A 57,108-nucleotide genomic window follows, 5' to 3' on the forward strand; every position below is an offset into this window, starting at 1 on the left:
GCACGACTGCGATCAGGATCGATCATCAGCGGTACACCGCTGCGCTGCACGATCAGCAAGGGTTCATCACCGGCCACCTCGGCACTGTGGGCGGCCTCGACCCGCCACGGCAACTGCGGCGGCTTGGCACCGTAGCCTCGACTGACCACTCCTACGCGCAAGCCGCTGCGTCGGCAGTGCTCGATCAACCACAGGATCAAAGGCGTCTTGCCGGTGCCTCCCACTGTAATATTGCCCACCACGATCACTGGCACAGACGACTGATAAATCTCGCCCTCGCCCGCCACGAAGCGCGCACGCTTACGTTGAACCACGCAGCGATACAGCGATTCCAGCGGTCGCAGCAACATTAGTGCTGGATGACCTTCGTACCATGCCTTGAGTAAACGGTCGGAGATGGCCATCAGGGCGGGCTCGCCGCCTCGACGGTGGTCATGCGCAAATGGCTGAAACCGAGCTTGCCGGCAGCGTCCATGGCGGTGATCACGGCCTGGTGCGGGGTTTTGCCATCGGCGCTGATGGACAGCGGCAACTGGGTGTCGCCACCAGACTCCTTCTGCAACGCCTCCATCAGGCTGGCAAGGTCATTTTTCTCCAGCAACTGGTTATTCACCGAAAACACCCCTTCGGCGCTGATAGCGATGTCCAGTTGCTTGACTTGCTGGTCTTCGGCAGGCGAGCCACTCACCGCTTCAGGCAGGTCGACACGCAACTGGGTTTCGCGGGTGAAGGTAGTGGTCACGACAAAAAACAGCAGCAGGATGAACACCACATCGATCAACGACGCGAGGTTGATATCAACATTTTCCCGTTGCTTGCGGCGAAATTTCACGCTTTGCCCTCGACCAGGTCTACATCACGGTCGCCCTGCACCACCTCCACCAGCTTGATGGCTTCCTGCTCCATGCCGACCACCAGTTCATCAATGCGACGCAGCAGGAAACGGTGGAAGAAGACCGAAGGGATACCCACCATCAGGCCGGCTGCAGTGGTGATCAACGCCTTGGAGATCCCCCCGGCCAGGACCGCTGCGTTGGTGGTCATGCCCGAGCCTGTGAACGAGCTGAAGATATCGATCATGCCGAGTACTGTGCCGAGCAAACCGAGCAACGGCGCCATGGCGGCGATGGTGCCAAGGGCGTTGATGTAGCGTTCCAGTTCATGGATGACCCGGGCGGCCGCCTCTTCAATGCACTCCTTCATGATCTCGCGACCATGCTTGGAATTGGCCAGACCGGCGGCGAGGATTTCACCCAGCGGCGAATTGGCGCGCAGCTCCTTGAGTTTCTGCTTGTCGAGCTGCTTGTTCTTGATCCAGCCCCAGACCTGCCCCAGCAGATGCTCAGGGGTGACGCGACTGGCGCGCAGGGTCCACAGGCGTTCGGCAACGATGCCGAGTGCAGCGATGGAACTCAGAATGATCGGCAACATCATCCAGCCGCCGGATTTGACCAATTCCCACACAGTGAATGCCCCCTCGAAAAAGTGCGCCACTTTATCATATAGGTTCGACAGCGGGGTTCGTCGGCTACACACCCGCCTGTTGCGGCTCGGGTCTTTGGTAACACGCGATTACGGTAACGGTTCGCGCCAAAAACGGCGTTGACTGCGCGCAACCATCGGTGGCAGAAACGCCCCCAGACGCAAGCGTACGGCACCCTGCTCGGCGCTGTCGTAAACCCGGCTGCCCAGCACGTGGTAGCGCTCCAGGACCTGCGGATGGGGATGACCGAACGTATTGCTGCGCCCGCGGGAAATCAACACCGATGTGGGTGCCAACCGTTGCAGGAACGGCCAGGATGACGAACTGCGGCTGCCATGGTGCGGGGCTTGCAGCCAGTCGGTCTGAACCGCCAACGAAGAGGCCAGAAAAGCCTGTTCGGCGGCGCGATCAATGTCACCGGTGAGCAGCAGGCGCTCCCCACTGGCCTCAACCTGCAACACACAAGACCTCGGATTGCCATCAAGCCCATCAGCCCACTGCCACAATTGAAATGACACACCCTCCCATTCCCATCGTTCGCCGCTGGTACAGGGTTGGGTGGCAAGAAAGTCTGGCAAACCTTCGGTTTCACCGCCCACCACACGCTTGACGGGCAACCCCCGAGCCACCGCCGCCGCACCCCCCGCGTGATCGGCATCGGCATGGCTGAGCAGCATCATGTCCAACTGGGCTACCCCGAGCTTTTTCAACGACGGCAACACGACACGCGCGCCCAGGTCGACAGGCCCCGAGCGCGGCCCGGCATCGTAGAGCAACGTATGATGACGGGTGCGCAGGATCAGTGCCTGCCCCTGGCCGACGTCCAGTTGCACCACATCTAACTGCCCGTGGGGCACCCACTCCCTGGGCGCAAATACAGCCATCAACAGCATGGGCCAGCCCAGCACCCGGAACGGCAACCCCTTGGGCAGCAACAAAATCACCGCGCCAGCCAGGCTAACCAACCAATACCCCAAAGGTACCTCGGCGGGTACCCAGGCCGGCAATTGCGCGGCCAGCAGCCCCAGGCCTTTAAACAATCCGTCCAGCGCACCGCCGGCCAGCCACAGCAACCCCTCCCCAGCCAGCGGCACCCACAGCAACGCCGTGCCCAGCAGCGCCAAAGGCAGCACTACCAGGCTGATCCAAGGCACGGCAAGGAGATTGGCCACAGGTGCGCTGAGGCTGATCGGCAACCCCAGCACCAGCAACACCGGAAACAAACCAATGGCAATCAGCCACTGGGGCCGGGTCCACACCTGCCAGGCGCTCCAGGGCCCCAGGCGCCCGCCGAACGCCAACAGCAACACCGCGACCGCCGCAAACGACAACCAGAACCCTACCTGCAGGCTGGCCAAGGGCTCCAGTACCAGCACGCCGTTCAGTGCCAGCAGCAACGGCCACCACACGCCCAAATGGCGGAAACGCAGACGCCACAGCAGCACCAGGCCAACCATCATGCAGGCCCGTTGCACCGGCACGCCGAACCCGGCCAGCAGCCCATAACCCAACGCCGCGCCAAATGCCAGACCGCACGCCCACGGCAGCCACGGCCAGGTTCGGGGCCAGCAACCATAACGCGCCAGCATCGCGACCAAGCCGTAGATCAACCCCGCCAGCAAGCCGATGTGCTGCCCGGAAATCACCAGCAGATGCACCGTGCCCGTGTCCTGCAACACCTGCCAATCCTCAGGCGCCAGGCCGGAACCGTCGCCCAATACCAGCGCCGCCAAGCCCGCCTCGCGGCCTTGGGCATCCACCGCCATCAGGCGCTGGCGCACAGCATCGCGCCAGGCATTGCGGGCCGGTGCGAGACGCTCACCGTCTTTTACCGTTGCAGTAGCACCGATACGCTGGGCCAGCAGCCAGGCTTCATGGTCGACCCCATGGAAATTGAGCAGGCCCGCAGGCCGCTTGAGTGTCAACGCCAGACGCCAGCGTTCACCGCTGTTCACCACTGGCCCGCCGTGCCAGGACACGCGGATACGTTTGGGCAGCCGAATCTTGCGCGACCGGCCGTCGGCCAGTTCAAAGCGCACGCCCGTACCCGTCTGCTGAGGCAAGCCCACCACACGCCCCTCCACCCAGCGAGTCTGCCCGTCCAGGGCCGGCTGCAGCCGATCATCCAGCGCCCGCTGCGCGCTGAGACAGGCCCAACTCAAGCCCACCAGAAAGAACGCCACGGGATAGGACCGAAAAGGCAACAGCATCAAGGCCAGCACCAGCATGGCCAACAACCCGGCGCCAGGCGGCAACACCGGTAACCAACGCAACGCCAGCAACCCCAGCGCCAACGCCAACATCCCTGTCTTCATGGATCATCCTTTCCCAGTGATCCACTCAGTCTTAGCCGGCTGAACGACAGCGCCTATGATGTTTTGTCACAAAGTCTGAATTTTCTGTTTATAGAATCCGGGCATACTTGCCCCTCGAATTGACCTGGACCCCTTATGCCCCGGCGCTTATTCAAACGGTACATGCCCGATCCCAGCAGTATCAGGGAACACAAGTCATTACAGTTTCTTGGCACGCTGCTGCATGACCCCAACCTCTGGCACCTGAACCGGCACTCAGTGGCTCGCGCCATGGCGGTGGGTTTATTTGCGGCGTTTATCCCGATTCCATTGCAGATGTTGCTTGCCGCGGTCCTGGCGATTTCGGTGCGCGGCAATATGCCTATCGCCATCAGCCTGGTGTGGTTGACCAACCCCATCACCATGCCGGTGGTGTTCATCTGTACCTATATGACCGGCGCCTGGCTGATGAATGTGCCGCCACGCAGCTTGCCCGATAACCTTACGTGGGAATGGATCAGCGGCCAGTTGAGCACTCTTTGGCAGCCATTCCTGCTGGGTTCGGTGGTATTGGGGGTGGTATTGGGCGCCTTGGCTTATTGCCTGACCATGGCGTACTGGCGCTGGTGGGTGGCGCACCAGTGGAAAAAACGCAAACTGCGCCGGCGCTGAGCGCTAACGGGCCAGCAAACGCAAATGCACCCGCAGACCCCGCCCGGTATTTTCCGCCCATAAGCGGCCGCCCTGGCGCTGCACGGCGTTGCGGGCAATGCTCAGGCCCAGGCCGAAACCGCCATCGCCGGGCCGCGAGCCGTCCAGGCGGGTAAAGGGCGCGAAGATGCGCTCCAGATCATCCTCAGCAATCCCGGCCCCCTGATCCTGCAGCCAGATATGCCAATAGCCCCCCTCCCGACATCCGTCGAGTTGCACGCAGCCGTCGTGGGGCGAGTGGCGTATGGCGTTGCGCAGGATATTTTCCAAGGCCTGGGCCAGTGCATTGAGGTTGCCACGCACCCAACTGTCCGCGGGTAACAGGCACGGCAAGCGCGATGCGGACCAACCGCTTTCAAAACAAGCATTCTCGCGCAATATGTCCCACAAGGCCTGGAGCTGAATATCTTCCTGGGGCAACGGCGTTGTTTCGCTGTCGAGCCAGGCCAGTTGCAGGCTGTCTTCCACCAGGCGCTGCATGGCGTCGATTTCCCGACCCAGGCGCTCGCGCAGCTTGGCCAGGTCTTGCTCGCTGTCGCAGGCTACCCGCAGGCGGCTCAAGGGTGTGCGCAGTTCATGGGACATATCGCGCAGCAGCTGCTGCTGCAAACGCACCGTGCCCTGCAAGCGTTCGGACATATGGTCAAAGGCGCGGCCCAGCTCGCCCAGTTCATCCTGGCGGCTGGTGGCATCCAGGGACATCCGCGTATTGAGTTGGTCCGCACGCCAGGCATTGGCCTGCTCGCGCAATTGATTGAGGGGCATGATCAACAGCCGGTAAAGGCCGATGCATAGCAAGAGGGTAAACAGACCTGGGATCACACCATTGGTGACCACCCGCCAGAACAGTTGATAGCGCCCAGGCATAAAGCGCTGCGGCAGCTCGATCACCAGCGCCCCCGCGCCAGGGTCGACCGGAAACGGTACTTTCATCCAGGGCAAACCAATGACATGCCGGCTGACCGGCCAATCCAATCCACGCAAAAACGTCAGGCGCTGGCTTTCCTTGTCACTCAAGGGCGTGCTGCCCAGGGACTGCAGGTCGTTACCGATCACCCCTACCCAAGTGCTTTCGCGCTCGGCCATCCGCTGCAGCCAGGCATCTACGCCCGCGCTGCCTTGCGTGCTCCACGCCAGTTCGGCACCCGCGGCATAGCCATTGAGAATCTCCCGCGACTTGTCGGACAGGTAAGCGCTCTGCTGTTCCATGTAACGGCCCCACGACCAACTGAGCCAAATCATCAGCAAACAGAAGGCGATCAACAGGCAGGCCAGCTTCCAGAACAACGAGTGCTTGCCGGGCAGTCGCTCAAAGCCCTTCATCGTGACCGCTCAGCACGTAGCCCTTGCCCCATACGGTGCGTACTTCACGCTCGATGTAACCGATGGCCTTGAGCTTGCGGCGGATCTGGCTGACATGCATGTCGAGGCTGCGGTCATGGGGCGCATAACCGCGCTGCAACACCTGCTGATACAGGAAGGCTTTGCTGAGGACTTCTTCGGCGTTGCGCTGCAGGGTTTCCAGCAGGCGGTATTCGCTGCGCGTGAGCGCGGCCCACTGGTCCTGGCAGGACACATCGCAGCGTTCATCATCAAAGTGCAGCACCCGGGCATCTTCAAGTGCCGGGGCGCGCGTCGGCTCGGGCCGGCGATCCAGGGCAACGCGGCGCAGGATCGCTTCAATACGCACGCACAGTTCAACCATGCTGAACGGCTTGGGCAAATAGTCGTCCGCGCCCAGGCGAAAACCGCTGATACGGTCGGCTTCAGCGCCCAGGGCTGACATCAGGATCACGGGCATGGCGTGGCTCTGGCGCAAATGAGTGAGGATCGACAAACCGTCCAGCCCCGGCAGCAGAATATCCATCAGCACCAGGTCGAAGGCCTGGGCGCGGGCCAGTTGCAGGCCCTGCTGGCCGTTCTGGCACCAGGTCACCTGGAAACCACTGCGGCCGAGTTGCTCGTGCACGTAGGCACCCAACACAGGGTCATCTTCGATGGTCAGGATACTGGGTAGGCCAACTGCTGCGGGAGTCATTAGCGTCTGCAAGTCATTCTCAATCACTGATTATTCAAGATTAAACGTTCACAGGCAATCGCCACCCGGCGCCGAATGGCCCGAAGATTGCCGCATGTCATTAATTTGCAAGATTCCAGGCCGCGCAAATGGCTACACTGCGCAGGTGGCGCTGGCCGGATGCCGGCGTGGATGATTGATAACAACGTGGTAGCAGGAGAGTGGCGTGCTTAGAAGAATGGGGATAAAAGGCCGCGTACTGTTGCTGACCTTATTACCGACCAGCCTGATGGCGCTGTTGTTGGGCGGCTATTTCACCTGGATGCAACTCTCGGAATTGCAGACCCAGCTACTGCAACGCGGCGAAATGATCGCCGAGCAATTGGCACCGCTGGTGGCCCCAGCCATGGGCCACAAGGACACCGACCTGCTGGAGCGTATCGCCACCCAGTCCCTGGAACAGCCGGATGTGCGCGCCGTGTCGTTCCTGGCGCCAGACCGCGCGTCCCTGGCCCACGCCGGCCCGACCATGCTCAACCAGCCACCCACCGGCAACAGCTCGCAACTGTTACAGCGTTCCGGCAACGACGCCACCCGCTATCTACTGCCGGTGTTTGGCCGCCATCGCAACCTGGCGGGCGAATTGATTCCCGATGAGGCCGACCGCCTGCTGGGTTGGGTGGAAGTCGAGCTGTCCCACAATGGCATGCTGTTGCGCGGCTATCGCAGCCTGTTCGCCAGCCTTCTGCTGATCGCCATCGGCCTGATGTGCACCGCCGCCCTCGCCCTGCGTATCAGCCGTACCATCAATTCGCCGATTGGCCAGATCAAGCAAGCGGTGGCGCAGCTCAAGGACGGCAACCTGGAAACACGCTTGCCACCCTTGGGCAGCCAGGAATTGGACCAACTCGCGTCTGGCATCAACCGCATGGCCGAAACCCTGCAAAATGCCCAGGAAGAGCTGCAACACAGCATCGACCAGGCCACCGAAGACGTGCGCCAGAACCTGGAAACCATCGAGATCCAGAACATCGAGCTGGACCTGGCACGCAAGGAAGCCCTGGAAGCCAGCCGTATCAAGTCGGAGTTCCTGGCCAACATGAGCCATGAGATCCGCACACCGCTCAACGGCATCCTCGGTTTTACTCACTTGCTGCAAAAAAGCGAATTATCACCGCGCCAGCTGGATTACCTGGGCACTATCGAAAAATCTGCGGATAACCTGCTGGGCATCATCAACGAAATCCTCGATTTCTCGAAGATTGAAGCCGGAAAACTGGTGCTCGACAGCGTGCCTTTCAACCTGCGCGACTTGCTGCAAGACACCTTGACCATCCTCGCCCCCGCCGCGCATGCCAAGCAGCTCGAACTGGTAAGCCTGGTGTACCGCGACACGCCCCTGGCGTTGGTGGGCGACCCGCTGCGGCTCAAGCAGATCCTGACCAACCTGATCAGCAATGCGATCAAGTTCACCCGCGAAGGCACCATTGTGGCCCGGGCAATGATCGAGGACGAGCAGGAAGACAGCGTGCAATTGCGCATCAGCGTGCAAGACACAAGACACCGGCATTGGCCTGTCCAACCAGGATGTGCGCGCCCTGTTCCAGGCATTCAGCCAGGCCGACAATTCGCTGTCGCGCCAGCCCGGCGGTACCGGTTTGGGCCTGGTGATTTCCAAGCGGTTGATCGAGCAGATGGGCGGCGAAATCGGCGTCGACAGCACGCCGGGTGAAGGTTCGGAATTCTGGATCAGCCTGAACCTGCCCAAAACCCGTGACGACGTCGAAGACCTGCCCGCCGCGCCGCTATTGGGGCGTCGTGTGGCCGTGCTGGAAAACCACGAACTGGCGCGCCAGGCCCTGCAACATCAATTGGAAGACTGCGGCCTGGAAGTCACGCCGTTCAATACCCTGGAAAGCCTGACCAACGGCATCACCAGTGCCCACCAGACCGAACAGGCCATCAGCCTGGCGGTGCTCGGCGTCACCGCCAACGACATTCCGCCCGAACGCCTCAATCAACACCTGTGGGACCTGGAACACCTGGGCTGCAAGGTGCTGGTGCTGTGCCCGACCACAGAGCAGATGCTGTTCAACCAATCGGTGCCCAACCCCAACAGCCAACTGCAGGCCAAGCCCGCCTGTACGCGCAAGTTGCGCCGCTCCCTGGCCGACCTGATCAGCCCGCGCCCTTCGCGCAGCGAACCCGGTGAGCCGTTGTCCAGCCGTGCGCCACGGGTGCTGTGCGTGGACGACAACCCGGCCAACCTGTTGCTGGTGCAAACCCTGTTGGAAGACATGGGCGCCAAGGTGCAGGCGGTGGAAAGCGGTTACGCGGCGGTCGACGCCGTGAAGCAGGAAACGTTCGATTTGGTGCTGATGGACGTGCAAATGCCCGGCATGGATGGCCGCCAGAGCACCGAGGCGATCCGCCAGTGGGAAAGCGAACGCCACGGCACACCGCTGCCGGTGGTAGCCCTCACGGCTCACGCCATGGCCAACGAAAAACGCGCCCTGCTGCAAAGCGGTATGGACGACTACCTGACCAAACCCATCAGCGAGCGGCAATTGGCCCAGGTGGTATTGAAATGGACCGGCCTGGCGCTGCGTAACCAAGGCCCGGAGCGTACCCACGAAGGCGCGGCCCAGGGCGTGCAACTCTTGGTACTCGATCACGAAGAAGGCCTGCGCCTGGCCGCCAACAAGGCCGACCTGGCCGCTGATATGCTCGCCATGCTACTGGCCTCCCTGGAGGCTGATCGCCTGGCAATTACCCACGCCCGCGAAGCCAATGACAACCACGCCTTGATCGAGCGTGTGCACCGTTTGCACGGCGCCACCCGCTACTGTGGTGTTCCGCAATTACGAGCAGCCTGCCAACGCGCCGAAACCCTGCTCAAGCAGGATGACGCCAAGGCCACGGCCGCGCTGGACGAACTGGACATGGCGATTGCACGGCTGGCCAGTGAAGCCAGAGTGAGTGCCTGACCGTCCGACTGTAGGAGCGAGCTTGCTCGCGAAAAACCAGAGAACACCGCGTTAAACCAGAATGAACGCGTTATCGTTGACGTTTTTCGCGAGCAAGCTCGCTCCTACAGGTACGCATCTATTCTGTCATTGCAGGGAGCCTTTTTAATGCGCGTCATTCTCTTCAGCAGTCAAACCTACGACCGCGAGAGTTTCCTCGGCGAACCGCTGCCGGCTGGTCTGGAACTGCAATTCCAACCCGCCCGCCTCAACCTCGAGACCGTGGCCCTGGCCGAACACCACGAGGTGGTCTGCGCCTTTATCAACGACGACCTCAGCGCCCCCGTGCTGGAGCAACTGGCCAAGGGCGGCACACGCCTGATTGCCCTGCGCTCGGCGGGCTACAATCATGTCGACTTACCCGCCGCCCAGGGCCTGGGCCTGACCATCGTGCGCGTGCCCGCCTATTCGCCCCACGCGGTGGCCGAGCACGCCGTCGCCCTGATCCTGGCCCTCAACCGTCGCCTGCACCGTGCCTACAACCGTACCCGCGACGGTGATTTCAGCCTGCACGGGCTGACCGGCTTTGATCTGGTCGGCAAAACGGTCGGCGTGGTCGGCACCGGTCAGATCGGCGCGACCTTCGCCAAGATCATGACCGGCTTCGGCTGCCAGTTGCTGGCCTACGACCCCTTCCCCAACCCACAGGTGCAGGACCTCGGGGCCCGCTACGTGAGCCTGCCTGAACTGTTGGCCGAGGCACAAATCATCAGCCTGCACTGCCCGCTGACCGCCGACAGCAAACACCTGATCAATGCCCGCTCGCTCGCGCAGATGCAAACCGGTGCGATGCTGATCAACACCGGGCGTGGTGGCCTGGTCGATACGCCGGCACTGATCGAAGCGCTCAAGCTGGGCCAGTTGGGCTATCTGGGGTTGGACGTCTACGAAGAAGAAGCCCAATTGTTTTTCGAGGACCGCTCGGACCTGCCCCTGCAGGATGACGTGCTCGCCCGCCTGCTGACCTTCCCCAACGTGATCATCACCGCGCACCAGGCCTTCCTCACCCGTGAGGCCCTGGCGGCGATTGCCGGCACCACGCTGGCCAACATTGCCGCGTGGGCCGATGGCCGCGCCCAGAACCTGGTCGAGGGATGATCAGCGGTCACATACCAGGCTCATGATAGGCCGGCACCCGTGATAGGATGCCGCGCCTATTTGGAGGATCCATGGCCGAACACGATTTCCGCTTCAGCTTGCTGAGCCCGCAACACACCCTGATCGAATGCCGTGCCCTGGTGCCGGGCCGTTACCAGGTCACCGGCAACGGTGGTTCGATCAAACATGGCGACGTCCTGATCGTCAGCCTGCGCGGCAGTAAAACCCTGTCGATGCGACTCACCGTCGAAGGTGACGCACGCTACTCCATCCGCCCGGCGGGCCAGTGGGTCGCCATGGCCCAAGGGCCGAAGTTCGGCGAACTCGAGATCCACACCTGGAAGGTCAATTGCGACAGCTGCGACGCCGTGCTGGAGTTTGAATTCGCGGTAGAAACCAAGCTGACCAAGGCACCGCTGCAACCGGCCGCCAACGCGCGTATCAAAGAACTGGGCTGGGCCAGCGAAGGCGATAAGCACCGTTGCCCGAAATGCCAGCAGGCCGCGCAATGAAAGGCCGGCTGCTGCTCGCCGCAATCGGCCTGGGCCTGGCAGGCTGCGCCGCCGATGGCGCCAAGCTCGAGCGCGACCACAGCTACGTCGTGGAATGGATCGGTGAGCGGCCGTTGATGGACTACGCGCACCTTACCGTCACCCTGGGCGCCGATGGCCGCGCCTATGGCAATGGCGGCTGTAACCACTGGTTTGCGCCGTACACGGTCGAAGGCGACAAGCTCAGCTTCGGCCCGGTCGGCAGCACCCGAAAAATGTGCGCCGAGGCCCTGATGGAGCAAGAGCATCGCTTCTTCCAGGCCCTGCAAGGCGTGCAGCGCTGGGACATCTCGCCGATCGAACAGACGCGGTTCTGGCCGGCCGAAGGCAAGCCGATCCGCCTGTGGCTCGAAGAAGGCTGACCTAGGCGCACTCTCCTGTATTAACGCGGTGTCCTCTGGTTCTGTGGGAGCTGGCTTGCCTGCGATGCGGACGACGCGGCGTATCAGGTACACCGCAGCGATGCCATCGCAGCATAGGTATCTACACAACTTTGTGGGTTGTAACAGCAGACGGTAACCACGATGCGAAGCGAGTCGCTCTTGATCTTGATCTGCTTTTGATCTTGATCTCAGGCGCCCCGTCAAACCACGCTGGCCGGAATTCGACAGGGATTTGGGGGGTAAACCGGCAGGGATGCCGGTTTAGCCGCCCCGCGCCATGGATGGCGCGTGGCGGCGGCCCCCCAAATCACTGGCGGATTACGGGCACACCGAGCCTAAGCGAGGTGCCGAGTGGTGGGGCAAGAGCGTTTTGCTTACTTTTGTCTGGGCCGGCATTCCGGCTTTTCAAAAGTGAGCCGCTGTCAGAGCGGAACCATCGGTGGCCGTTACCTAAATAATGGATATGTACTCGGTCAAATCCAATATCCCGGTCGGCTGGCAGGCCGCCTTCGCAGGCAAGCCAGCTCCCACATTTGGATCACCGTGCCTCAGTTAGATCAGCGTCGGCTGTCAAGCCGTCACGGGAGCAAGCTCCCTCGCCACAGGTCCAGCGTCACTCCAAAATTGTGTAGATACCCATGGCCATCGCAGACAAGCCAGCTCCCATAGTTCTAGCCTTTCAGGGCCTTGAGCTTGGCCAACACCCCTTCCGCTGTCTGCTCACCCATCAACTGCTCACGCACCTTGCCCTTGTCGTCGATGATGAAGGTCACCGGCAAGGCCTCACTGCGCGGAATCTCGAAGATCCCGTCCGGGTTCTGGGCCAGTACCGTGAACTTGATCCCCAGCTTGTCGCTGGCGGCCTTCAGTTCCTCACCCTGCACATTGTCGAAGTTGACGCCGAACACCCCGACATTCTGGCCTTTCAACTGTTCTGCCAGGGCATTGAGCTCGGGGATTTCCGTGCGGCACGGGCCACACCATTCGGCCCAGTAGTTGACCACCAGCCACTGTTTGTCCAGGCGTTCGGCCGCCACTTTCTGGCCGTATTGGTCAACGCCGTAATCGTTACCGCAGCCGCTGAGCAGCAGGGTTGTGATGATCGCCAATGCACCGATCAGTCGCCTTGTCATGGGGTATTCCTTCGCAAAAATGAACGTTGGCTGCGGCCTATCGCCTCTTACGGTTTAAGGACAGGCGCCAGCGCAGGTAGAATACCCGCCACCTTACGCAAGATGCGACCCGCACATGACCGATCTGACGCTTTATCACAACCCGCGCTGCTCGAAATCCCGCGGTGCGCTGGAACTGCTGGAAGCCCACGGCCTCACCCCGACCGTCGTGCGCTACCTGGAAACCCCGCTGGATGCCGCGCAAATCGAGGCCCTGCTGAAAAAACTGGGGATCAGCGCACGCCAACTGCTGCGCACCGGCGAAGACGAATACAAAACCCTGAACCTGGCCGACGCCAGCCTCAGCGACACCCAACTGATCGCCGCCATCGCAGCCCATCCCAAGCTGATGGAACGCCCGATCCTGGAAACCGCCGACAAAGCCATCATTGGCCGCCCGCCCGAGAACGTGCTGGAGATCCTGCCGTGACTACGCCCTATGTGCTGGTGTTGTATTACAGCCGCAGCGGCTCGGTGAGCGAGATGGCCCGACAGATTGCCCGCGGTATCGAGCAAGGCGGCATGGAAGCGCGGTTGCGCACCGTGCCGGCGATTTCCACCGAGTGCGAAGCGGTGGCGCCGAGCATTCCCGACGAGGGCGCGCTGTATGCCAGCCTGGACGACCTGAAGCACTGCTCGGGCCTGGCTCTGGGAAGCCCGACCCGGTTCGGCAACATGGCCGCGCCGCTCAAGTACTTCCTCGATGGCACCAGCAACCTGTGGCTCACCGGCGCTCTGGTCGGCAAGCCGGCCGGCGTGTTCACCTCCACCGCCAGCCTGCATGGCGGCCAGGAAACCACGCTGATGTCGATGCTGCTGCCGCTGCTGCACCACGGCATGCTGATCACCGGCCTGCCCTACAGCGAGCAGGCGCTGCTCGACACCCAGGGCGGCGGCACGCCGTATGGCGCCAGCCACCATTCCGGGCCAGACGGCAAGCGTATGCTCGATCAACATGAAATCACCTTGTGCCGGGCCTTGGGCCTGCGCCTGGCCAAGACCGCCACGCTGTTGGAGAACGGCCGTGGCCAGGAAGCCTAAGGTCCTGCCGCCACGGGAGTGGCTGGAGCCACGGGTCAAGGTGGCACGCGCGCTAAGCCTGCTGGCGTTCTTGGGCCTGGTGGGCTTGTTGTGCGTGTACTACCTGTTGGTCGCCGACCTGCATGGGGCGCGCCCGTGGGTCATCCTGCTGATCGAGCTGGTGCCGCTGCTGATACTTGCGCCAGGCATGCTGATGGGCAGCGCACGCGGGCATTCGTGGATGTGCTTTGTGGTGAACCTGTATTTCATCAAGGGCGCACTGGCTGCGTATGACCCGAACCGCCAGTGGTTTGGTGTGCTGGAAATGCTGGCGAGCCTGGCGGTGTTTTGCACGGCGTTACTGTACGTGCGTTGGCGGCATCAATTGAACCGGCGACTGGCCGATTGACTGATCGCTGATCGTTCCCACGCTCCGCGTGGGAATGCATCCTGTGACGCTCCGCGTCACCCTTGCACTAGGCCCGGGACGCAGAGCGTCCTGGGCAGCATTCCCACGCGGAGCGTGGGAACGATCAGTATCAATGGTTGACGGTATAGGCCAACATCATCGACAGCTGACACATCGGCCGCCCACTCTCGGCATGCCACTGGTTGAAGGCACCCTGTACTGTCGCCAAATCGCGCAGGCTGGTCGGCGCCTTGTCGACGATCTTCTGCGCATTCAACGCTGCCACCACGTCATCGCTCGGTACAAAGGTGTCCTTGCCGACCATGCGCAGGAAGCGAGGCGCCGACAGGCCGCCCAACTGGTGGCCGTGCTTGCTCAGGTACTTCCAGAGCCCGACGATATCGGTCACCGGCCAATCAGCGATAAACGCGCCGAAGCTGCCTTTCTCCTGCTCGATATCCAGGATCATCTGCGCGTTGCGCGGCACACTCTTGAGCTTGCCCAGGTGGCGGATGATGCGGGTGTCCTGCATCAGCCGTTCCAGGTGTTCGGCACCCATCAGCACGACTTTTTCCGGGTCGAAGCCAAAGAACACCTGCTCGAACGCCGGCCATTTGGCATCGACCACGCTGTGCTTCAAACCGGCGCGGAACACTCGCAGCGCCAAGGTCGACAGGTAACGGTCATCCGTTATCTTGCGCAATTGCGCCGGGGTCTTGGGCACCGGCAGATGAGCTTCCAGCTTGGCCGCCGAACCGAAGCGGTTCAGACAATATTCGTGCAGCCACTTGTAATCGCGCATGCCCTCTCCTGTCAGTCGAATTGAAAACGGCGCCCGCAAGCGCCGTGTACTAGAGCCTCGGGAAGACTCAGAGGTTCACTACATTGACGAAACGCGATGCGGCGGTCTCATCGATTTTCAAGCTGGTGAAGTCGAACAGGTTGCGGTCGGCCAATTGCGACGGGATCACGTTTTGCAGGCTGCGGAAGATACTTTCGGTACGCCCAGGGGTCTTGCGCTCCCAGTCCACCAGCATCTCCTTGACCACCTGGCGCTGCAGGTTTTCCTGGGAGCCGCACAGGTTGCACGGGATGATCGGGAATTGCTTGAAATCGGAGTAAGCCTGGATGTCCTTCTCGTTGCAATACGCCAGCGGGCGGATCACTACGTTGCGTCCGTCGTCGGCGCGCAGCTTGGGCGGCATGGCCTTGAGCGAGCCGTTGAAGAACATATTGAGGAAGAAGGTTTCGACGATGTCATCGCGGTGATGACCCAGGGCCATCTTGGTCGCGCCGATCTCATCGGCAAAGGTATAGAGCGTGCCACGGCGCAGGCGCGAGCACAGCGAGCAGGTGGTCTTGCCTTCCGGGATCAATTCCTTGACCACCGAGTAGGTGTCTTTCTCGACGATGTGATACTCGACGCCCAGTTCTTTCAGATAGGCCGGCAGCACATGCTCAGGGAAACCGGGTTGCTTCTGGTCCATGTTGACCGCCACGATCTCGAACTTGATTGGCGCGACCTTTTGCAGGTGCAGCAACACGTCGAGCATGGTGTAGCTGTCTTTGCCGCCGGAGAGGCAGACCATGACCTTGTCGCCATCCTCGATCATGTTGAAATCGGCGACCGCTTCACCGGCCAGGCGACGCAGGCGTTTTTGCAGTTTGTTCTGGTTGACTGTAAGAGTGCCCATGGCGCTTGGATCCGCAAAGGTGTGTGACGAAAAGCGCAGCATTTTACCGGTAAGACTGGCGCAGATCCAATGTGGAAGCTGGCTTGCCTGCGATAGCGGTGTGCCAGTCAACATCTCTGTTCCTGACAGGCCGCCATCGCAGGCAAGCCAGCTCCCACACTGGATCCCATGAACTCAGACAGACCACACCGCGATTAGCCCCCCTGTTTACAGCGCAATTTGCTCTAAAGGCCCTACGGTTATTCCGGTCATCCCTTTCTATACTGCGACTTGAGGTCGCACATCTATCCAGACCTTTCAGGCCATATGGCCCGTGGGCGCTCCGATGGGGGGCGATGGTAATAACGACAGGAGTGACTGGCATGATCCATCACGTCGTGGGGCTGTTTACCCATCCCGACCAGGAATGGCGGGAAATCCGTGGCGATAAAGAAGAAAGCATCAGCCACATGTACCTCACTCATACCCTGATTCTCGCGGCGATCCCCGCCATTTCCGCCTTTATTGGCACCACTCAGGTCGGCTGGGTCATCGGCAACCGCGCCCCGGTGATGCTGACCCAGGAAAGCGCGCTGTGGATGACCCTCATGTCCTACGCGGCCATGCTGTGCGGCGTGGCGGTGATGGGCGCGTTCATTCACTGGATGGCCCGCACCTACGACGCCAGCCCAAGCATGGCCCGCTGCGTGGCATTTGCCACTTACACCGCCACACCCTTGTTTATCGGCGGGCTGGCGGCGCTCTACCCGCATATGTGGTTGGGCATGGTCGTGGGCACGGCGGCGATCTGCTACACGGTGTATCTGCTGTATGTGGGGCTGCCAACCTTCATGAGTATCGACCCGGATGAAGGCTTCCTGTTTTCCAGCTCGGTATTGGCCGTCGGCCTGGTGGTGCTGGTAGCGATCATGGCCTTTACCGTGATCGTCTGGGGCCTGGGCGTCGGGCCGATCTACACCAGTTGAACGAAAAACCCCGCAGGCAAGGCCACCGCAAGGTGGCTTTGTGCGTTATGCATGACCATTCGGCGCCTGACAGATTCGGAAACACCCAGCTTTGCGGCATACTGGGCGTCTCTGGAGATATGTACAGCATGCCCGAGCAACTCAATACCCGCGTCGAAGATTGTTTCCTGCAAGCCGAATCCTTTTTCAAACGAAGCTTCAAACGCCCCCAGGTCAGCCTCAAGCTGCGGGGCCAGAAAGCCGGTGTCGCGCATTTGCACGAGAACCTGCTGCGCTTCAATCCTCAGTTGTACCGTGAAAACAGCCAACACTTTCTCAAGCAAACCGTGGCCCACGAAGTGGCGCACCTGATTGCCCACCAATTGTTTGGCGAGCGTATCCAGCCCCATGGCGAGGAGTGGCAGTTGATCATGCGCGGGGTTTACGAGCTGCCGCCCGACCGTTGCCATACCTACGAGGTCAAGCGCCGGCAAGTGACTCGCTATATTTACCGCTGCCCGTGTGCGGACAGTGATTTTCCGTTTTCACCGCAGCGCCATGGGCTGGTGAACCAGGGGCGGCGGTATTTGTGTCGGCGGTGTCGGCAGACGCTGGTGTTCACCGGGGAAACTCGGGTGGAATGAGGGCCTCTTCGCAGGCAAGCCAGCTCCCACATTTGGATCTGTGAACACAATCCCAAATGTGGGAGCTGGCTTGCCTGCGAAAGCGTCGGCTCAGTCAACCTACAACCTTGGCCTGCCGCAATTGCTCTATCCGCTCAATACCGAACCCCAACTCCGCCAGCACCTCATCACTGTGCGCCCCCACCGCCACTCCAATATGCCTGGGCGCCGGCAACCCCCCGGAGAATTTCAGCGGGCAGGCCAATTGCGCTTGTGTCGAGCCATCACCCCGGGGCACCTGGCTGACCAGCTCCCGCGCCTTCAACTGGGGATGCTCCACCGCTTCGCTCAAACTCAACACCGGCTCAACACAGGCATCCACTCCGGCAAACAACTCACACAACTGGTCAAAACTGCGCTTCTCGAACTCCACCTGCAACGCCTGCTTGAGCACGCCCTGCCGTTCGGGCGTCACACTGTGTGCCGCCAGTTCCGGGCGCCCCAAGGCCGCGCACAGCTGCTGCATAAAACCCGGCTCCAGACTGCCCACCGACATCCAGCGCCCATCGCGCGTGCGGTAATAGTCATAGAAACTCCCGCCATTGAGCACATGGTTCTCCCACCCAGGCTCGACCCCGCAAGCCAGGTAACCGGCCCCAGCCATGGCGTTCAGGCTGAACGAGCAATCGGTCATGCTCACATCCAGGTATTGCCCCACCCCGCTCTGCTGCCGGGCAATTACCGCCGCCAGCAAGCCCACCACGGCGTGCAGCGAACCACCCGCCACATCCGCCAGTTGTACGCCCAGGGGCAACGGGCCGGTGTCCTGGCGCCCGGTATGGCTGGCGACGCCGGCCAACGCCAGGTAGTTGATATCGTGCCCGGCGCGGTCCTTATAGGGGCCGGTCTGGCCGTAGCCGGTGATCGACACATAGATCAGCCGCGGGTTGATCGCCTTCAGCGCCTCATAGCCCAGGCCCAGGCGCGCCATGACACCGGGGCGGAACTGCTCGAGCAGGATGTCATGGCCCTTGATCAACTCACGCACAATCTCCAGCGCCTCGGCCTGCTTGAGGTCCAGGGCCAGGCTACGCTTGTTGCGATTGAGGTAGGCGTGGCTGGCCGAGGTGCCACGATCATGGGGCGGCAACACACGCAACAGGTCCATCCGCGTGGGCGATTCGATACGCAGCACCTCGGCGCCCATGTCCGCCAGCATCAGGGAGGCAAACGGGCCGGGCAGCAAGGTGGAAAAATCCAGCACTTTAAGGGACGCCAAGGGACCTGACATGGGGACTCCAGTTGGGTTGCGAATACTCACAGACTAGGCAGCCGGGCGCCTGCCGGCAATCGTCAGAACGATCAACCACAGTGACCGTTTTGATCACGGCGGGCTTTTTCGCGGCGGCGGCTTTATCATTGGCCGACGTTTGTTGGCAGAGTCTTCCATGAAGTTCGCGATTGCACTGTATAGCGCCGCCCACGCGCCCTCCTCGCGCCGCGCCCTGTTGTTCGCACAGGCGACGCTGGCCGGCGGGCATGAGATCGTGCGGCTGTTTTTCTACCAGGACGGCGTGTACAGCGCCTCCAATAACATCGTCGCCCCCCAGGATGAGCAAGATATTGCACGCCAATGGCGCGAGTTTGTCAGCCAGCACCAGCTCGACGGCGTGGTGTGCATCGCCGCCGCGCTGCGCCGCGGGGTGCTTAATGCCGAGGAAGCTGCGCGTTACCAACGCAGCGCGGTCAACCTGGAAGCACCCTGGGCGTTGTCGGGCCTGGGTCAATTGCATGACGCGATCCAGGACGCCGACCGCCTGATCTGTTTTGGAGGGCCGTGACATGTCCAGATCCTTGTTGGTGATCAGCCGCCAGGCCCCGTGGTCCGGGCCAAGTGCGCGCGAAGCACTGGATATCGTGCTGGCCGGCGGCGCGTTCGATCTGCCCATTGGCCTGCTGTTCCTGGATGACGGTGTGTTCCAACTGGCGCCGAACCAAGCGGCCAAGGCCGTGCAACAGAAAGACCTGAGTGCCAACCTGCAGGCCCTGGGCCTGTTCGGCATTGATGACGTGTTCGCGTGCAGCCATAGTCTTTCCGCACGCGGGTTGCCGCCACCCGCCAACGCACAGGTGCTCGACAGCCAAGCCATTTCCCAACTGATTGACCGTTACGACCAGGTGATTACCCTCTGATGTCGACTCTACATGTGGTGTCTCATTCCCCGTTTACCGACAGCCGCCTCGATAGCTGCCTGCGCATCTGTGGCGCCGAGGACGCAATCCTGCTGTGCGGCGACGGAGCCTACGGCCTGCACACGCCCGCCCTGCAAACCAAAGGCGTAAAGGTGTTTGTGCTGGCCGAAGACATGCAGGCGCGCAACCTGCCGCTGCCCGACTGGGCTGACAGCGTCGATTACCCAGGCTTCGTGCAACTGTCGATCGACTACGACAAGGTCAACACCTGGCTATGAACACCTTGACCGTCGGCGCACACACCCTGGAACTGGATAAGGACGGCTATCTCGTCGACCTCAACGACTGGTCCGATGAAGTGGCGAATGCCCTGGCCGCAGCCGAAGCCTTGGAACTGACCCCGGCACACTGGGAAATCCTCACCCTGCTGCGCCAGTTCTACACCGAGTTCCAGCTGTCCCCCGCCACGCGCCCGCTGATCAAGTACACCGCCTTGAAGCTGGGCCCGGAAAAGGGCAACAGCCTGCACCTCAACAAACTGTTCAACGGCACTCCCGCCAAACTCGCCGCCAAGCTGGCGGGCCTGCCCAGGCCGACGAATTGCTTATGACCGACTTTGCCCCCCTGACTCTCGTAACACCCCAAGAGCACCCCTTTGCGCAGTTCGTGCGCATCCTCGGCAAAGGCAAGCGTGGCGCGCGCAACCTCACCCGCGAGGAAGCGCGGGAAGCCATGGGCATGCTGCTCGACGAAAAGGTCGAGGACACCCAGCTCGGCGCCTTCCTGATGCTGCTGCGCCACAAGGAAGAAAGCCCGGAAGAACTCGCGGGCTTCACCGAAGCCGTACGTGAGCGCCTGCACGCGCCAGCGCTGAACGTCGATATCGACTGGCCGACCTATGCCGGTAAAAAGCGCCACCTGCCGTGGTTCCTGCTGGCAGCCAAATGCCTGGCACAGAACGGCGTGCGCATCCTGATGCACGGCGGCGGCGCCCACACTGCGGGGCGCTTGTACACCGAGCAATTGCTGGACGGCTTGCAGATCCCGCTGTGCCGCGATTGGCAACAGGTCGAGAGCGCCTTTGCCCACGGCAACCTGGCATTTATCCCGTTGGGTGATTGGGCGCCACAGCTGCAACGCATGATCGATCTGCGCAACACCTTGGGCCTGCGTTCGCCTATCCATTCGCTGGCGCGCCTGCTCAACCCGCTGAATGCGCGCTGTGGCCTGCAAAGCATTTTCCACCCCGGTTACCAGGGCGTGCATCGTGATGCCAGTGGCTTGCTGGGTGACAACGTGATTGTGGTCAAGGGCGACGGCGGCGAGATCGAGATCAACCCCGACACCCTCAGTCACCTGTATGGCACCACCGACGGCCAGAGCTGGGACGAAGAGTGGCCCGCCCTTTCCGTCCAGCGCCACGTCAAGCCAGCAACGCTTGAGCCCGAGCACCTAAAAGCACTGTGGCGCGGCGACGTTGAGGACAGCTACCCGCAACTGGCGTTGATCGCCACCATGGCGTTGGCCCTGCGCGGCCTTGGTCACCCGCGGCAGCAGGCGTTCGAGTTGGCCCAGCAGTACTGGGACGCACGGGATAAATCGATTTAATCGATCATTCACGCCGGTTCTTTGCGCTTTTAGTTCGAACTAATCCCTTTAGACTGGGCTCCAACGCTTATCAGCCAAGGAGCCAGTCATGGGTTTATTGATCGAAGGACAGTGGAAAGACCAGTGGTACGAAAGTAGCGCCGATGGCGCTTTCCAACGGGAACAGGCACAACGCCGCAACTGGGTGACCGCCGATGGCGGGCCAGGCCCGAGTGGTGAAGGCGGCTTCAAGGCCGAGGCCGGTCGCTATCACCTCTATGTATCCCTCGCCTGCCCGTGGGCGCACCGCACCTTGATCCTGCGCAAGCTCAAGGGCCTGGAAAGCCTGATCGACGTCTCGGTGGTCAGTTGGCTGATGCTGGAAAACGGCTGGACCTTCGACAAGGCCCATGGCTCCAGCGGCGACAAACTGGACGGTTTCAACTTCATGCACCAACGCTACACCGCCGATACCGCCGACTATACCGGGCGCGTGACCGTGCCGGTGCTGTGGGACAAAAAGCTCAAGCGCATCGTCAGCAATGAATCGGCGGAGATCATCCGCATGTTCAACAGTGCGTTCAATGCGCTGACCGGCAATACCCTGGATTTCTACCCCCAAGCCCTGCATTCGACCATCGACAGCCTCAACGAACGCATCTACCCCGCCGTGAACAACGGCGTGTACCGCGCAGGCTTCGCCACCTCACAACAGGCGTATGAAAGTGCGTTTGATGATGTGTTTGCCGAGCTGGATCATTTGGAACAGCACCTGGGCAGCCATCGTTATCTGGCCGGCGAGTACCTGACCGAAGCCGATGTGCGGCTGTTCACCACGCTGATTCGTTTTGATGCGGTGTACTACAGCCACTTCAAATGCAACCTGCGGCGGATTGCCGACTATGGGAATTTGTCGAACTGGCTGCGGGAGATGTATCAGTGGCCAGGCGTGGCCGAGACGGTGGATTTCGGGCATATCAAGGGGCATTACTATGCCAGCCATCGCACGATCAACCCGACGGGGATTGTGCCGAAGGGGCCGTTGCAGGGGTTTGACAGCAGCCATGATCGGGCGCGGTTGCCGGGTAAAGGTGTCTTTGGCTGATAACTCCTGTGGCGAGGGAGCTTGCTCCCGCTGGGCTGCGTAGCGGCCCCAAAATTATGGGAGCGCTTCGCACTCCAACGGGAGCAAGCTCCCTCGCCACAAGAGCCGGTTCAGACTTGGGATTGAGCGCCCTCGAACCACTTGAGCTTCTCACGCAGTACCACCACCTCACCCACGATCACCAATGTCGGCGCATGCACTTCATGCTCCGCCACCATGCGCGGCAGGTCGGCCAGGGTGCCGGTGAACACGCGCTGGTTGGACGTGGTGCCCTGCTGGATCAGCGCCGCTGGAGTGTCCGACGCGCGTCCGTGCTTGATCAACTGCTCGCAAATGATCGGCAAGCCAATCAAGCCCATGTAGAACACCAGGGTCTGTGAGGGGCCGACCAGGTCTTGCCAAGGCAAGTCCGAGGTACCGTTCTTCAAGTGCCCGGTAATAAAACGTACAGATTGGGCATAGTCGCGATGAGTCAGCGGAATCCCGGCATAGGCCGCGCAACCACTGGCTGCCGTAATACCCGGCACCACCTGGAACGGAATGCCGTGGGCCGCCAACTCTTCGATCTCTTCGCCACCACGACCAAAGATGAACGGGTCCCCCCCCTTGAGGCGCAGCACGCGCTTGCCTTGCTTGGCCAGGTCTACCAGTTGCTGGTTGATCTGGTCCTGGGGCACCGCGTGATCGGCGCGACGCTTGCCGACGTACACGCGCTCGGCATCACGACGGCACAGTTCCAAAATCGCCGGCGCAACCAAACGGTCGTACAGCACCACGTCGGCTTGCTGCATCAGGCGCAATGCGCGGAAGGTCAGCAAATCCGGGTCGCCTGGGCCCGCACCCACCAGGTACACCTCACCGGGCGCGTAAGGCGGCGCGCCATTGACCTTTTCGATCAACAGGCGCTCGGCCTCCTCGCCCTGCCCGGCCAACTGGCGGTCGGCAATCGGGCCCTGGAACACTTCTTCCCAGAACGCCCGGCGTTGCTGCACATCCGGGTACAAACCTTTGACCTGAGCCCGAAAACGCGCGGCCAGCCCAGCCAATTGACCGTAGGTCGAGGGAATCCAGGTTTCCAGCTTGGCGCGGATCAGCCGTGCCAGTACCGGCGCGTCACCGCCGCTGGAGACGGCAATCACCAAGGGTGAACGGTCGACAATTGCCGGGAAGATCACGCTGCACAACGCTGGCGCGTCCACCACATTGACCGGCACGCAGCGACGCTTGGCATCACTGGATACTTGCGCATTCAGTGGCTCATCGTCGGTGGCTGCGATAATCAGGGTGCAACCGTCCAGGTCGGCCTCCTGATAACCGCGCAACATCAATTCCCCGCCACTGCCCAGCACCAGCTCACGCAGCTGGCTTTCGATCTGGGGAGCAACCACCCGCAACACCGCGCCGGCGTCGGCCAGCAGCCGGGATTTGCGCAAGGCAATCTCCCCACCACCGACGACCAACACACGGCTGCCGCGCAGGTTATGAAACAGCGGCAGAAATTCCATTTAGCGGATGACCTCAACGCCCGCCATGTAAGGCTTGAGCACCTCAGGTACACGGATCGAACCGTCCGCCTGCTGGTAGTTTTCCAGCACGGCCACCAGGGTACGGCCTACGGCCAGGCCCGAACCGTTGAGGGTGTGCACCAGCTCCGGCTTGCCGGTTTCCGGGTTGCGGAAACGCGCCTGCATGCGACGGGCCTGGAAGTCACCGCAGTTGGAGCACGACGAAATCTCGCGGTATTTGTCCTGGCTCGGCACCCACACTTCCAGGTCGTAGGTTTTCACGGCGCTGAAGCCCATGTCGCCCGTGCACAGGGCCAGTACGCGGTAAGGCAGCTCCAGCAACTGCAGCACACGCTCGGCGTTGGCAGTCAGGCCTTCCAGGGCTTCCATGGAGGTCGACGGCTCTACTACCTGGACCATTTCAACCTTGTCGAACTGATGCTGGCGGATCATGCCACGGGTGTCGCGACCCGAGGCGCCGGCTTCGCTACGGAAGCACGGGCTGTGAGCAACCAGCTTCAACGGCAGTTGCTTGGCGTCGAGGATTTCGCCGGCGACGATATTGGTCAGCGACACTTCGGCGGTCGGGATCAGGTACAGGTCGGCTTCGCCGTCGCGGCTGATCTTGAACAGGTCTTCTTCGAATTTCGGCAGTTGGCTGGTGCCCATCAACGCCGGCGCCTGAACCAGGTACGGGGTGTAGGCCTCTTCATAACCGTGCTCGCCGGTGTGCAGGTTGATCATGAACTGCGCCAGTGCACGGTGCATGCGCGCAATCGGGCCGCGCAACAAGGCAAAGCGTGCGCCGGACATTTTTGCCGCGGTTTCAAAATCCAGGCCACCGGTCAATTCGCCCAGGGCGACGTGGTCCTTGATCTCGAAATCGAAGGCTTTCGGCGTGCCCCAGCGGCGCACTTCGACGTTGCCTTCTTCATCTTCGCCGACCGGCACAGATTCGTGGGGCAGGTTCGGAATGCCCAGCAGGATCGAATCCAATTGGGTCTGAATGCCTTCCAGCTCGATTTTGCCATCGGACAGCTCAGTGCCCATGCGCTCGACATCCGCCATCAACGGCGCGATGTCTTCACCGCGCTGCTTGGCCTGGCCGATGGACTTGGAGCGCGCATTACGTTCAGCCTGCAGTGCTTCGGTGCGGGTCTGGACGGTCTTGCGCTGTTCTTCCAGCGCTTCGATGCGCGCAACATCCAAGGCAAAGCCACGGGATGCCAGGCGGTCCGCTACGTCCTGAAGGTTGCTACGTAACAGTTTGGAATCGAGCATGTCGGTCTCTCGTTATCAAAGTTTGGTCAAGGACAGGCCAGCCCAGGTGGCGAGCAGCCCGCCGAATACGCTGATGGCCGCATAGCCAATCGCCAGCGGCACTTGCCCGCTTTCCAGCAGGCGCACGGTATCCAGTGAAAAGGATGAAAAAGTCGTCAGGCCGCCAAGAAAGCCAACCATCAGGCCGGCACGTACCTCGACAGGCACTTCCGGGCGTAACAAAAACAGGCCGTATAACACGCCGATCAACAGGCAGCCCACGATATTAACGGCGAGCGTCGCCGTATAGAAGTGTTTCGGCCAATTGGCGTTGATCCAATTGCCGGTGGCGAAGCGCAGCAGTGTACCGGCGATACCTCCCGCCGAGACGGCGACCACTAAAGGAATCATGTTTTTCTCCGCTGCCTGGGGCTCAGACGGTCAAGGGTGGCCAGGTGGTTGAGCTTCTCGCCGATCTTCAGCTCCAGGCCACGGGGCACTGGCTGGTAGAACGGCTGCGGCTCCAGCTCATCGGGGAAGTAGTCTTCGCCGGCCGCGTAGGCGTCCGGCTCATCGTGGGCATAACGGTATTCGTCGCCATACCCCAGTTGCTTCATCAGCTTGGTCGGCGCGTTGCGCAGGTGCAGCGGCACTTCGAGGGAACCATGCTCGGCGGCCGCACGCAGGGCCGACTTGAAGCCCATGTACACCGCGTTGCTTTTGGGCGCGCAGGCCAGGTAAGTGATGGCCTGGGCCACCGCCAGCTCGCCTTCCGGGCTGCCGAGGCGCTCCTGCACCTCCCAGGCGGCCAGGCACAGGCTCAGGGCGCGCGGGTCTGCATTGCCGATGTCTTCGCTGGCCATGCGCACCACACGACGCGCCAGGTACAGCGGGTCGCAACCGCCATCGATCATGCGCGCAAACCAATACAGCGCGCCATCAGGGTTGGAACCGCGTACGGATTTGTGCAGCGCGGAAATCTGGTCGTAGAAGGCTTCGCCGCCCTTGTCGAAACGCCGGCGTGTGTCACCGAGCAAGCTTTGCAACAGGTCAACGCCAATCTCGCCGCCGTCTTCGGCCAGGTCGGAAGCATTCTCCAGCAGGTTGAGAAAGCGGCGCCCGTCGCCATCGGCGGCGGTCAGCAAAATCTTGAAACCTTCATCGCTGAGGCTCAGCTGGCGCTTGCCCAGCCCCTTGTCTTCGCTCAAGGCACGGTGCAGCAGCTTTCGCATCGCCGCTTCATCCAGGCTCTTGAGCACATAGACCCGCGCCCGTGACAACAAGGCGTTGTTCAATTCAAAGGAAGGGTTTTCGGTGGTGGCGCCGATAAAGATCAGCGTACCGTCCTCGACATAAGGCAGGAACGCATCCTGCTGCGACTTGTTGAAGCGATGCACTTCGTCGACGAACAGGATAGTGCGTTTACCGTATTGCCCGGCCTGCTGCTTGGCGACTTCCACCGCCTGGCGGATCTCCTTGACCCCGGCGAGCACCGCCGAGACCGTTTCAAAGTGCGCATCCGAGACCTTCGCCAGCAACCGCGCCAGGGTGGTCTTGCCCACGCCCGGCGGCCCCCAGAAAATCATCGAATGCAGCGCACCCTGCTCCAGGGCTTCGCGCAAGGGCTTGCCCCGAGCGAGCAGGTGTTCCTGACCGACGTACTCATCCAGGTTGGTCGAACGCAAGCGCGCGGCCAACGGCTGGGCAATCGGGTCACTTCGAAACAGATCCATGGGCAGCGTTTGAAACCTCTGGGCAGTTTATTCCTGGATCACGTCGGCACCCTTGGGGATGTCGAACTTGAACTTGGACGCGGGCACCGGCTGGTTGGCCTTGACCCCGGAGAACAGGATATCGGTGCGCTGGCCGACGCTGTCGACCAGGCGCATGTTGTTGATCACGCCGTTGCCGAACGACAGGGACAGCGTGTCAAACAACGTGTCCTTGGATTTTGGCTTGAGGGTGAACTCGATGACGTTGCTGGTCTGCTTGGAGGTGATGTCGAAGCTGTCGTTGATTTTCGACACATCACCCGACAGCAGCAGTGCCGGGGTCTGGTTCAGGCGCGGATCGAGCTTCTTGATGGTCGCCTGTTCCAGGTCCGGGTCCCACAGCGTGACTTTCTGGCCGTCGGAAACAATGGTCTGCTCCGCCTTGCCTTCGGTATGCCAATAGAACAGCCCTGGGCGCTGCACGGCCATTTCACCGGCGGTTTCCTGCAACTGGGTGCCGCCGGCATCCAGGGTCAGCTGGGAGAAGCGCGCGGTGAGGGTCTGGGATTTGTCCAACAGGTTCTTCAGGCTGGCGACGGAAGCCGGGTCAGCGTGAGCCGAAACAGCGGTCAGGGCTAGGGCTGGCAACAACAGCATGCGGATAAAGCGCATGGGAGTCCTCATTGAGTAGTCAGGGCACGCCGCGTGTTGCCACGCGGCGCGGAATCAGTCGCGCATCTGCCCGGGGGCGATGACTTCACGCGAGCCATTGGTGTTCATTGCGGTCACGACGCCGGCCATTTCCATGGCTTCGATCATGCGGGCGGCACGGTTGTAGCCGATTTTCAGCTTGCGCTGCACCGCGGAGATCGACGCACGGCGGCTTTCCAGTACGAAGGCCACGGCCTCGTCGTAGAGCGCGTCGGTTTCAGCATCATCGTCGCCACCGCTGCTGCCACCGTCGAAGCCGCTGCCGGCCTCTTCCACGCCAGCGAGAATGTCGTCGTTGTATTCCGGCGCGCCGCGCAGTTTCCAGGCTTCGACCACACGGTGGACTTCGTCATCGGAAACAAAGGCGCCGTGAACGCGGATCGGCAGGCTGGTGCCCGGCGGCATGTAGAGCATGTCACCGTGGCCCAGCAGTTGCTCGGCGCCACCCTGGTCAATGATGGTGCGCGAGTCGATCTTGCTGGAGACCTGGAACGCCATGCGCGTCGGAATGTTGGCCTTGATCAGGCCGGTGATTACGTCCACCGACGGCCGCTGTGTCGCGAGGATCAAGTGGATACCCGCCGCCCGTGCCTTCTGGGCGATACGGGCGATCAGCTCTTCAACCTTCTTGCCGACGATCATCATCATGTCGGCAAATTCATCGACCACCACCACGATGGTCGGCAGCTTGGTCAGCAGTGGTGCTTCATCGTGAATGCTTTCGCGCTTGTACAGCGGGTCGGTCAGCGGTGTGCCGGCGTCCTGGGCTTCCTTGACCTTGGCATTGAAGCCCGACAGGTTACGCACGCCCATCTTCGCCATCAGCTTGTAGCGTCGCTCCATCTCGGCAACGCTCCAGCGCAGGGCGTTGGCGGCGTCCTTCATGTCGGTGACCACCGGGCACAGCAGGTGCGGGATGCCTTCGTAGATCGACAGTTCCAGCATCTTCGGGTCGATCATGATCAGCTTGGCGTCATCCGGCCCGGACTTGAACAGGATCGACAGGATCATGGCGTTCACACCCACCGACTTACCGGAACCGGTGGTACCGGCTACCAGCAGGTGCGGCATTTTCGCCAGGTCGGTAATCACCGGCTTGCCGCCGATGTCATGGCCGAGCGCCAGGGTGACCGGCGATTTGAAGTTGTCGTATTCCGGCGTCGACAGCACTTCGGAGAAGCGCACGATCTGGCGGTCTTCGTTGGGAATCTCGATACCCACGGTGGTCTTGCCCGGGATCACTTCCACCACGCGCACGCTGGTCACGGCCAGGGAACGTGCCAAGTCTTTGGCCAGGTTGGAAATGCGGCTGACTTTTACCCCGGCGGCCGGTTGGATTTCGTAACGGGTAATCACAGGGCCCGGATGGATCGAGTCCACCGACACTTCGACGCCGAATTCCTTGAGCTTGATTTCCAGCAGGTGGCCGACGGCCGCCAGGGATTCGGGGGAATAGTTGAGTTGTTTCTTTTCGGCCGGGTCCAGAATCGAGATCGGCGGCAAGGTGCCTTCGACGGCGCTGTCGATGAACAGCGGTGCCTGCTTCTCTTTTTGCACGCGATGGCTGGGCTCCGGCGCCTTGGGCGGTGCCGGGGCGATCACGGGCGGCACCTGCTTTTCACGGTCCGACATGTGCTTGCTCAGGGCCTGCTCGCGCTCGATCAAGCGCTCCTTGACCTTGGCTTGCTCGCGCCGATCCGGCGTGCTTGGGGCCACCACCTCGTTGACACGGGTGTCCACCTCACGCAGCTGCGCAACCATTTGCTTGCGCTCGACACGGGCGGCCCACCAGCGGTTGGCGGCGCCCTGGAACAATTCGAACAGGTCGAGGGTGATCTTGCCGGTCACATCCATCACCTTGAACCATGACAGATCGGTGAATACCGTGAGGCCGAACAGGAACAGCGCGATGAACATCAGGGTGCTGCCCTGGATATTCAGGGTCCTGCGCGCCAGGTCGCCAAGGCTTTCACCCAGGGCCCCGCCCGCGCCCGCCGGCAGACCGGTCGGGGCATGGAAGTGGATATGCGCCAGCGCAGCGCCCGACAGCACCAGGAACACCAGGCCGATCAGGCGCCAGGAGAACAGCCAGCCGCTCCACTGCCACGGCTCGTGACGCTGGCGGAAGATCTGCCAGGTCTTGATCGCCAGCAACAGCGGGAAAATGTAGGCAAAGTAACCCAGGATCATGAAGAGGATATCGGCGCTGTAGGAACCTACAGGGCCGCCGAAATTCTGCACGTCATCGATCTTGCTGTTATGGCTCCAGCCCGGATCGTCCTTGCCATAGGTCAGCAAGGCCATCATCAGGAACAGGCACAGCGCACCGATGGCAATCAGTGCGCCTTCCTTGAGTCGGTAATGCAGGTGCTGGCGCCAGGCCGGTACGACTGCTGCTTTAGGTGCTGCGGCGGATTTCTTCAAAACGGGTCTATTCCTGCGCCTTTAGCGCGTCCATCTGTTGAATGACTACACACGACTGCTCTATCCGGAGCAGTTGAAAAATGAACGAATGTTGCTGAATCTACTTTTAACACCCGGTGACGGATAGGTGAAATGGCGATAACGCCACAATGGCCGCATTGTACGGGTTTGCGTGCGCGATGCCACACACTTGCCCTTCACCTGACTGCACGGACAATTTGAGCATGCATTGCCTTTGCTGACAAAGGCTTATGAGCTGTATTTAGCAATCCAGGCAAGCTTGGCAAATGGCCGGCATGCGCCAGACCCGATTACGACCACACCCTGTGTACAGAGTTGCAGAAACACCCGTTCATGCTAATCCTCGTCAATCGCCTATTCGGGCTGGCCCCATGGCGCAGGGTCGTCAATAATCAACGCTTGCGGTGCAGGTGCATGACCTGCCACTCCCCTCCCCTTCCCTAAGCCTGGATGCCATGCTGACCTGGTTACAACGCGACACCCTGACGTTCCCTCCCTTGGCCAAGGCCATGCGCGAACCCAACGGCCTGCTCGCCGCCGGTGGCGACCTGTCGGCCGAACGACTGATCCAGGCCTACCGCCATGGCTGCTTCCCCTGGTTCTCCGAAGGCCAGCCTATCCTCTGGTGGTCGCCAGACCCGCGCACGGTGATTTTCCCCGACGAGCTGCATGTCTCCCGCAGCCTGGGCAAATTATTGCGCCAGCAGCGCTATACCGTGACCTTCGACCAGGATTTCGCCGCCGTCATCCAAGCCTGCGCCGCGCCCCGTGCCTACGCCGATGGCACCTGGATCACCGAAGGTATCCAGAAGGCTTATCTGGAGCTGCACCAACGCGGCTATGCGCATTCCGTCGAGGTCTGGGACCAGGGCGAACTGGTAGGTGGCCTGTATGGCCTCGCGATGGGCCAGTTGTTTTTTGGCGAGTCCATGTTCAGCCGCGCCGACAACGCCTCCAAATTCGGCTTCGCCACGTTGACCCGGCAACTGCAAGCCTGGGGATTTGTGCTGATCGATTGCCAGATGCCCAACGATCACCTGCACAGCCTGGGTGCCCGCGGCATACCCCGCAGCGTCTTCGCTGACTTCCTGCATAAACATCTGGACCAACCCAACGCTGGGCCGTGGGTTTCCTAGGCGACTTTCGCGCACGTGGCTTACACTTATTTCAAAGCTTATCCCGAGGGTTGATCATGACCGAGCTGGCGCGCTTGAAGTTCTATGCCACTCAAGCCCACTCATGCAGCTATCTGCCCGACGAGCAGGCCACCACGCTGTTCCTCGATCCCAGCCAGCCCATGGACGTGCATGTGTATGCCGACCTGTCCGAGATGGGCTTCCGGCGCAGCGGCGATCACCTGTATCGCCCCCATTGCCAGAACTGCAACGCGTGCGTGCCTGCGCGTATCCCGGTTGCGCAGTTTTCGCCCGACCGTAATCAGAAACGCATTCTCAAGCGCAACGCTGACCTGACAGTACACGCCACCAAACCCCAATACAGCGAAGAATATTTCGATCTCTACCAACGCTATATCGAGCAGCGTCATGCCGACGGCGATATGTATCCGCCCAGCCGCGACCAGTTTTCCACATTCCTGGTGCGTGACTTGCCTTTTTCGCGCTTCTACGAGTTCCGCCTCGATGGCCGCCTGCTGGCCGTAGCGGTGACCGACCTACTGCCCAACGGCCTCTCGGCCGTGTACACCTTCTATGAACCGACCGAAGAACGCCGCAGCCTCGGGCGCTTCGCCATCCTCTGGCAAATAGGCGAAGCGCTGCGCCTGGAGCTGGAAGCGGTGTACCTCGGATACTGGATCAAGAACTGCAAAAAGATGAACTACAAGACCCAATATCGGCCCATTGAGCTGCTGATTAATCAAAGATGGGTCACGCTTAACTAGAACCCCTTGGCTTGAACACCCTTTTTCGGGCACAATGCACGCCGCTTTTGCCTGGCGCAGTTGCACCGGGCCATTCACTGGATACCGAGGGCTTTACTGCATGTCGAAAGAAGACAGCTTCGAAATGGAAGGCACTGTCGTCGACACCCTGCCCAACACCATGTTTCGTGTGGAGTTGGAAAATGGGCACGTCGTAACCGCGCATATCTCCGGCAAGATGCGCAAGAACTACATTCGTATTCTTACCGGTGACAAAGTGCGCGTCGAGCTGACGCCCTATGACTTGAGCAAAGGGCGCATCACTTACCGCGCTCGCTAAGCAAGTCAATACAAAACGCCCGGTTATGCCGGGCGTTTTTGTGTGCGCAGGATTTAACAGTCGCCACTTGACCCTGTGGGAGCTGGCTTGCCTGCGATAGCGGTGGGCCAGTTAACGATGTGCGACTGAAGGACCGTCATCGCAGGCAAGCCAGCTCCCACAGTTGACCGTCATTGTGTCTTAATCGTATTTCAGGCAGCAAAAAGGCGCCTTTCGGCGCCTTTTGCAATGTTGCAGCTAACGATCAGGCCATTTCAGCCGTGGTCTCGAACTCGAAGGTCAGCTCGCCGTCCTTCAGGTCGATGTGTACCACCCCACCATGGTCGGAAAGTTCGCCGAACAGGATCTCTTCGGCCAGTGGCCGCTTGATCTTGTCCTGGATCAGACGCGCCATTGGGCGTGCGCCCATTGCCGCATCGTAGCCGCCCTCTGCGATCCAACTGCGGGCCGCTTCCGTCACATCCAGCTGCACGCGCTTGTCTTCCAACTGCGCTTGAAGCTCGGTGAGGAACTTGTCCACCACGCTTTTGATGACCTCATGGCTGAGGCGACCAAACTGGATAATGGTGTCCAGGCGGTTGCGGAACTCCGGCGTGAAGCTCTTCTTGATCACTTCCATGGCATCGGAGGAGTGATCCTGATGCGTAAAGCCGATCGAAGCCCGCGCCGCGGTTTCGGCACCAGCGTTGGTGGTCATGATCACGATCACGTTGCGGAAGTCCGCCTTGCGCCCGTTGTTATCGGTCAGGGTCCCGTGGTCCATGACCTGCAATAGCAGGTTGAAGACTTCCGGGTGAGCCTTTTCGATTTCATCGAGCAGCAATACGCAATGTGGCTGCTTGGTGATCGCCTCGGTCAACAGGCCGCCCTGGTCGAAGCCGACATAGCCCGGAGGCGCACCGATCAAGCGCGACACAGTGTGGCGCTCCATGTACTCGGACATGTCGAAACGGACCAGTTCGATGCCCATGGCCTTGGCCAGCTGGCGAGCCGCCTCGGTCTTGCCGACGCCGGTCGGGCCTGCGAACAGGAACGAACCGACTGGCTTGTCCGGCGACTTGAGGCCAGCACGCGACAACTTGATCGCCGTGGACAGCGAGTCGATGGCCGCATCCTGGCCAAACACAGTGAGCTTGAGGTCGCGCTCCAGGTTACGCAGCAACTCCTTGTCGGAGCTGGTGACGTGTTTTGGCGGAATCCGCGCGATCTTGGCCACGATGTCCTCGACTTGAGGCACGTCGATGCGCTTCACGCGCTTCTCGACCGGCTGCAGGCGCTGGTAGGCACCCGCTTCGTCGATCACATCGATGGCCTTGTCAGGCATATGCCGGTCATTGATGTAGCGCGACGCCAGCTCAGCCGCCGCACGCAAGGCCTCATCGGTGTATTCGATGCCATGGTGCGCTTCAAAACGCCCCTTGAGCCCGCGCAGGATACCGATGGTGTCTTCAACCGACGGCTCGGACACGTCGACTTTCTGGAAGCGACGCGCCAGGGCACGGTCTTTTTCGAAGATGCCGCGGAATTCCTGGAACGTGGTCGAACCAATGCAACGGATATCACCCGAGGACAGCAGTGGCTTGAGCAGGTTGGAAGCGTCCATCACCCCACCGGAAGCTGCACCGGCGCCAATGATGGTATGGATCTCGTCGATGAACAGGATGGCCTGTGGACGTTTTTTCAACTCACCGAGCAACGCCTTGAAGCGTTTCTCGAAATCGCCACGGTACTTGGTCCCGGCGAGCAACGCGCCCAGGTCAAGGGAATAGACGACACTGCTGGCCAGCAGGTCTGGCACCTGGTTGTCGACAATGCGCTTGGCCAGGCCTTCGGCAATCGCGGTCTTACCCACGCCCGCCTCGCCCACCAGCAACGGGTTGTTCTTGCGACGACGCGCAAGGATCTGCGCTACACGCTCAACCTCATGCTCACGCCCCACCAGCGGATCGATCCGCCCCTGGCGCGCCATTTCATTGAGGTTGCTGGCATAGGCATCCAGCGGATTGCTCGAAGAAGAAGACTCACCGCCCTCCTCGTCCTGCATATCCTGCTCACCCTCGGAATGATCGCCGTGCCCAGGCACTTTAGAGATACCGTGGGCGATGTAATTGACTACATCAATACGGGCAACGCTCTGCTGCTTGAGCAGGAACACGGCCTGGCTTTCCTGTTCGCTGAAAATTGCCACAAGCACGTTCGCGCCCGTGACTTCACGCTTACCGGAGCTCTGTACGTGGAACACAGCACGCTGCAATACCCGCTGGAACCCCAGGGTTGGCTGGGTTTCGCGGTCCTCGTCATGCACGGGGATCAGTGGCGTGGTGGAGTCGATAAACTCCTGCAGGTCATGCTTGAGCTTGTCGAGGTTGGCGCCGCACGCACGTAGAACGGTGGCGGCAGCTTCGTTATCCAAAAGTGCCAACAGCAGGTGTTCGACGGTCATGAATTCATGACGCTTCGAACGAGCCTCCTTGAAGGCAAGATTGAGGGTGACTTCGAGCTCGCGGTTTAACATAGCTTCACCTCATACCCAAGTGGTCGGCGTTAACCGTCCTTCTCGATTTCACAGAGTAGCGGATGCTGGCTTTCCCTGGCGTACTGGTTGACCTGCATGGCCTTTGTCTCGGCGATGTCGCGGGTAAACACTCCACATACTGCCCGTCCTTCTGTGTGAACGGCCAGCATTACCTTGGTCGCCAACTCGCGGTTCAGGTTAAAAAACACCTCGAGCACTTCGACGACGAAATCCATCGGTGTGTAGTCATCATTGAACAAAACCACCTTGTACATCGGCGGCGCCTGTAAAGCAGGCTTGGCCTCCTGAACAGCAATGCCTGCAGAACCGTCGTCGTCATGTTCCTGATCCGGGCGATCCTGATTGAATGTTAGTCGAATCTGGCTGTTTGCATGCATGGGAAAGAAAGGTTCGTCAGTGGTTCAATTACAGTGGTGGGGGCGACCTGTCAGAATTTCAACTCTGACTCTTGGGTCACCTTGACTATCGGCGAAACGGTGTTACAACAAATAGAGCCCACAGTGGGTAAAAAAGGTCCGCGCAGTCAACCTTATTTATTCGGGTTAGGACGGATAGACAGGATGATACTCCAGTGATGGAGTCTGGTGCAGAGGGATAAGGGAATGGCTAGTGGTAAGGTCAAGTGGTTCAACAATGCCAAGGGTTACGGCTTCATTAATGAAGACGGAAAGAGTGAAGACCTCTTTGCGCATTTCTCAGCGATCAATATGGATGGGTACAAAACGCTGAAAGCGGGCCAAGTGGTCTCCTTTGAGATTACCCAGGGCCCAAAGGGCTTGCATGCGGTGAAGATCGAAGGAATCACCGCCAGTAGCCCTGCCGCAGAAAACGTTGCGGCGCCCGGCCAGAAATCACGACAAGAAAAGCAGAAGGCCTGACCAGTCACAGAACAAAGCACTGAAAGCAAACCGGCCACCCCGAATCACCAGGGCGGCCGGTTTTGTGTGCCTGTTTACATATGCTTGATCAATGCATCACCAAAGCCCGACGAAGACACTAACGTAGCGCCATCCATCAGACGCTCGAAGTCATAGGTCACAGTCTTGGCCGAAATCGCGCCATTGGTGCCCTTGATGATCAGATCCGCTGCCTCGACCCACCCCATATGCCGCAGCATCATTTCTGCCGACAGGATCAATGAACCAGGGTTGACCTGATCCTTGCCCGCATATTTAGGCGCAGTGCCGTGGGTGGCTTCAAACATTGCCACGGTGTCCGACAGGTTGGCTCCCGGCGCAATACCAATACCGCCCACTTCAGCCGCCAGGGCGTCGGACAGGTAATCGCCATTGAGATTGAGGGTCGCGATCACGTCATATTCGGCCGGGCGCAGCAGGATCTGCTGGAGCATGGCGTCGGCAATAGCATCTTTGACCACCACATTCTTGCCGGTCTTGGGGTTCTTGAACTGCATCCACGGCCCGCCATCGAGCAAGGTCGCACCGAACTCTTCCGCCGCCACCTCATAGGCCCACTCCTTGAAGGCACCCTCGGTGAACTTCATGATGTTGCCTTTGTGCACGATGGTCAGCGAGTCGCGGTCGTTATCCACCACATATTGCAGGGCCTTGCGCGCCAGGCGCTTGGTACCCTCTTTGGAGACCGGCTTGACGCCAATCCCGCAATCCTGGTCGAAACGGATCTTGGTAACGCCCATTTCTTCCTTGAGGAACTTGATCACCTTGATCGCTTCCGGCGAACCGGCCTTCCACTCGATGCCCGCGTAAATATCCTCGGAGTTCTCACGGAAGATGGTCATGTCCACGTCGCCTGGCTTTTTCACCGGGCTGGGCACGCCTTCGAACCAGCGCACCGGGCGCAGGCACACATACAGGTCGAGCTGCTGGCGCAGCGCCACGTTCAGCGAACGGATACCGCCACCGACCGGCGTTGTCAGCGGGCCCTTGATGGACACCACGTAATCCTTGACCGCATCCAGGGTTTCCTGGGGCAGCCAGGTGTCCTGGTCGTAGACTTGAGTGGCCTTTTCACCAGCGTACACCTCCATCCAGGAGATTTTGCGCTTGCCGCCGTAAGCCTTTTCAACAGCGGCATCGACCACCTTGATCATCACCGGGCTGATGTCGACGCCAATACCGTCTCCTTCGATGTAGGGGATGATCGGTTGGTCAGGAACATTGAGAGAATGGTCTGCATTGACGGTGATTTTGTCGCCGACTGCCGGAACCTGAATCTTCTTGTATCCCATGCTGAACTCCATCTATGGATTGAACATCTGGCTGCGTTCGAGCCTACTCCAGATAAATGGCGACTGAAACCTCACGCCATGCTCATTTGCATCGAAAACAGCACATTTGGTGGCCTACAAGCCTGAAAGCAAAGGGAAAAGCGCCAATCTTGAGCACATCTCACCACCCCACGCACCTGCGACCTTTAGACCAATGGACGAGCCCCCTTTTGTATGAAGGCTCAGCGTAAGCATAGCGACCTATGTATAATGCCGCCGCTGACCAAAGAGTCACGACGGCGGACCGCTCTAGAACGTAGCCTTTCGCCAGAAAGCCGGACTATTACCATAGCCCACCCGCTTGACGCTCGACTGATGCAAACCAACATCACCGCGAAGAAACCTCGACATTTCGCTCATGGATGACTTTGAACGAACGCGCTCTACCCGGCGCATCTCGAGTTTCTGCGCACGCTTTCAGCAAAGAAGAGAGTTAATCCGAATATGCCCACCCGCTCGAAGATCATCTACACCTTCACCGACGAAGCCCCAGCCCTCGCCACCTATTCACTGCTGCCTATCGTAGAGGCCTTCACCGCTTCCGCTGATATTGCCGTGGAAACCCGCGACATTTCCCTCGCCGGGCGCATCCTCGCAAGCTTCCCCGAGCAACTGGGCACCAAGGCCATCCCGGACCACCTCGCCGAACTGGGCGACCTGGCCGTTACGCCTGAAGCCAACATCATCAAGCTTCCCAACATCAGCGCCTCGACCCCGCAGCTGCAAGCCGCGATCAAGGAACTGCAGGCCCAGGGCTACGCCCTGCCGGACTACCCGGAAACCGTAACCACCGACGCGGAAAAAGAAACCCGTGCACGTTACGACAAGGTCAAGGGCAGCGCCGTGAACCCGGTACTGCGCGAAGGCAACTCCGACCGTCGCGCACCGCTGTCGGTCAAGAACTACGCACGCAAGCACCCGCACAAAATGGGCGCCTGGGCTGCAGACTCCAAGTCGCACATTGCCCACATGAGCAATGGTGACTTCTACGGCAGCGAAAAAGCCGTACAAATCGAAGCCGCCGACGCTGTCAAAATTGCGCTGGTTGCCCAGGACGGCACCACCACCGTCCTGAAAGAAAAGACCAGTGTCCAGGCCGGCGAGATCATCGACACCGCCGTACTGAGCAAGAAAGCTCTGCGCAGCTTCATCGCCGCTGAAATCGAAGACGCCAAGAAGCAAGGCGTGCTGCTGTCGGTTCACCTCAAAGCCACCATGATGAAGGTCTCCGACCCGATCATGTTCGGCCAGATCGTTGCCGAGTTCTATAAAGATGCACTGGCCAAGCACGCGACCGTACTTGAGCAGATCGGCTTCAACCTGAACAACGGCATCGGCGACCTGTACGCCCGCATCAAAGCGCTGCCGGCCGATCAGCAAGCGCAGATCGAAGCGGACATCCAGGCGGTCTACGCCGCTCGCCCTGCCCTGGCGATGGTCAACTCCGACAAAGGCATCACCAACCTGCACGTGCCGAGCGACGTGATCGTCGACGCCTCGATGCCGGCCATGATCCGTGACTCCGGCAAAATGTGGGGCACCGACGGCCAGTTGCACGACACCAAGGCCGTGATCCCGGATCGCTGCTACGCCACCATCTACCAGGCGGTCATCGAAGACTGCAAGGCCAATGGCGCCTTCGACCCGACCACCATGGGCAGCGTGCCAAACGTTGGCCTGATGGCCAAGAAAGCCGAAGAGTACGGCTCCCACGACAAGACCTTCCAGATCAAGGCTGACGGCGTGGTTCGCGTCACCGACAGCCAGGGCAACCTGCTGATGGAACAGAAAGTCGAAGCCGGCGACATCTTCCGCATGTGCCAGACCAAAGACGCGCCGATCCAGGACTGGGTCAAGCTCGCGGTCAACCGCGCCCGCGCCAGCAACACCCCGGCCATTTTCTGGCTGGACCCAAAGCGCGCCCACGATGGCGTCGTGGTCGAGAAAGTTCAGGCATACCTGAAAGACCACAACACCGAAGGCCTGGACATCCGCATCATGGCCCCGGTCGATGCGATGAAGTTCACCCTGGAGCGCACCCGCAAGGGCCTGGACACCATCTCGGTGACCGGCAACGTACTGCGCGACTACCTGACCGACCTGTTCCCGATCATGGAGCTGGGCACCAGCGCCAAGATGCTGTCGATCGTGCCGCTGATGAATGGCGGTGGCCTGTTCGAAACCGGTGCCGGCGGTTCGGCTCCCAAGCACGTTCAGCAGCTGCTGGAAGAAAACTTCCTGCGCTGGGATTCCCTGGGCGAGTTCCTGGCCCTGGCCGCGTCCCTTGAACATCTGGGCGTGACCTACAACAACCCGAAAGCCCTGGTGCTGTCCAAGACCCTGGACCAGGCTACCGGCCAGTTCCTGGACAACAACAAGTCGCCATCGCGCAAAGTCGGCAACATCGACAACCGCGGCAGCCACTTCTACCTGGCGCTGTACTGGGCCCAGGCCCTGGCTGCCCAGACCGAAGACGCTGCACTGCAAGCGCAGTTCGGCGAACTGGCCAAAACCCTGGCCGAGAACGAAGCAACCATCGTTGCCGAACTCAACGCCGTACAGGGCAAGCCAGTGGACATCGGCGGCTACTACGCGCCGAACCCAGAACTGACCAGCAAAGCCATGCGCCCAAGCAACACCCTCAATGCGGCAATTGCCAAGTTGAAGTAAGGTTGTAAGGATGCAAAGACGCCCCGGCCAAGTGCCGGGGTTTCTGTTTGTAGGGACTTCATTGAAGAAACCCAATCAAATGTGGGAGCTGGCTTGCCTGCGATTACAGCCTGTAGGAGCGAGCTTGCTCGCGAAAAACTCAAAGGCGCCGCGTTCATTCAGCAAACACGCGTTATCGTTGACGTTTTTCGCGAGCAAGCTCGCTCCTACAGAAAAGCCTTAATTGACTGGCATTAAGGCAAGCCAGCTCCCACATTGACCGAGTCACCTTCCCGATACCGAGGCTTGCAATGACCTGGCTCCCCCACATCACCGTCGCCACCATCGTCGAAGACAACGGCAAGTTCCTGATGGTCGAAGAACTCAAGGGCGGCCGCGCCGTGCTCAACCAGCCCGCCGGCCACCTGGACCCGAACGAAACCCTGACCGAAGCCGCCGTGCGCGAAACCCTTGAAGAAACCGGTTGGGACGTAGAAGCCACCGGCATTGTCGGCATCTACCTGTACACCGCGCCGAGCAATGGCGTGACCTATCAGCGCGTGTGCTTTATCGCCAAGGCGCTTAAACACCACCCGGATTATCAACTTGACGAAGGCATCCTGCGCGCCCGCTGGTTGACCCGTGACGAGCTGATGGCCGTGCGCGACGACTGGCGCAGCGAGCTGATCATCCGCTGCATCGATGATTATCTGGCCGGCCACAGGCACAGTCTCGAATTGATCCGCCCTTCTCTTTAGCCTTAGCGGCTCGGGCCTGATAGAATCGCGTCCTTTTTCAAGACACCCGTTGAAACCCTATGCGTGATCCAGCCCCTTCTGACACACAAAAGAAGCGCGTCATCGTCGGCATGTCCGGCGGCGTGGATTCTTCCGTTTCCGCCGTTCTGCTCATGGAGCAGGGTTATGAGGTGGAAGGCCTGTTCATGAAGAACTGGGAAGAAGACGATGGAACCGAATACTGCACCGCCATGGACGACCTGGCGGACGCGCAGGCCGTGTGCGACAAGATCGGCATCAAGCTGCACACCGCCAACTTCGCCGCCGAGTACTGGGACAACGTGTTCGAGCACTTCCTGGCCGAATACAAGGCCGGCCGCACGCCGAACCCGGACATCCTGTGTAACCGCGAAATCAAGTTCAAGGCCTTCCTCGACTACGCTATGATGCTCGGCGCCGACCTGATAGCTACCGGCCACTACGTGCGCCGTCGCGATATCGATGGCCGCACCGAACTGCTCAAGGGCCTGGACCCGAACAAGGACCAGAGCTACTTCCTGCACGCCGTGGGCGGTGAACAGATCGCCAAGACTCTGTTCCCGGTCGGCGAGCTGGAAAAACCCGAAGTGCGCAAGATTGCCGAGAAGCACGGCCTGGCCACCGCCAAGAAGAAAGACTCCACCGGCATTTGCTTTATCGGCGAGCGGCGCTTCAGCGATTTCCTCAAGCAATACCTGCCGGCGCAACCGGGCGAGATCAAGACCACCGAGGGTGAAGTGATCGGCCGCCACCATGGCTTGATGTACCACACCATCGGTCAACGCCAGGGCTTGGGCATCGGCGGTTTGAAGGACGCCGGTGAAGAGCCGTGGTACGTACTGGTCAAAGACCTGGAGAACAACGTGCTGGTGGTCGGCCAGGGCAACGAGCATCCGCTACTGTTCTCCGGCGCCCTGCTCGCTTCCGAGATTTATTGGGTCAACCCTATCGACTTGAGCACCCCGCGCCGCCTGACCGCCAAAGTGCGTTATCGCCAGAGCGACCAGCCCTGCACCCTGGAAAAGACCGCCACCGGCTACCGTGCCACCTTCGATGATCCGCAACGCGCGGTCACCCCTGGCCAGTCCGTGGTGTTCTATGACGGCGAAATCTGCCTGGGCGGCGGCGTGATTGAAGTTGCGCAAGCCTGGAGCAACCCGGCATGAGCCCGACCCAGGAGCAGTTGACAGCCCTTGGCGGTGTCTTTCTCGCTGCGGTACTGGTGGACAAGATCGCCAAGACCGGCCAGGTCACTGAAGCCGGCCTGACCTGCATGCTCGGCAGCCTGCTGATCCGCGACCCCAAGGACACCCTTGAGGTTTACGGCGGCGACGACCTGGCCCTGCGTGAAGGCTATCGCGCCCTGATCGGCGCCCTGGAGCGCGACCCCAGTACTTTGCAGCGCGAGCCGCTACGTTATGCCCTGTCGATGCTCGGCCTTGAGCGCCAGTTGGCCAAGCGCGACGACCTGCTGGACACCATCGGCAAGCGCCTGCCGCAGATCCAGTCCCAGGTAGAACACTTCGGCCCGGCCCACGAAAACGTGATCGCCGCCTGTGGTGCGCTGTACCAGGACACCTTGAGCACCCTGCGCCAGCGCATCCAGGTGCATGGCGACATGCGTAACCTGCAGCAACCCAACAACGCGTCGAAAATCCGCGCCCTGCTCCTGGCCGGTATTCGTTCGGCACGCTTGTGGCGCCAACTGGGCGGTCATCGCTGGCAGTTGGTGATCAGCCGACGCAAATTGCTCAAAGAGCTTTACCCGTTGATGCGCAACGAATAAGTCGCACCAGCAGGCTGTTTTCAAGCCATTACGCGTAATACGCCGGTCAGTTGGCGACGGACCGGCGGATTTTTTCATGTATGATACGCGCCCCATTTCGTTGCCCGACTGTCCGAGAACACCCCATGCAGCTCTCTTCGCTCACTGCGGTTTCCCCTGTTGACGGCCGCTACGCCGGCAAAACCCAGGCCCTGCGCCCTATTTTCAGCGAGTACGGCCTGATCCGTGCCCGTGTCCTGGTTGAAGTGCGCTGGCTCCAGCGCCTGGCCGCTCACCCCGCCATCAGCGAAGTGCCGGCGTTTTCCGCCGAGGCCAACGCTGTATTGAACACCCTGGCGGAAAACTTCTCCCTGGAGCACGCCGAGCGTGTGAAAGAGATCGAGCGCACCACCAACCACGACGTCAAAGCCATCGAATACCTGCTCAAAGAGCAAGCGGCCCAACTGCCGGAACTGGCCCAGGTCAGCGAGTTCATCCACTTTGCCTGCACCAGCGAGGACATCAACAACCTGTCCCACGCCTTGATGCTGCGCGAAGGCCGTGATGACGTGATGCTGCCGCTGATGCGCCAGACCGCCGAAGCCATCCGCGAGCTGGCGATCCGTTTCGCCGCCGTGCCGATGCTGTCGCGCACCCACGGCCAACCGGCCTCGCCGACCACCCTGGGCAAAGAACTGGCCAACGTGGTGTACCGCCTGGAGCGTCAGATCGCCCAAGTCGCCGCCGTGCCATTGCTGGGCAAGATCAACGGCGCCGTAGGCAACTACAACGCCCACCTGTCGGCCTACCCTGAGATCGACTGGGAAGCCAACGCCCGCGCCTTCATCGAAGACGAATTGGGCCTGGGCTTCAACCCCTACACCACGCAGATCGAACCCCACGACTACATCGCCGAGCTGTTCGACGCGATTGCACGCTTCAACACCATCTTGATCGATTTCGATCGCGATATCTGGGGCTACATCTCCCTGGGCTACTTCAAGCAGCGCACCATTGCAGGCGAAATCGGTTCGTCGACCATGCCGCACAAGGTCAACCCGATCGACTTCGAAAACTCCGAAGGCAACCTGGGTATCGCCAACGCCCTGTTCCAGCACCTGGCCAGCAAGTTGCCGATCTCCCGCTGGCAGCGCGACCTGACCGACTCCACCGTACTGCGCAACCTCGGTGTCGGATTTGCCCACAGCGTGATCGCGTACGAAGCCAGCCTCAAAGGCATCAGCAAGCTGGAGCTCAACGAGCAGAAAATTGCCGCTGACCTGGACGCGTGCTGGGAAGTATTGGCCGAGCCGATCCAGACCGTAATGCGCCGCTACAACATCGAAAACCCCTACGAGAAGCTGAAAGAATTGACGCGCGGCAAGGGCATCAGCCCCGAAGCGCTGCAAACTTTCATCGACGGCCTGGACATGCCAGCCGCAGCCAAGGCCGAGCTGAAACTGCTCACCCCGGCCAACTACATCGGCAACGCTGTAGAACAAGCCAAGCGCATCTGATCCAAGCAAGCTCCTTTGAGACGCCCGGCCGCGCCGGGCGTTTTTATTCCTGTCTTAAAAGTGCTTTTTTTCAATAGGTTACACATGAATCCTGATATCCCTCTTCAACTTCTGGGCGGCATCACGGCACGGGAATTCCTGCGCGACTACTGGCAGAAAAAACCGCTGCTGATCCGCCAGGCCATCCCTGACTTCGAAAGCCCGATCGACGCCGACGAACTGGCAGGCCTGGCCCTGGAAGAAGAAGTCGAGTCGCGCCTGGTGATCGAACACGGCGAGCGCCCGTGGGAACTGCGTCGCGGCCCGTTCGCCGAAGACGCTTTCAGCACCCTGCCCGAGCGCGAGTGGACCCTGCTGGTGCAGGCAGTCGACCAGTTCGTGCCGGAGGTGGCTGAGCTGCTGGAGCACTTCCGCTTCCTGCCGAGCTGGCGTATCGATGATGTGATGATCAGCTTCGCCGCGCCGGGTGGCAGCGTCGGTCCGCATTTCGATAACTACGATGTGTTCCTGCTGCAAGCCCAGGGCAAGCGCAACTGGAAGATCGGCCAGATGTGCAATTCCGAAAGCCCGTTACTGCAACACGCCGACCTGCGCATCCTCGCCGAATTCGAAGAAAGCGCCGAATGGGTGCTCGAACCGGGCGACATGCTCTACCTGCCCCCGCGCCTGGCCCATTTCGGTATTGCCGAAGACGACTGCATGACCTATTCCGTAGGTTTCCGTGCACCGAGCGCCGCTGAAGTGCTGACCCACTTCACCGACTTCCTCAGCCAGTACCTGACCGACGAAGAGCGCTACACCGACGCCGACGCCCAGCCGGTCAGCGACCCACACCAGATCCAGGGCGACGCACTGGACCGCCTCAAGGGCCTGCTCGCCGAGCACATGAGCGATGAGCGCATGCTGCTGACCTGGTTCGGCCAGTTCATGACCGAGCCACGCTACCCGGAACTGGTGGCCGGTGAAGAGTTGGGCGAAGAAGACTTCATCAACAGCCTGCAAGACGGCGCGATCTTGGTGCGCAACCCGAGCGCACGCCTGGCCTGGTCCGAAGTGGATGACGACGTACTGCTGTTCGCCAGCGGCCAGAGCCGTTACCTGCCGGGCAAACTGCGTGAACTGTTGAAGCTGGTGTGCTCGGCCGATGCACTGCACAGCGAAAACCTGGGCGAGTGGCTGGCCGACGAAGACGGTCGCGACCTACTGTGCGAACTGGTCAAGCAAGGCAGCCTGGGGTTCGCGGATGAATAAAATTCACGTAAGTGTCGCGGACTGGCGAAAGGATATCGACGAGATTCGGCGCATTCGTGAAGCGGTATTCATCGCTGAACAATCGGTCCCGCCTGAATTGGAGTGGGACGCGGACGATGCCGGCGCCATGCATTTTCTTGCATACGAAGGCGACTTCCCGATTGGCACCGCTCGATTGCTGCCCAGCGGCGAGATCGGTCGGGTATCGGTGCTCAAGGACTGGCGCGGACTGAAAGTCGGCGACAAGCTGATGGAAGCAGTAATTGGCGAGGCCGTGAAACGCGGCCAGACCAGGCAATTCCTGAGTGCGCAGGTGTATGCGGCACCGTTCTATGAGCGACTGGGTTTCAAGATCGTCAGCGATGAGTTTCTTGAGGTCGGGATTCCGCATGTGGATATGGTGCGCGAGGGCTGATTCAAGCCCGCATCGCCTTTATCGCAGGCAAGCCAGCCCCCACAGCTGACCGAGCACATCCCTGGAATACGCTCAAGTGTGGGAGCTGGCTTGCCTGCGATAGCTATTTCAACAACACCACAAAATGCCCTGCCTGCCAGGGCATTTTGCCGTCTACGATTCAACTTGCGACCCACCAGGCCGACAAACTGGCACTATCAAGCAAATGACTCGCAGAGATAACGGACATGTCCCTACGCACCCTGCTCACCGCCCTCGTGATGACCGTCAGCGCTTGCGCCATGGCCGCCACTGAAGTCGTCAACCTGAACAACCGCACCAGCGCCGACCTGCTGCCCGTGGCGCAGAACTTCATTGGCAAGGACGGCACCGTCAGCGCCTACGGCAACCAGCTTATCGTTAACGCTGAGCCCGCCAGGATCGAGGGCTTGCGCGCACTGCTCGGCCAATTGGATACACCGGCCAAACGCCTGCTAATCACCGTCGATACCAACGAGAACAACCAACAGAACAGCGGTGACAGCCAGACCCGCATCATCAGCTACGGCACTGCCAGCCGCGACGGTGGCGTGCAGCAGATCCAGGCCAGCGAAGGCGTGCCCGCGCTGATCCAGGTCGGCCAGAGTGTACCGCTGACCACCACGCAACAGGATAGCTATGGCCGCCTGCAAAACCAGACCCAGTATCGCAACGTCACCCAGGGTTTTTACGTGACCGCCAGCGTCACCGGCGAGACCGTCCACTTGGCCATCAGTACCAACCGTGACCGCATGAGCCAGGAACGTCCCGATGTAGTGAACGTGCAAAGCACCGACACAACCGTCAGCGGCCGCCTGGGCGAATGGATCCCCCTGGCCGGCATCAATCGTGAAACCCAGGCGGACAAATCCTCTACAACCCGCAGCTACTCTACTCAGGGCCGCGATGACCTGACTTTGCGGGTCAAGGTCGACACCCTGAACTGAGGCACCAAAAACTGACTGGCAAGTCGCATTAGACCAAAGATGTAGTGCCTGAAAAAAAGCACTACAAACCATTTGACGAGCCAAAAAAGCATGGGCATGATGGCCTCGCTCCCGCTAATCAGGGGCCCTGGCAAGGGCCTTCGGATCGCCGCTCTAAGCTACCCACCTGAGCCGATTCGTGTCTGTACCGCCCACAAGGTGTGTTTGACGTTGGTTGCGACTGGAACGAAGTTGTCCCGAGGGACGGAAGCCAACCAGGTAACCCGGCTACACACTGATGGATCGTACAAAGGCCCACGACGCCCGAAGACCGTTCGCAGTTTGCCTTTACCTGCTCAACTCCCCCTTGAGCCCCATCGTTCATACCGTCGCCTACCTCCGTCAGATTTGACTTGAACACCAAAGCTTCTGGTCAGCGAGCAACCCTACCCAGGCAACGAATGCCGGGCTGGCAAACGGATACTTCAAACAAGACGCGACGAGGTTTTTCCCCATGGCACTGACACGCGAACAGCAAATTGCAGCCCTTGAAAAAGACTGGGCTGAAAACCCACGCTGGAAAGGCGTGACCCGCGCTTATTCCGCTGCTGACGTCGTCCGCCTGCGTGGCTCGGTCCAACCTGAGCACACCTTTGCAAAACTCGGCGCCGAGAAGCTGTGGAACCTGGTCACCCAAGGTGCCAAGCCTTCTTTCCGTCCCGACAAAGATTTCGTCAACTGCATGGGCGCCCTCACTGGCGGCCAGGCAGTTCAGCAGGTAAAAGCCGGTATCCAGGCGATCTACCTGTCCGGCTGGCAAGTGGCAGCGGACAACAACTCCGCTGAATCCATGTACCCCGACCAATCGCTGTACCCGGTGGACTCGGTGCCAACCGTGGTCAAGCGCATCAACAACTCGTTCCGTCGCGCCGACCAGATCCAGTGGAAAGCCGGCAAGAACCCTGGTGATGAAGGCTACATCGACTACTTCGCGCCAATCGTGGCTGATGCCGAAGCCGGTTTCGGCGGCGTACTCAACGCCTACGAGCTGATGAAGAGCATGATCGAGGCAGGCGCTGCCGGCGTGCACTTCGAAGACCAGCTGGCTTCGGTGAAAAAATGCGGCCACATGGGCGGCAAGGTACTGGTACCGACCCAGGAAGCCGTGCAGAAGCTGACCGCTGCCCGCCTGGCCGCTGACGTTGCCGGCACACCGACCATCATCCTGGCCCGTACCGACGCCAACGCGGCAGACTTGCTGACCTCGGACTGCGACCCGTACGACCAACCATTCGTTACCGGCGAGCGTACCCAGGAAGGCTTCTATAAAGTGCGCGCCGGCCTCGACCAGGCAATCGCCCGTGGCCTGGCCTACGCGCCGTACGCCGACCTGATCTGGTGCGAAACCGCCAAGCCGGACCTGGACGAAGCCCGTCGTTTCGCCGAAGCGATCAAGAAGGAATACCCGGACCAACTGCTGTCCTACAACTGCTCGCCTTCTTTCAACTGGAAGAAGAACCTGGACGACGCGACCATCGCCAAGTTCCAGCGTGAGCTGTCGGCCATGGGCTACAAGCACCAGTTCATCACCCTGGCCGGCATTCACAACATGTGGCACAGCATGTTCAACCTGGCGCACGACTACGCCCGCAACGACATGACGGCCTACGTGAAGCTGCAGGAGCAGGAATTCGCTGACGCCGCCAAGGGTTACACCTTTGTGGCGCACCAGCAGGAAGTGGGCACCGGTTACTTCGACGACATGACCACCGTGATCCAGGGCGGCACCTCGTCCGTGACCGCGCTGACCGGTTCGACCGAAGAAGAGCAGTTCCACTAAGTACCGCGTACACGGCCACTGCGGCCCCACGGAAGACCTAACCACAGTGCCGCGCAACAATCACGCCCCGACTGGTTCGGGGCGTTTTTTTGCCTGGGAATCACCGAAAATCAATGGTGGGAGCTGGCTTGCCTGCGATGGCGGTGGGTCAGAGGCAGGTGTTTCAGCTGATCCGCCGCCATCGCAGGCAAGCCAGCTCCCACATTGACCGCGCCCTATCCATAGTTTTTTACTAAAAACATTGATCCAGAGCGGTATCCGCGCACATCCGATCGGTTAAAAGAACCGTTGCGACAACTAAGCGACACTCAAGCAAGTAACGGTAACTTCCCGCGCCACATGAGAAACACTCGCTTACACCCCCTGCAAACAATATTCATTATCATTTGGCGCCCGAAAACTTCGTTACAGCTTAAACAAAACATAATTGATGAAAAGCCCGCTAATGCCCACACCACAAGGGCTACAGCCCCAAGAAGGTGCACTATGTGCTTATTCCACCGAATAATTTCGCCCTGGGAATTTTACTTGCCCGGTGTTTAGCCATAAAATCACCGCGATTGATTGCAGTGCGACATATCGTCACTGCATCGTTACTTTTTCGAGCTCAGAGACCTTTGCTCTCTGTTAAGGATTTCCAGCATGACCGACGCGACAGGACTCATGGCCCACAACTGGGGCTTTGCCATTTTCCTTCTCGGTGTTGTAGGCCTCTGCGCCTTCATGCTCGGCGTGTCCAGCCTCCTCGGGTCAAAAGCCTGGGGCCGCAGCAAAAACGAACCGTTCGAATCCGGCATGCTGCCTACAGGTGGCGCCCGCTTGCGGCTCTCAGCCAAATTCTATCTGGTCGCGATGTTGTTCGTGATCTTCGATATCGAAGCCCTCTTTCTCTTTGCATGGTCTGTGTCCGTCCGCGAAAGCGGCTGGACCGGATTCGTCGAAGCTCTCGTTTTCATAGCAATTCTGTTGGCAGGTCTTGTCTACCTGTTCCGAGTGGGCGCCCTTGACTGGGCTCCGGAAGCTCGTCGCAAGCGGCAAGCGAAGCTGAAACAATGAGGCTTTGGCAATGCAATACAATCTCACCAGGATCGACCCGGATGCTCCTAACGAGCAGTACCCTATCGGCGAACGGGAAACCGTTTCCGACCCGTTAGAAGACCAAGTCCACAAAAACATCTACATGGGCAAGCTGGAAGACGTGCTGAGTGGCGCGGTCAACTGGGGGCGTAAAAACTCCCTGTGGCCGTACAACTTCGGCCTTTCGTGCTGCTACGTGGAAATGACCACCGCCTTCACGGCGCCCCACGACATTGCGCGCTTTGGCGCCGAAGTTATCCGGGCCTCGCCGCGCCAGGCGGATTTCATGGTTATCGCCGGTACCTGCTTCATCAAGATGGCGCCGATCATCCAGCGTCTCTATGAGCAAATGCTCGAGCCGAAATGGGTTATCTCCATGGGTTCGTGCGCCAACTCCGGTGGCATGTACGACATCTACTCGGTCGTTCAAGGGGTGGACAAGTTCCTGCCCGTGGACGTCTACGTGCCTGGCTGCCCGCCCCGTCCCGAAGCGTTCCTGCAAGGCTTGATGCTGTTGCAGGAATCGATTGGCAAGGAGCGTCGCCCACTGTCCTGGGTGGTCGGTGATCAAGGCGTTTATCGCGCCGAGATGCCGTCTCAAAAGGAACAGCGCCGCGAACAGCGAATCGCAGTCACCAACCTGCGCAGCCCCGACGAAGTCTGATCCAGCACCGCTTCTTTTATAGAACGAAAACCTGGCTTCATTCTTTACGTTGACCGAAAGCGATAAAAAACCATGACTACAGGCAGTGCTCTGTACATCCCGCCTTACAAGGCAGACGACCAGGATGTGGTTGTCGAACTCAATAACCGTTTTGGCCCTGACGCCTTCACCGCCCAGGCCACACGCACCGGTATGCCGGTGCTGTGGGTGGCGCGTGCCAGGCTCGTCGAAGTCCTGACCTTCCTGCGCAACCTGCCCAAGCCGTACGTCATGCTCTATGACCTGCATGGCGTGGACGAGCGTCTGCGCACCAAGCGCCAGGGCCTGCCGAGCGGCGCCGATTTCACCGTGTTCTACCACCTGATGTCGCTGGAACGTAACAGCGACGTGATGATCAAGGTTGCGCTGAGCGAGAGCGACCTGAGCATCCCGACCGTGACCGGTATCTGGCCGAACGCCAGCTGGTACGAGCGTGAAGTCTGGGACATGTTCGGTATCGACTTCCCGGGCCACCCGCACCTGACGCGCATCATGATGCCGCCGACCTGGGAAGGTCACCCGCTGCGCAAGGACTTCCCTGCCCGCGCCACCGAATTCGACCCGTTCAGCCTCAACCTGGCCAAGCAGCAGCTAGAAGAAGAGGCGGCGCGCTTCCGCCCCGAAGACTGGGGCATGAAGCGTTCCGGCACCAACGAGGACTACATGTTCCTCAACCTGGGCCCGAACCACCCTTCGGCTCACGGTGCCTTCCGTATCATCCTGCAACTGGACGGCGAAGAGATCGTCGACTGCGTCCCGGACATCGGCTACCACCACCGTGGCGCCGAGAAGATGGCCGAGCGCCAGTCCTGGCACAGCTTCATCCCGTACACCGACCGTATCGACTACCTCGGCGGCGTGATGAACAACCTGCCGTACGTGCTCTCGGTCGAGAAGCTGGCCGGCATCAAGGTGCCGGACCGCGTCGACACCATCCGCATCATGATGGCCGAGTTCTTCCGCATCACCAGCCACCTGCTGTTCCTGGGTACCTATATCCAGGACGTCGGCGCCATGACCCCGGTGTTCTTCACCTTCACCGACCGTCAGCGCGCCTACAAGGTCATCGAAGCCATCACCGGTTTCCGCCTGCACCCGGCCTGGTACCGCATCGGCGGCGTGGCCCACGACCTGCCGAACGGCTGGGAACGCCTGGTCAAGGAATTCATCGACTGGATGCCCAAGCGCCTGGACGAGTACCAGAAAGCCGCCCTGGACAACAGCATCCTCAAAGGCCGCACCATCGGCGTCGCGCAGTACAACACCAAAGAGGCCCTGGAATGGGGCGTCACCGGTGCCGGCCTGCGTTCCACCGGTTGCGACTTCGACCTGCGTAAAGCGCGCCCGTACTCCGGCTACGAGAACTTCGAGTTCGAAGTACCGCTGGCGGCCAATGGCGATGCCTACGACCGTTGCATCGTGCGCGTCGAAGAAATGCGCCAGAGCCTGAAGATCATCGAGCAGTGCATGCGCAACATGCCGGCCGGCCCGTACAAGGCGGATCACCCGCTGACCACGCCGCCGCCCAAAGAGCGCACGCTGCAACACATCGAAACCCTGATCACGCACTTCCTGCAGGTTTCGTGGGGCCCGGTGATGCCGGCCAACGAATCCTTCCAGATGATCGAAGCGACCAAGGGTATCAACAGTTATTACCTGACGAGCGATGGCGGCACCATGAGCTACCGCACCCGGATTCGTACCCCAAGTTTTGCCCACTTGCAGCAGATCCCTTCGGTGATCAAAGGCGAGATGGTCGCGGACTTGATTGCGTACCTGGGTAGTATCGATTTCGTTATGGCCGACGTGGACCGCTAAGCATGAACAGCACGCTTATCCAGACAGACCGTTTCACCTTGAGTGAAACCGAGCGCTCGGCCATCGAGCACGAGCTGCATCACTACGAAGACCCGCGCGCGGCGTCTATCGAAGCCCTGAAGATCGTCCAGAAAGAACGTGGCTGGGTGCCCGACGGCGCCCTCTACGCCATCGGCGAGATCCTCGGCATTCCCGCCAGCGACGTTGAAGGCGTGGCCACGTTCTACAGCCAGATCTTCCGCCAGCCGGTGGGCCGTCACATCATTCGCGTGTGCGACAGCATGGTCTGCTACATCGGTGGCCATGAGTCCGTGGTCAGCGAGATCCAGAACAAACTGGGCATCGGCCTCGGCCAGACCACCGCGGACGGCCGCTTCACCCTGCTGCCGGTGTGCTGCCTGGGCAACTGCGACAAGGCGCCGGCTTTGATGATCGACGACGACACATTCGGTGACGTACAGCCCGCTGGCGTCACCCAATTGCTCGAGGGCTACCCATGACCCTGACTTCCTTCGGCCCGGCCAACCTGATCAAGCGTTCGGCCGAGACTCACCCCCTCACCTGGCGCCTGCGTGACGACGGCGAGCCGGTATGGCTCGACGAGTACCAGGCCAAGAACGGCTACGCGGCTGCGCGCAAAGCCTTCGCCGACATGGCCCAGGACGATATCGTCCAGACCGTGAAGGACGCCGGCCTCAAGGGCCGCGGCGGTGCGGGCTTCCCTACCGGCGTGAAGTGGGGCCTGATGCCCAAAGACGAATCCATCAACATCCGTTACCTGCTGTGCAACGCGGATGAGATGGAGCCCAACACCTGGAAAGACCGCATGTTGATGGAGCAACTGCCCCATCTGCTGATCGAAGGCATGTTGATCAGCGCCCGTGCGCTCAAGACCTACCGTGGCTATATCTTCCTGCGTGGCGAGTACACCACCGCCGCCAAGCACCTCAACCGTGCCGTGGAAGAAGCCAAGGCCGCCGGCCTGCTGGGCAAGAACATCCTCGGTTCCGGTTTCGACTTCGAACTGTTCGTGCACACCGGGGCCGGGCGTTATATCTGCGGTGAAGAAACCGCACTGATCAACTCCCTCGAAGGCCGCCGCGCCAACCCGCGCTCCAAGCCGCCCTTCCCCGCCGCCGTCGGCGTATGGGGCAAGCCGACCTGCGTGAACAACGTCGAGACCCTGTGCAACGTGCCGGCGATCATCGCCGACGGCGTGGACTGGTACAAATCCCTGGCCCGCGAAGGCAGCGAAGACATGGGCACCAAGCTCATGGGTTTCTCCGGCAAGGTCAAGAACCCTGGCCTGTGGGAACTGCCGTTTGGCGTGACCGCGCGCGAGCTGTTCGAGGACTACGCCGGCGGCATGCGCGACGGCTACACCTTGAAAGCCTGGCAGCCAGGTGGCGCCGGCACCGGTTTCCTGCTCCCTGAGCATCTGGATGCACAAATGTATGCCGGCGGCATCGGCAAGGTGGGCACCCGGATGGGTACCGGCCTGGCGATGGCGGTGGACAACACGGTGAACATGGTCTCGTTGCTGCGCAACATGGAGCAGTTCTTCGCCCGCGAGTCCTGCGGTTTCTGCACCCCCTGCCGCGACGGTTTGCCGTGGAGCGTCAAGCTGCTGATGGCCCTGGAAAATGGCGAAGGCCGCGAGGGTGATATCGAAACCCTGCTGGGCCTGGTCGGTTTCCTCGGCCCAGGCAAGACTTTCTGTGCTCACGCACCGGGCGCCGTGGAGCCATTGGGCAGCGCAATCAAATACTTCCGCTCGGAGTTCGAAGCCGGCATCGCGCCCACCAGCGCCGCCGTCCCGCCTCTGGCAAAGCCGATCGTAGTCGGCGCGTAACGCTTAAACAGGCGAAGGGTCCGTGCCCTTCGCCTGCTCATGTGCTGACGCCGTAAAGGCTGTGTAGATGCACATGAATAACAAGATTCCATTAGCCACGCCCGCTGACAACGGGCCAACGAAGAACTTTGAACCATGGCCACTATCCACGTAGACGGCAAAGCGCTCGAAGTCGATGGGGCGGACAACCTGTTACAGGCATGTCTGTCACTCGGCCTCGACATCCCGTATTTCTGCTGGCACCCCGCTCTCGGTAGCGTCGGTGCCTGTCGCCAGTGTGCGGTCAAGCAATACACCGACGAAAACGACACCCGTGGTCGTATCGTCATGTCCTGCATGACCCCAGCCACCGACAACACCTGGATCTCCATCGACGATGAAGAGTCCAAGGCGTTCCGCGCCAGCGTTGTCGAATGGCTGATGACCAACCACCCCCACGACTGCCCGGTCTGTGAGGAAGGCGGTCACTGCCACCTGCAAGACATGACGGTGATGACCGGCCACAACGAGCGCCGCTATCGCTTCACCAAGCGTACCCACCAGAACCAGGACCTCGGCCCGTTCATTTCCCACGAAATGAACCGCTGCATCGCCTGCTACCGCTGCGTGCGCTTCTACAAGGACTACGCCGGCGGCACCGACCTCGGCGTATTCGGCGCCCACGACAACGTGTACTTCGGTCGCGTTGAAGACGGCGTGCTCGAAAGCGAATTCTCCGGCAACCTCACCGAGGTCTGCCCGACCGGTGTGTTCACCGACAAGACCCACTCCGAGCGCTACAACCGCAAGTGGGACATGCAATTTGCGCCGAGCATTTGCCATGGCTGCTCCAGCGGTTGCAACATCTCCCCGGGCGAGCGCTACGGTGAATTGCGCCGTATCGAAAACCGCTTCAACGGTTCGGTCAACCAGTACTTCCTGTGCGACCGTGGCCGCTTCGGCTACGGCTACGTCAACCGCGAAGACCGTCCGCGCCAGCCGCTGCTGGCCGATGGCGCCAAGCTGAGCCTGGACGCCGCGCTGGATAAAGCCGCCGACCTGTTGCGCGGGCGCACTATCGTCGGTATCGGTTCGCCACGTGCCAGCCTCGAAAGCAACTTCGCCTTGCGTGAACTGGTGGGTGCCGAGCACTTCTACTGCGGTATCGAAGCGGGCGAGCTGGAGCGCATCCGCCTGGTCCTGCAAGTGCTGAACGACAGCCCGCTGCCAGTGCCGAACATGCGCGACATCGAAGACCACGATGCGATCTTCGTACTCGGTGAAGACCTGACCCAGACCGCTGCACGCATCGCGCTGTCGCTGCGTCAGTCGGTCAAAGGCAAGGCCGAAGAAATGGCCGACGCCATGCGCGTACAGCCTTGGCTTGACGCCGCCGTGAAGAACATCGGCCAGCACGCGCTGAACCCGCTGTTTATCGCTTCCCTGGCTGAAACCAAGCTCGACGACATCGCTGAAGAATGCGTACACGCCGCGCCGGACGACCTGGCGCGCCTCGGTTTCGCCGTGGCCCACGCCCTCGACGCCAGCGCACCCGCCGTTGAAGGCCTGGACGCCGAAGCTGTCGAGTTGGCTCAGCGCATTGCCGACGCCCTGCTGGCGGCCAAGCGCCCGCTGATCATTGCCGGTACCTCGTTGGGTTCCAAGGCGCTGATCGAAGCCGCCGCCAACATCGCCAAGGCCCTTAAGCTGCGCGACAAAAATGGCTCCATCAGCCTGGTGGTGCCGGAAGCCAACAGCCTGGGCCTGGCAATGCTCGGTGGCGAGTCCGTGGACGCAGCGCTGCAAGCAGTGACCGACGGCAACGCCGACGCCATCGTGGTGCTGGAAAACGACCTGTACACCCGCACCGCTGCCGCCAAGGTTGACGCTGCACTGGATGCTGCCAAGGTGCTGATCGTCGCCGACCACCAGAAGACCGCCACCAGCGACCGCGCCGACCTGGTACTGCCAGCCGCCACCTTCGCCGAAGGCGACGGCACACTGGTCAGCCAGGAAGGCCGCGCCCAGCGCTTCTTCCAGGTGTTCGATCCGAAGTACATGGACGCCAGCATCCTGGTGCACGAAGGCTGGCGCTGGCTGCATGCCCTGCGCGCCACCCTGCTGAACCAGCCGATCGACTGGACCCAACTCGACCACGTGACCGCTGCCACCGCCGCCAGCGCGCCGCAGCTTGCTCGTATCGTGGATGCCGCGCCTTCTGCCGCGTTCCGCATCAAGGGCCTGAAACTGGCACGTGAGCCGCTGCGTTACTCCGGTCGTACCGCCATGCGTGCTGACATCAGCGTGCACGAGCCACGTACCCCGCAAGACAACGACACCGCGTTTGCCTTCTCCATGGAAGGTTATTCGGGTTCGGCCGAACCCCGTCAGCAGGTGCCGTTTGCCTGGTCGCCGGGCTGGAACTCGCCGCAAGCCTGGAACAAGTTCCAGGACGAAGTCGGTGGTCACATCCGCGCTGGCGACCCGGGCACTCGCCTGATCGAAACCAGCGGTGACTCGCTGAACTGGTTCGCTGCGGTACCGCGTCCGTTCAACCCGGCGCCGGGCACCTGGCAGGTTGTGCCGTTCTTCCACCTGTTCGGCAGCGAAGAAACCTCTTCCAAGGCCGCGCCGGTTCAAGAGCGTATTCCTGCCGCTTACGTGTCCGTCGCCAGGTCCGAAGCCGACCGCCTGGGCGTCAACGACGGTGCCCTGCTCAGCCTCAACGTGGCCGGCCAGACCTTGCGTCTGCCGCTGCGTATCAACGATGAGTTGGGTGCCGGCCTGGTTGCACTGCCTAAAGGCATCGCCGGTATTCCGCCTGCCATTTTCGGCAAAACCGTTGACGGTCTGCAGGAGGCAGCGCAATGACTTGGTTCACGCCGGAAGTAATTGACGTGATCATCTCGGTGGTCAAGGCCATCGTGATCCTGTTGGCCGTGGTCGTCGCGGGCGCCCTGCTCAGCTTCGTCGAACGTCGCCTGCTGGGCTGGTGGCAGGACCGTTACGGTCCGAACCGCGTTGGCCCGTTCGGCATGTTCCAGATCGCTGCCGACATGCTGAAAATGTTCTTCAAGGAAGACTGGACCCCGCCGTTTGCCGACAAGGTGATCTTCACCCTGGCACCGGTGGTAGCCATGAGCGCCTTGCTGATTGCGTTTGCGATCATCCCGATCACCCCGACCTGGGGCGTGGCGGACCTGAACATCGGTTTGCTGTTCTTCTTCGCCATGGCCGGTTTGTCGGTATACGCGGTGCTGTTCGCCGGTTGGTCGAGCAACAACAAGTTCGCCCTGCTGGGCAGCTTGCGTGCCTCGGCCCAAACCGTATCCTATGAAGTGTTCATGGGGTTGGCACTGATGGGCATCGTGGTGCAGGTTGGCTCGTTCAACATGCGCGACATCGTCGAGTACCAGGCGCAGAACCTGTGGTTCATCATTCCGCAGTTCTTCGGCTTCTGCACCTTCTTCATCGCTGGCGTGGCCGTGACTCACCGTCACCCCTTCGACCAGCCGGAAGCGGAACAGGAACTGGCCGACGGTTACCACATTGAATATGCCGGTATGAAGTGGGGCA

At 60.8% G+C, this 57,108-nt stretch carries 54 protein-coding genes and 1 pseudogene (2 of these 55 running past the window's edge); 36 read left to right on the forward strand and 19 right to left on the reverse strand.

Annotated elements, in window-relative coordinates; all coding sequences use genetic code 11:
• From lpxK to BT204_RS06340, 4 genes are all read right to left on the reverse strand, one after another.
• A protein-coding gene (lpxK, locus tag BT204_RS06325) for a tetraacyldisaccharide 4'-kinase (protein ID WP_072446017.1) crosses the window boundary here: on the reverse strand, positions 1-404 show its 5' portion. The gene continues 607 nt to the left of window position 1, outside the view; only the first 404 of its 1,011 coding nucleotides appear in the window; its start codon is at positions 402-404; its stop codon lies off the left edge, out of view.
• On the reverse strand, positions 404-832 hold the full coding sequence (locus tag BT204_RS06330) for an ExbD/TolR family protein (RefSeq protein WP_014718877.1): 429 nt from the start codon (positions 830-832) through the stop codon (positions 404-406). The genes lpxK and BT204_RS06330 overlap by 1 nt, the downstream gene beginning before the upstream one ends.
• Complete coding sequence (locus BT204_RS06335) at positions 829-1,464, reverse strand: MotA/TolQ/ExbB proton channel family protein (protein ID WP_034128146.1); 636 nt, start codon at positions 1,462-1,464, stop codon at positions 829-831. The genes BT204_RS06330 and BT204_RS06335 overlap by 4 nt, the downstream gene beginning before the upstream one ends.
• A gap of 108 nt (positions 1,465-1,572) precedes the next feature.
• Positions 1,573-3,798 carry a DNA internalization-related competence protein ComEC/Rec2 gene (locus BT204_RS06340; protein WP_239695908.1) on the reverse strand — a complete coding sequence of 742 codons (2,226 nt, stop codon included), beginning with the start codon at positions 3,796-3,798 and terminating at the stop codon, positions 1,573-1,575.
• Between the two features lie 135 nt (positions 3,799-3,933).
• Between BT204_RS06340 and BT204_RS06345 the strand changes: the two genes are divergently transcribed.
• Entirely contained in the window at positions 3,934-4,449 is a 516-nt protein-coding gene (locus tag BT204_RS06345; RefSeq protein WP_003192045.1) for a DUF2062 domain-containing protein, read from the forward strand.
• Between the two features lie 3 nt (positions 4,450-4,452).
• Here the strand turns inward: BT204_RS06345 and BT204_RS06350 are convergent, their stop codons facing one another.
• Positions 4,453-5,811: a sensor histidine kinase gene (locus tag BT204_RS06350; protein WP_072446020.1), complete on the reverse strand. Its 1,359-nt coding sequence runs from the start codon at positions 5,809-5,811 to the stop codon at positions 4,453-4,455.
• Positions 5,798-6,526 carry a response regulator transcription factor gene (locus BT204_RS06355; protein ID WP_072446022.1) on the reverse strand — a complete coding sequence of 243 codons (729 nt, stop codon included), beginning with the start codon at positions 6,524-6,526 and terminating at the stop codon, positions 5,798-5,800. Before BT204_RS06355 ends, BT204_RS06350 begins: the two co-directional genes overlap by 14 nt.
• Positions 6,527-6,731: 205 nt before the next feature.
• Between BT204_RS06355 and BT204_RS06360 the strand changes: the two are divergent.
• The 4 genes and pseudogenes from BT204_RS06360 (at position 6,732) to BT204_RS06375 (ending at position 11,542) form a co-directional block, all read left to right on the forward strand.
• Positions 6,732-9,492: pseudogene (locus tag BT204_RS06360) on the forward strand (response regulator).
• Between the two features lie 147 nt (positions 9,493-9,639).
• Positions 9,640-10,629, forward strand: coding sequence for a 2-hydroxyacid dehydrogenase (locus tag BT204_RS06365; RefSeq protein ID WP_072446024.1), 990 nt, complete (start codon positions 9,640-9,642; stop codon positions 10,627-10,629).
• A 71-nt stretch (positions 10,630-10,700) separates the two neighbouring features.
• Entirely contained in the window at positions 10,701-11,141 is a 441-nt protein-coding gene (locus BT204_RS06370; RefSeq protein ID WP_003192054.1) for a hypothetical protein, read from the forward strand.
• On the forward strand, positions 11,138-11,542 hold the full coding sequence (locus tag BT204_RS06375) for an META domain-containing protein (protein ID WP_072446026.1): 405 nt from the start codon (positions 11,138-11,140) through the stop codon (positions 11,540-11,542). The genes BT204_RS06370 and BT204_RS06375 overlap by 4 nt, the downstream gene beginning before the upstream one ends.
• Before the next feature lie 692 nt (positions 11,543-12,234).
• On the opposite strand, the gene BT204_RS06385 is transcribed toward BT204_RS06375, so the two are convergent.
• Positions 12,235-12,696, reverse strand: coding sequence for a TlpA disulfide reductase family protein (locus BT204_RS06385; RefSeq protein ID WP_072446028.1), 462 nt, complete (start codon positions 12,694-12,696; stop codon positions 12,235-12,237).
• A 115-nt stretch (positions 12,697-12,811) separates the two neighbouring features.
• Here BT204_RS06385 and arsC point away from each other — a divergent pair, with 115 nt between their 5' ends.
• From arsC to BT204_RS06400, 3 genes are read left to right on the forward strand one after another with little or no spacing between them, the layout of a single operon-like run.
• Positions 12,812-13,165 carry an arsenate reductase (glutaredoxin) gene (gene arsC / locus BT204_RS06390; RefSeq protein WP_072446030.1) on the forward strand — a complete coding sequence of 118 codons (354 nt, stop codon included), beginning with the start codon at positions 12,812-12,814 and terminating at the stop codon, positions 13,163-13,165.
• Positions 13,162-13,776 carry an NAD(P)H:quinone oxidoreductase gene (wrbA, locus tag BT204_RS06395; RefSeq protein ID WP_072446032.1) on the forward strand — a complete coding sequence of 205 codons (615 nt, stop codon included), beginning with the start codon at positions 13,162-13,164 and terminating at the stop codon, positions 13,774-13,776. Before arsC ends, wrbA begins: the two co-directional genes overlap by 4 nt.
• Positions 13,760-14,164: a DUF2069 domain-containing protein gene (locus BT204_RS06400; RefSeq protein ID WP_034127866.1), complete on the forward strand. Its 405-nt coding sequence runs from the start codon at positions 13,760-13,762 to the stop codon at positions 14,162-14,164. Before wrbA ends, BT204_RS06400 begins: the two co-directional genes overlap by 17 nt.
• A 130-nt stretch (positions 14,165-14,294) precedes the next feature.
• Here the strand turns inward: BT204_RS06400 and BT204_RS06405 are convergent, their stop codons facing one another.
• The gene (locus BT204_RS06405) at positions 14,295-14,966 is read right to left on the reverse strand and encodes a DNA-3-methyladenine glycosylase I (RefSeq protein ID WP_034127867.1); all 672 of its coding nucleotides are present in this window, start codon (positions 14,964-14,966) and stop codon (positions 14,295-14,297) included.
• A gap of 67 nt (positions 14,967-15,033) precedes the next feature.
• The gene (gene ttcA, locus BT204_RS06410; protein ID WP_014718888.1) at positions 15,034-15,858 is read right to left on the reverse strand and encodes a tRNA 2-thiocytidine(32) synthetase TtcA; all 825 of its coding nucleotides are present in this window, start codon (positions 15,856-15,858) and stop codon (positions 15,034-15,036) included.
• Between the two features lie 362 nt (positions 15,859-16,220).
• On the opposite strand from ttcA, the gene BT204_RS06415 reads away from it, so the two are divergent.
• Entirely contained in the window at positions 16,221-16,823 is a 603-nt protein-coding gene (locus tag BT204_RS06415) for a Yip1 family protein (RefSeq protein WP_014718889.1), read from the forward strand.
• Between the two features lie 128 nt (positions 16,824-16,951).
• Positions 16,952-17,446: a SprT family zinc-dependent metalloprotease gene (locus tag BT204_RS06420; protein WP_003192067.1), complete on the forward strand. Its 495-nt coding sequence runs from the start codon at positions 16,952-16,954 to the stop codon at positions 17,444-17,446.
• Positions 17,447-17,540: 94 nt separating this feature from the next.
• On the opposite strand, the gene BT204_RS06425 is transcribed toward BT204_RS06420, so the two are convergent.
• On the reverse strand, positions 17,541-18,716 hold the full coding sequence (locus tag BT204_RS06425; protein WP_057974903.1) for a CaiB/BaiF CoA transferase family protein: 1,176 nt from the start codon (positions 18,714-18,716) through the stop codon (positions 17,541-17,543).
• A gap of 157 nt (positions 18,717-18,873) precedes the next feature.
• Here BT204_RS06425 and tusD point away from each other — a divergent pair, with 157 nt between their 5' ends.
• The 6 genes from tusD (at position 18,874) to BT204_RS06455 (ending at position 22,310) form a co-directional block, all read left to right on the forward strand.
• A complete protein-coding gene (tusD, locus tag BT204_RS06430; protein WP_072446034.1) occupies positions 18,874-19,266 on the forward strand; it encodes a sulfurtransferase complex subunit TusD in 393 nt (130 codons plus the stop codon).
• 1 nt (position 19,267) lies between these two features.
• Positions 19,268-19,618 carry a sulfurtransferase complex subunit TusC gene (gene tusC / locus BT204_RS06435; protein ID WP_034127870.1) on the forward strand — a complete coding sequence of 117 codons (351 nt, stop codon included), beginning with the start codon at positions 19,268-19,270 and terminating at the stop codon, positions 19,616-19,618.
• Complete coding sequence (tusB, locus tag BT204_RS06440) at positions 19,618-19,896, forward strand: sulfurtransferase complex subunit TusB (protein ID WP_054898293.1); 279 nt, start codon at positions 19,618-19,620, stop codon at positions 19,894-19,896. The genes tusC and tusB overlap by 1 nt, the downstream gene beginning before the upstream one ends.
• Entirely contained in the window at positions 19,893-20,228 is a 336-nt protein-coding gene (locus tag BT204_RS06445) for a TusE/DsrC/DsvC family sulfur relay protein (RefSeq protein WP_034127872.1), read from the forward strand. Before tusB ends, BT204_RS06445 begins: the two co-directional genes overlap by 4 nt.
• Positions 20,225-21,226, forward strand: coding sequence for a glycosyl transferase family protein (locus tag BT204_RS06450; RefSeq protein ID WP_057974904.1), 1,002 nt, complete (start codon positions 20,225-20,227; stop codon positions 21,224-21,226). Before BT204_RS06445 ends, BT204_RS06450 begins: the two co-directional genes overlap by 4 nt.
• A gap of 88 nt (positions 21,227-21,314) precedes the next feature.
• The gene (locus BT204_RS06455) at positions 21,315-22,310 is read left to right on the forward strand and encodes a glutathione S-transferase family protein (protein ID WP_072446036.1); all 996 of its coding nucleotides are present in this window, start codon (positions 21,315-21,317) and stop codon (positions 22,308-22,310) included.
• Between the two features lie 110 nt (positions 22,311-22,420).
• Here the strand turns inward: BT204_RS06455 and cysG are convergent, their stop codons facing one another.
• From cysG to ftsK, 6 genes are read right to left on the reverse strand one after another with little or no spacing between them, the layout of a single operon-like run.
• Positions 22,421-23,815 carry a siroheme synthase CysG gene (gene cysG / locus BT204_RS06460; protein ID WP_054898296.1) on the reverse strand — a complete coding sequence of 465 codons (1,395 nt, stop codon included), beginning with the start codon at positions 23,813-23,815 and terminating at the stop codon, positions 22,421-22,423.
• On the reverse strand, positions 23,816-25,096 hold the full coding sequence (serS, locus tag BT204_RS06465) for a serine--tRNA ligase (RefSeq protein WP_034127876.1): 1,281 nt from the start codon (positions 25,094-25,096) through the stop codon (positions 23,816-23,818).
• Positions 25,097-25,111: 15 nt separating this feature from the next.
• Positions 25,112-25,486, reverse strand: coding sequence for a fluoride efflux transporter CrcB (gene crcB, locus BT204_RS06470; RefSeq protein ID WP_003192080.1), 375 nt, complete (start codon positions 25,484-25,486; stop codon positions 25,112-25,114).
• Complete coding sequence (locus tag BT204_RS06475) at positions 25,483-26,808, reverse strand: replication-associated recombination protein A (protein ID WP_034127878.1); 1,326 nt, start codon at positions 26,806-26,808, stop codon at positions 25,483-25,485. Before BT204_RS06475 ends, crcB begins: the two co-directional genes overlap by 4 nt.
• Before the next feature lie 27 nt (positions 26,809-26,835).
• Positions 26,836-27,459: an outer membrane lipoprotein periplasmic chaperone LolA gene (gene lolA / locus BT204_RS06480; RefSeq protein ID WP_003174700.1), complete on the reverse strand. Its 624-nt coding sequence runs from the start codon at positions 27,457-27,459 to the stop codon at positions 26,836-26,838.
• Positions 27,460-27,513: 54 nt separating this feature from the next.
• The gene (ftsK, locus tag BT204_RS06485; protein ID WP_003192084.1) at positions 27,514-29,922 is read right to left on the reverse strand and encodes a DNA translocase FtsK; all 2,409 of its coding nucleotides are present in this window, start codon (positions 29,920-29,922) and stop codon (positions 27,514-27,516) included.
• 476 nt (positions 29,923-30,398) lie between these two features.
• Between ftsK and aat the strand changes: the two genes are divergently transcribed.
• The 3 genes from aat (at position 30,399) to infA (ending at position 32,162) form a co-directional block, all read left to right on the forward strand.
• Positions 30,399-31,079 carry a leucyl/phenylalanyl-tRNA--protein transferase gene (aat, locus tag BT204_RS06490; protein WP_034127879.1) on the forward strand — a complete coding sequence of 227 codons (681 nt, stop codon included), beginning with the start codon at positions 30,399-30,401 and terminating at the stop codon, positions 31,077-31,079.
• Positions 31,080-31,135: 56 nt separating this feature from the next.
• The gene (locus tag BT204_RS06495) at positions 31,136-31,843 is read left to right on the forward strand and encodes an arginyltransferase (protein ID WP_003192088.1); all 708 of its coding nucleotides are present in this window, start codon (positions 31,136-31,138) and stop codon (positions 31,841-31,843) included.
• Between the two features lie 100 nt (positions 31,844-31,943).
• Positions 31,944-32,162: a translation initiation factor IF-1 gene (gene infA, locus BT204_RS06500; protein ID WP_002553999.1), complete on the forward strand. Its 219-nt coding sequence runs from the start codon at positions 31,944-31,946 to the stop codon at positions 32,160-32,162.
• Between the two features lie 244 nt (positions 32,163-32,406).
• Here the strand turns inward: infA and clpA are convergent, their stop codons facing one another.
• A complete protein-coding gene (clpA, locus tag BT204_RS06505) occupies positions 32,407-34,677 on the reverse strand; it encodes an ATP-dependent Clp protease ATP-binding subunit ClpA (RefSeq protein WP_003192090.1) in 2,271 nt (756 codons plus the stop codon).
• Between the two features lie 29 nt (positions 34,678-34,706).
• Positions 34,707-35,075, reverse strand: a complete 369-nt coding sequence (clpS, locus tag BT204_RS06510) for an ATP-dependent Clp protease adapter ClpS (RefSeq protein ID WP_005789091.1) — start codon at positions 35,073-35,075, stop codon at positions 34,707-34,709.
• A 225-nt stretch (positions 35,076-35,300) separates the two neighbouring features.
• Between clpS and cspD the strand changes: the two genes are divergently transcribed.
• Positions 35,301-35,576, forward strand: coding sequence for a cold shock domain-containing protein CspD (gene cspD, locus BT204_RS28260; RefSeq protein WP_034128147.1), 276 nt, complete (start codon positions 35,301-35,303; stop codon positions 35,574-35,576).
• Between the two features lie 74 nt (positions 35,577-35,650).
• Here cspD and icd read toward each other — a convergent pair whose 3' ends face one another.
• A complete protein-coding gene (icd, locus tag BT204_RS06520) occupies positions 35,651-36,907 on the reverse strand; it encodes an NADP-dependent isocitrate dehydrogenase (protein WP_005789095.1) in 1,257 nt (418 codons plus the stop codon).
• A 483-nt stretch (positions 36,908-37,390) separates the two neighbouring features.
• On the opposite strand from icd, the gene BT204_RS06525 reads away from it, so the two are divergent.
• The 16 genes from BT204_RS06525 to nuoH form a co-directional block, all read left to right on the forward strand.
• The gene (locus BT204_RS06525) at positions 37,391-39,616 is read left to right on the forward strand and encodes an NADP-dependent isocitrate dehydrogenase (RefSeq protein WP_005789097.1); all 2,226 of its coding nucleotides are present in this window, start codon (positions 37,391-37,393) and stop codon (positions 39,614-39,616) included.
• 290 nt (positions 39,617-39,906) lie between these two features.
• The gene (locus BT204_RS06535; protein ID WP_057974909.1) at positions 39,907-40,353 is read left to right on the forward strand and encodes an NUDIX hydrolase; all 447 of its coding nucleotides are present in this window, start codon (positions 39,907-39,909) and stop codon (positions 40,351-40,353) included.
• Between the two features lie 59 nt (positions 40,354-40,412).
• The gene (gene mnmA / locus BT204_RS06540) at positions 40,413-41,537 is read left to right on the forward strand and encodes a tRNA 2-thiouridine(34) synthase MnmA (protein WP_034127883.1); all 1,125 of its coding nucleotides are present in this window, start codon (positions 40,413-40,415) and stop codon (positions 41,535-41,537) included.
• The gene (hflD, locus tag BT204_RS06545; RefSeq protein WP_003192101.1) at positions 41,534-42,157 is read left to right on the forward strand and encodes a high frequency lysogenization protein HflD; all 624 of its coding nucleotides are present in this window, start codon (positions 41,534-41,536) and stop codon (positions 42,155-42,157) included. The genes mnmA and hflD overlap by 4 nt, the downstream gene beginning before the upstream one ends.
• Positions 42,158-42,282: 125 nt before the next feature.
• Positions 42,283-43,653: an adenylosuccinate lyase gene (purB, locus tag BT204_RS06550; protein WP_014718906.1), complete on the forward strand. Its 1,371-nt coding sequence runs from the start codon at positions 42,283-42,285 to the stop codon at positions 43,651-43,653.
• A gap of 84 nt (positions 43,654-43,737) precedes the next feature.
• Positions 43,738-44,904, forward strand: a complete 1,167-nt coding sequence (locus BT204_RS06555; RefSeq protein ID WP_014718907.1) for a ribosomal protein uL16 3-hydroxylase — start codon at positions 43,738-43,740, stop codon at positions 44,902-44,904.
• Positions 44,897-45,319, forward strand: a complete 423-nt coding sequence (locus BT204_RS06560; RefSeq protein ID WP_003192105.1) for a GNAT family N-acetyltransferase — start codon at positions 44,897-44,899, stop codon at positions 45,317-45,319. Before BT204_RS06555 ends, BT204_RS06560 begins: the two co-directional genes overlap by 8 nt.
• A 227-nt stretch (positions 45,320-45,546) precedes the next feature.
• Positions 45,547-46,284 carry a secretin N-terminal domain-containing protein gene (locus tag BT204_RS06565; protein WP_014718909.1) on the forward strand — a complete coding sequence of 246 codons (738 nt, stop codon included), beginning with the start codon at positions 45,547-45,549 and terminating at the stop codon, positions 46,282-46,284.
• Positions 46,285-46,777: 493 nt separating this feature from the next.
• On the forward strand, positions 46,778-48,103 hold the full coding sequence (gene aceA / locus BT204_RS06570; RefSeq protein WP_003174717.1) for an isocitrate lyase: 1,326 nt from the start codon (positions 46,778-46,780) through the stop codon (positions 48,101-48,103).
• Between the two features lie 642 nt (positions 48,104-48,745).
• A complete protein-coding gene (locus BT204_RS06575; RefSeq protein WP_003192109.1) occupies positions 48,746-49,159 on the forward strand; it encodes an NADH-quinone oxidoreductase subunit A in 414 nt (137 codons plus the stop codon).
• Between the two features lie 10 nt (positions 49,160-49,169).
• The gene (locus tag BT204_RS06580; RefSeq protein WP_003174719.1) at positions 49,170-49,844 is read left to right on the forward strand and encodes a NuoB/complex I 20 kDa subunit family protein; all 675 of its coding nucleotides are present in this window, start codon (positions 49,170-49,172) and stop codon (positions 49,842-49,844) included.
• 72 nt (positions 49,845-49,916) lie between these two features.
• Positions 49,917-51,701, forward strand: a complete 1,785-nt coding sequence (nuoC, locus tag BT204_RS06585; RefSeq protein ID WP_003192111.1) for an NADH-quinone oxidoreductase subunit C/D — start codon at positions 49,917-49,919, stop codon at positions 51,699-51,701.
• Positions 51,702-51,703: 2 nt separating this feature from the next.
• On the forward strand, positions 51,704-52,201 hold the full coding sequence (nuoE, locus tag BT204_RS06590; RefSeq protein WP_056861694.1) for an NADH-quinone oxidoreductase subunit NuoE: 498 nt from the start codon (positions 51,704-51,706) through the stop codon (positions 52,199-52,201).
• Positions 52,198-53,553 carry an NADH-quinone oxidoreductase subunit NuoF gene (gene nuoF, locus BT204_RS06595; RefSeq protein ID WP_032896666.1) on the forward strand — a complete coding sequence of 452 codons (1,356 nt, stop codon included), beginning with the start codon at positions 52,198-52,200 and terminating at the stop codon, positions 53,551-53,553. Before nuoE ends, nuoF begins: the two co-directional genes overlap by 4 nt.
• 135 nt (positions 53,554-53,688) lie before the next feature.
• Positions 53,689-56,403, forward strand: a complete 2,715-nt coding sequence (nuoG, locus tag BT204_RS06600) for an NADH-quinone oxidoreductase subunit NuoG (protein WP_072446040.1) — start codon at positions 53,689-53,691, stop codon at positions 56,401-56,403.
• A protein-coding gene (nuoH, locus tag BT204_RS06605; protein ID WP_003174724.1) for an NADH-quinone oxidoreductase subunit NuoH crosses the window boundary here: on the forward strand, positions 56,400-57,108 show its 5' portion. 299 nt of this gene lie beyond the right edge of the window; the window shows 709 of its 1,008 coding nt (coding positions 1-709); its start codon is at positions 56,400-56,402; its stop codon lies off the right edge, out of view. The genes nuoG and nuoH overlap by 4 nt, the downstream gene beginning before the upstream one ends.

It is taken from the genome of Pseudomonas sp. NFPP02, assembly GCF_900119355.1.
Classification (GTDB): domain Bacteria; phylum Pseudomonadota; class Gammaproteobacteria; order Pseudomonadales; family Pseudomonadaceae; genus Aquipseudomonas; species Aquipseudomonas paracarnis.

Excerpts from the sequence above, each read along its gene's own strand:
- lolA (WP_003174700.1), bottom strand. The coding sequence starts at position 27,459 with ATGCGCTTTATCCGCATGCTGTTGTTGCCAGCCCTAGCCCTGACCGCT.
- BT204_RS06345 (WP_003192045.1), top strand. The coding sequence starts at position 3,934 with ATGCCCCGGCGCTTATTCAAACGGTACATGCCCGATCCCAGCAGTATC.
- clpS (WP_005789091.1), bottom strand. The coding sequence starts at position 35,075 with ATGCATGCAAACAGCCAGATTCGACTAACATTCAATCAGGATCGCCCG.
- BT204_RS06535 (WP_057974909.1), top strand. The coding sequence starts at position 39,907 with ATGACCTGGCTCCCCCACATCACCGTCGCCACCATCGTCGAAGACAAC.
- cspD (WP_034128147.1), top strand. The coding sequence starts at position 35,301 with ATGGCTAGTGGTAAGGTCAAGTGGTTCAACAATGCCAAGGGTTACGGC.
- tusD (WP_072446034.1), top strand. The coding sequence starts at position 18,874 with ATGAAGTTCGCGATTGCACTGTATAGCGCCGCCCACGCGCCCTCCTCG.
- BT204_RS06475 (WP_034127878.1), bottom strand. The coding sequence starts at position 26,808 with ATGGATCTGTTTCGAAGTGACCCGATTGCCCAGCCGTTGGCCGCGCGC.
- BT204_RS06350 (WP_072446020.1), bottom strand. The coding sequence starts at position 5,811 with ATGAAGGGCTTTGAGCGACTGCCCGGCAAGCACTCGTTGTTCTGGAAG.
- BT204_RS06385 (WP_072446028.1), bottom strand. The coding sequence starts at position 12,696 with ATGACAAGGCGACTGATCGGTGCATTGGCGATCATCACAACCCTGCTG.
- BT204_RS06405 (WP_034127867.1), bottom strand. The coding sequence starts at position 14,966 with ATGCGCGATTACAAGTGGCTGCACGAATATTGTCTGAACCGCTTCGGT.
- aceA (WP_003174717.1), top strand. The coding sequence starts at position 46,778 with ATGGCACTGACACGCGAACAGCAAATTGCAGCCCTTGAAAAAGACTGG.
- BT204_RS06355 (WP_072446022.1), bottom strand. The coding sequence starts at position 6,526 with ATGACTCCCGCAGCAGTTGGCCTACCCAGTATCCTGACCATCGAAGAT.
- BT204_RS06420 (WP_003192067.1), top strand. The coding sequence starts at position 16,952 with ATGCCCGAGCAACTCAATACCCGCGTCGAAGATTGTTTCCTGCAAGCC.
- hflD (WP_003192101.1), top strand. The coding sequence starts at position 41,534 with ATGAGCCCGACCCAGGAGCAGTTGACAGCCCTTGGCGGTGTCTTTCTC.
- arsC (WP_072446030.1), top strand. The coding sequence starts at position 12,812 with ATGACCGATCTGACGCTTTATCACAACCCGCGCTGCTCGAAATCCCGC.
- clpA (WP_003192090.1), bottom strand. The coding sequence starts at position 34,677 with ATGTTAAACCGCGAGCTCGAAGTCACCCTCAATCTTGCCTTCAAGGAG.
- ttcA (WP_014718888.1), bottom strand. The coding sequence starts at position 15,858 with ATGGGCACTCTTACAGTCAACCAGAACAAACTGCAAAAACGCCTGCGT.
- BT204_RS06365 (WP_072446024.1), top strand. The coding sequence starts at position 9,640 with ATGCGCGTCATTCTCTTCAGCAGTCAAACCTACGACCGCGAGAGTTTC.
- BT204_RS06525 (WP_005789097.1), top strand. The coding sequence starts at position 37,391 with ATGCCCACCCGCTCGAAGATCATCTACACCTTCACCGACGAAGCCCCA.
- tusB (WP_054898293.1), top strand. The coding sequence starts at position 19,618 with ATGTCGACTCTACATGTGGTGTCTCATTCCCCGTTTACCGACAGCCGC.
- infA (WP_002553999.1), top strand. The coding sequence starts at position 31,944 with ATGTCGAAAGAAGACAGCTTCGAAATGGAAGGCACTGTCGTCGACACC.
- BT204_RS06565 (WP_014718909.1), top strand. The coding sequence starts at position 45,547 with ATGTCCCTACGCACCCTGCTCACCGCCCTCGTGATGACCGTCAGCGCT.
- nuoG (WP_072446040.1), top strand. The coding sequence starts at position 53,689 with ATGGCCACTATCCACGTAGACGGCAAAGCGCTCGAAGTCGATGGGGCG.
- BT204_RS06340 (WP_239695908.1), bottom strand. The coding sequence starts at position 3,798 with ATGAAGACAGGGATGTTGGCGTTGGCGCTGGGGTTGCTGGCGTTGCGT.
- BT204_RS06495 (WP_003192088.1), top strand. The coding sequence starts at position 31,136 with ATGACCGAGCTGGCGCGCTTGAAGTTCTATGCCACTCAAGCCCACTCA.
- BT204_RS06575 (WP_003192109.1), top strand. The coding sequence starts at position 48,746 with ATGACCGACGCGACAGGACTCATGGCCCACAACTGGGGCTTTGCCATT.
- BT204_RS06560 (WP_003192105.1), top strand. The coding sequence starts at position 44,897 with ATGAATAAAATTCACGTAAGTGTCGCGGACTGGCGAAAGGATATCGAC.
- mnmA (WP_034127883.1), top strand. The coding sequence starts at position 40,413 with ATGCGTGATCCAGCCCCTTCTGACACACAAAAGAAGCGCGTCATCGTC.
- nuoE (WP_056861694.1), top strand. The coding sequence starts at position 51,704 with ATGAACAGCACGCTTATCCAGACAGACCGTTTCACCTTGAGTGAAACC.
- BT204_RS06580 (WP_003174719.1), top strand. The coding sequence starts at position 49,170 with ATGCAATACAATCTCACCAGGATCGACCCGGATGCTCCTAACGAGCAG.
- BT204_RS06415 (WP_014718889.1), top strand. The coding sequence starts at position 16,221 with ATGATCCATCACGTCGTGGGGCTGTTTACCCATCCCGACCAGGAATGG.
- nuoC (WP_003192111.1), top strand. The coding sequence starts at position 49,917 with ATGACTACAGGCAGTGCTCTGTACATCCCGCCTTACAAGGCAGACGAC.
- BT204_RS06455 (WP_072446036.1), top strand. The coding sequence starts at position 21,315 with ATGGGTTTATTGATCGAAGGACAGTGGAAAGACCAGTGGTACGAAAGT.
- tusC (WP_034127870.1), top strand. The coding sequence starts at position 19,268 with ATGTCCAGATCCTTGTTGGTGATCAGCCGCCAGGCCCCGTGGTCCGGG.
- BT204_RS06445 (WP_034127872.1), top strand. The coding sequence starts at position 19,893 with ATGAACACCTTGACCGTCGGCGCACACACCCTGGAACTGGATAAGGAC.
- BT204_RS06425 (WP_057974903.1), bottom strand. The coding sequence starts at position 18,716 with ATGTCAGGTCCCTTGGCGTCCCTTAAAGTGCTGGATTTTTCCACCTTG.
- BT204_RS06375 (WP_072446026.1), top strand. The coding sequence starts at position 11,138 with ATGAAAGGCCGGCTGCTGCTCGCCGCAATCGGCCTGGGCCTGGCAGGC.
- BT204_RS06370 (WP_003192054.1), top strand. The coding sequence starts at position 10,701 with ATGGCCGAACACGATTTCCGCTTCAGCTTGCTGAGCCCGCAACACACC.
- serS (WP_034127876.1), bottom strand. The coding sequence starts at position 25,096 with ATGCTCGATTCCAAACTGTTACGTAGCAACCTTCAGGACGTAGCGGAC.
- icd (WP_005789095.1), bottom strand. The coding sequence starts at position 36,907 with ATGGGATACAAGAAGATTCAGGTTCCGGCAGTCGGCGACAAAATCACC.
- aat (WP_034127879.1), top strand. The coding sequence starts at position 30,399 with ATGCTGACCTGGTTACAACGCGACACCCTGACGTTCCCTCCCTTGGCC.
- purB (WP_014718906.1), top strand. The coding sequence starts at position 42,283 with ATGCAGCTCTCTTCGCTCACTGCGGTTTCCCCTGTTGACGGCCGCTAC.
- BT204_RS06555 (WP_014718907.1), top strand. The coding sequence starts at position 43,738 with ATGAATCCTGATATCCCTCTTCAACTTCTGGGCGGCATCACGGCACGG.
- BT204_RS06450 (WP_057974904.1), top strand. The coding sequence starts at position 20,225 with ATGACCGACTTTGCCCCCCTGACTCTCGTAACACCCCAAGAGCACCCC.
- crcB (WP_003192080.1), bottom strand. The coding sequence starts at position 25,486 with ATGATTCCTTTAGTGGTCGCCGTCTCGGCGGGAGGTATCGCCGGTACA.
- nuoF (WP_032896666.1), top strand. The coding sequence starts at position 52,198 with ATGACCCTGACTTCCTTCGGCCCGGCCAACCTGATCAAGCGTTCGGCC.
- cysG (WP_054898296.1), bottom strand. The coding sequence starts at position 23,815 with ATGGAATTTCTGCCGCTGTTTCATAACCTGCGCGGCAGCCGTGTGTTG.